This is a genomic window from Falsochrobactrum shanghaiense (assembly GCF_003149535.1).
Lineage (GTDB): Bacteria > Pseudomonadota > Alphaproteobacteria > Rhizobiales > Rhizobiaceae > Brucella > Brucella shanghaiense.
Genome location: NZ_QGDB01000008.1, coordinates 1 through 55,482 on the forward strand (window position 1 = coordinate 1; position 55,482 = coordinate 55,482).

Sequence of the window (55,482 nt, forward strand, 5' to 3'; positions counted from 1 at the left end):
TCAACAGCCACGAGATCCTCTTCGGTCAGCGTACTGGTCAATTCGACGCGACGCTCGCGCCGCATCAGGCGCAGATAATCCTCATAAGCGAGCAAAACGGTGCGTGGACGGCCGTTTTTGGTTATAATGACCGGATCGCGCACGGCGACGCCCTGATACGCGCCAAAATTCTTCGAAATGACTGCGGCTGTTACTGTGGATGTCATGGTCAACCTCCGTTTTCCGTAATATACGTAATTTACGGTCTTTCTGCAACTCTCATGGCACTGGACGCGAGCTTTTGATGGCGAAACCAAAACCCATATCTTCCGATAACCATCATCGAGCAGAACAACTGGACGCGATTGCCGCCATTCTGCCGCTGCACCGGCGCGATCTGCTCGCCGGTCTGGCTTACCTGGAGGCGTGCTGCAACCGGAAGGCCCCTCCCCTAAGCCAGAACAATTTCCTGATCGCCGCCTGCACAATTTGCCGCGCGGATGTCCTCGGATTAGTGCTGAACCAGGCCGATGACCGGGATCGACGGAACATGTCCGTCCGCTGGAAGGATCTCTTTCAACGACAGGCCGACGTCGACCAATGACGAGCGAGTGAGCCGGTTGACACGGGACAGCGCAGTCCATGACAATTCTATGGTCTCTCCATTGGCCTCGGGCCTCAGCTGTCCGCCAGCCAGGCGAACGCTGTAATATATACCGATATTGTGATGCTCGGAATCGCCGGGAACGATACGCTCGGCTGCCGGAATGACCCTCGAATCGACGCCCAGCAAGCGTTCAACCACTGCGCAACATCCGGTTTCCTCGGCAACTTCCCGGATTACGGCATCAATGGGGTCTTCCCCATGTTCTACCTTCCCTCCCGGGAGTGACCAGATGCCGGATGCCTGACGGACCAGCAATACGCTCTGCTGCTCAATACAAACCGCATAGGCTGCGAGCCGAAAACTCATCCACAATCCCGCTGAAACTGAAAGTCTGACATCATTATCACATTGTTTCGTAAGCTTCCTGAAACAACATTGCAAATTCTGAGCTAAAGAGAGTAGCGTTATCGGTGGTGATGGGGTTTGAAGCCGCAAACGCTGAAAGGCAAGGCCAAAGCCGGTATGGATAGATCGAAAACTGAATCGATTCTAGAGAACAGACAGGGTGCTACCTAACGGCGTGCCGAAGCGCCCGACACCCTCACCGCCATTCTGCCGAGGAACCGGCGCGATCTGCTCGCCGCGCTGCCCAGCGATGAGGATGTTGAAACCCTGCGCCATTTGGTCAATGCAGGCATGAGCGAGAATACTTTACGCGCGCTGGCCTCCGATCTTGCCTATCTCGAAGCCTGGGCGCTGGCGGCGACGGCAAGCCCCCTGCCCTGGCCAGCACCCGAAGCCCTGCTGCTCAAATTCATTGCCCATCATTTGTGGCGGGAAGCACAGCGCGACATTGATCCCGGTCATGGCATGCCGGCCGATTTGGAAGCTGCGCTGCGCCAGCAGGTTGCGGCTCTCAGTCCCGCACGCGCCATCCACCATGCCCCGCCGCAAGAGCCCCAACGCCATCACCGCCGATATTCTGGCCAAAATGCTTGCCACCTGTACCGGCGACGATCTACGGGCCATTGGTGACCGGACCATCCTGATGGTGGCCTTTGCCTCCGGCGGGCGTCGGCGCAGCGAAATCGCCAGCCTGCGCGTCGAGCAACTTCTCGAGCAGCCGCCGGTTGCCGTGGCTGATGGCCCTCCCCTCCCCTCCCTCGGCATCCATTTTGGCCGCACCAAGACCAGCGCTGCCGAACAGGAGGCCCTCGTTTATCTGACCGGACGGCCCGTCGAGGCGCTCAAGCACTGGCTGGAAGCTTCAAAAATTGACAAAGGCAGCGTGTTTCGCAAGATCGACCGCTGGGGCAACCTCTCCGCTCGCGCCCTTGAACCCAGTGCCATCAATGCAATCGTCAAACAGCGCGCCCGGATGATCGGGTTGGATCCGCGCGCCTTCTCAGTGCACGACCTGCGCGCCGGTCCTCAGTGGATTGATTTTCCCAGCGTAGGCTTTTCACACTTTTCAGGATGCACTCTAATAGCTGTGAAAGCATGTTCCAGTCATCTGGAAATCAACGTTAAATATATTCTTTATTGCTGTCATTCAGGTGCCAAGCCTGATTCATAGACTTTCTTCCCGGCAAAATATGTTTCCAGGACTTTTGTCTGCCTCAATAATTCAACGTCAACCTCGAGAACATCACGATCAACGACAATAAAATCCGCCTGCTTCCCGGCGGTCAGCGTGCCAATTTCGTGCGCTAGGCCAATTGCTTGAGCAGCATGACGGGTATAAGCAAGCAACATAGTCTCTACGTCTAGTCTTTCTTCCGGATTTAAACCGCCATCCGGACCGCCGCGGATCATGGCGTGGTGCATGGCCTCCCATGGATTAGCAGTGGAAATCGGCCAATCACTTGCACCAGCAATTATCGCGCCCCGCTCTTGCAATGAACGGGCCGGGTACTGTCCCATAAATTCAGCATCGCTGATATAGGGCTTAACCAAATCCAGCAGATAATTATCCACTTCCGCCCAATGCAATTGCATCACGGCAATCACATTCAGAGGCGCAAAACGTGCATGGTCTTTTTCATTTACCAATTGCAAATGCGTAATGGAATGAATGACCCCACTCTCACGCTTTTTACGCGCAGCTTCAAAAGCGTCCAGAGATTCCCGTACGGCACGGTCACCCAAGGCATGAATATGCACCAACCAACCGCGTTCATCAGCGGCATCGACCAATGCATTTAAACCCGGAGCGTTCAGCAGCATTTCACCTTGCTTGCCTGAATTCGTGTAATTTCCGAGTATAGCGGCACTTTGTGCCGGATATTCCAATACGCCGTCCGCAAATATCTTAATACCCGGCATTGTCAAATTCTTTATGCCCTGAAATTTCTGTCGAACAACATCAAGCTGATCAAGATCAGCTATATCACTTTGAGGGCTCGCCACTAACAAGGCCGCCACATGAGCCGTCAGTTGCCCTTTTTCACTTAAAAGGCGGTAGGCCGGCAATATACCCGTTCCAGTGCTGGCAAGCGCTCGAGAGAACAGCGTTTCACCCGGCCCGGCATTCGCCGCTGGGTCCATCCAAGCTGTAATACCATAGCGATTATTATTGTTTATTGCATATTGGCCCGCTTTGAGTAGAAGGTCATCATCAGGTGCGGGCATATGGATGGTAACCAGATCAACACCTGCATCAATAAGCACCCCGTTAGGCTTGTCGTCGGGACCGATCCCGATAGTATGACGGCGCTCAGGCGCAAGACGGCTGACGAAGTCGGCATCAATTCCGGCTTTTTTCTCAAGCATGGCGCGATTGGCCCAGGCGGTATGTAAGTCAGAGCCCATCAGCACCAATGGCTTCTCTTGCCAACGATTGCTATCGAACATCTGCTGTAAAGAATCCGGATCACTCCAGGTGGCCGGATTGGCGCCAAAAATGACGAGAGGATCTTCCTCGTTTTTGTTTGATTCCTCCAGCCATTTCTCAACTTTCTGAGAAAGAACTGCAATGTCCATCGCTTCATCTTCGAGATTTGGCGACAACTCAGCTAAAGCTCCTATTATAGCATGCGTATGAGCATCAATCAGGCCAGGCAGAACGCGTCTGTCCTGCAAGTCCACTAACTGTGTCTGCGACCCTTTATATTGCAAAACTTTATTCTGTTCACCAACCGCGAGGATGCGCCCATTTTCAACCGCGATTGCCTGGGCTGTAGGCATCGTTTCATCAGCAGTAAATATCCGCGCGTTGATGAAAATAGTTTCAGGCGCTGCACAGGCCACTTGGACGCCAAGCAAAAATATTACAACAGCCGCTCCCGCACGCAATACCGTTACTGAACACATATCCAGCCCCCCTTTTCTTGTAAAATTGATCAGAAGATTGCCTATCTCAGGATCAGAGTTTGTCAATTGCCAAACAAGAAAATGGCTCGATTGAAAAATTTTCGCCAGCGAGGGTAATTGTATTCTTCATGATCTCAGAATGCCGTGCCGTGAATTGCGCTGTTTTCCGCTCGAGGATTCCGGATCGGGCAGGGACAACGCGGTGTCCTGCTCATTTTCCAACCGGTTTATATAGATTCCGATTCGATTCTATGGCAATGGCCATATTTTATATGTCATCTTCAAAGATAACGGTCCAACATAACGCTTATTTTCATTATCTCTGGGGTGTGATAACGACCATTAACTTACTGATAAGGTTAATTATTCATGCTTATCAGTGTATTCTGTTAACTTTCTATTAACGAATAATTCCTTGCAGCAAAAGCACTTCTAGCTATCATCACAGAAAATGAACCGTTTTTGCTAATATCGCGTGATGAGAGACTTTTCTGTGAGCACAATGATTCAGCCTGCACGGCAGGATGTGTACAATTCCATCGGCGATCAAGCTGAAATTTTAAGCTCGTCCCTTCAAGCGATGAGCGAGGCTCTGTTTCCGCCGACGGCCTCCAAAGAACTTCGTCGCTTCACATCAACCGAGGCCGCGAAGCTTATTGGAGTTTCAGATTCCCATCTTCGTAAGATGAGCATTGCCGGTGACGGGCCGCAACCTGAAACTTCCAGCAACGGCCGTCGTCTTTATACTCTTGGTGACATCAATGCGCTTCGTCGGCTTCTTGCGAATAATATTCGTGGCCGTGACCCCATTGAGCTAGTCCCATATCGCCGTTCACACGAACACCTGCAGGTTCTCGCCGTCACCAATTTCAAGGGAGGGTCTGGGAAGACCACGACCTCTGCTCACCTTGCTCAATATCTAGCTCTCCAAGGCTATAGGGTGCTTGCTGTCGACCTAGACCCCCAGGCGTCTCTGTCTGCCCTATTAGGCGTCATGCCAGAAGTTGACGTCCATTCCAATCAGACGTTATATGCTGCCATCCGATATGACGAGGAGAAACGACCGCTATCGGATATCATCCGCAAAACCTATTTTGACGGCCTCGATCTGGTGCCCGGCAATCTGGAGCTGATGGAATTTGAGCATACGACGCCGAAGGCCCTAACATCAGGTGATCGTAGCCAGCCACTGTTCTTCATGAGAATTGCGGATGCGATTGATCAGGTTTCTGATGATTACGACATCGTGGTTATCGACTGCCCCCCTCAGCTAGGCTTTCTAACCTTGTCCGGTTTGTGTGCGGCAACTTCAATGATTGTTACCGTTCATCCGCAAATGCTGGATATCTCATCGATGTCCCAGTTCCTGCTTATGACCCGCGATCTGCTGTCTGTCGTGAAAGAAGCTGGCGGCAACCTCCAATACGATTTTATTCGCTATCTGTTGACCCGGTACGAGCCACAGGACGCACCCCAGACTAAAGTAGCTGCCCTACTCCGCAATCTCTTTGACGATAGCGTGCTTGTAAACCCAATGCTTAAATCTGCAGCGGTATCAGATGCGGGCCTTTCAAAGCAAACACTGTACGAAATAGGCCGCGAGAATCTGACACGCTCGACATATGATCGCGCAATGGAAGCACTTGATGCGGTAAATGGTGAAATCGAAAGCCTCGTTAAGCAGGCTTGGGGACGTGAACCATGAAGCTATTGGGACGTCCCAACTTAATTGAACGGCGTATACCTGTTGGGACGTCCCAACAGTTTTTAAACAAATTCAATAACGGAGGGAGCCGTGAGTAGAAAAGACACCATTAGTAATCTTTTCCTGCAAAAGCGGGAACTCCCGACACCTCCGAAATCCGTAGACCAAGATCGCGTTCGTACCGGTGCGATTGGAGCAATGGGTGCATCTCTGAAGGAGCTTGCAGAGTCCGCAAAGCAAGCCAACGACCTTCAAAAACAATTGGAAGAAGCCGACGCTATTTTAGAAATTGAGCCTAGGCTCATTGATCCTTCGCGAATTGCTGATCGCATTTCCATTGATGTGGACCCGGCATTCGATAGGCTGGTTGAAAGCATTCGGGAGAATGGTCAGCAGGTGCCGATCCTATTGAGGCCGCATCCAGATAATGCATCTCGCTTCCAGATTGCGTATGGTCGGCGTCGTCTTAGAGCCGCTCAAGCTCTTGGAATAAAAGTTCGAGCTATCGTTAGAAAGCTCACCGACAACGAACTAATTGTAGCTCAAGGTAGGGAAAACCTTGATCGTCAGGATCTCTCATTTATTGAGAAAGCATTCTTTGCCAAAAATCTTGAAGACGAAGGCACTGAGAGAGCAGTCATCATTTCGGCACTTGACATGGATAAGTCCGATGTCAGTCGACTGATTTCAATTGCCAGAAAAGCACCTGTCAGCCTCATCCGCATTATCGGTTCCGCATCAAAGGCTGGCCGTAAACGCTGGATGGAGCTGCTCGAACACCTTGAAAACGAAAAAAAGCTGGAGGCGGCACAAAGCCTTTTGAATAGTGCAGATATGAAATCTCTCGATAGTGATCAGCGTTTCACACGGCTCATATCAGCACTTCGCCAAATCAAATCTGATGCCCTCGATGCTGATTCAAACAACATGGATTATTCAGCAGCCAAAAGTTGGCAATCTAAGGATTCTTCGATAACGCTAATAATGAATCAGAAGCCTAAATTAGTCGAGATACAGCTTAAAAACAAAAATGCAAGGCCGTTCAGCGACTGGCTATCGAGTCGCTTGGATACTCTTTATGATGAATTCGAGCGGACCAAAGAAGAGAAATCAGGAGACTAATCGCAAAAGAAAAAGGCCCCCAAACGTCACCGTCGTGGAAGCCTCTCTCAATCTGTAGCAAGTCTGAGAATCGCATTTCCATGAATCACTGTCAAGAGTTATTGGCGTCGTTTTGGCGGACAGATTTCTTTTGCCTTAGAGAAAGGTGAGAGGAAATGCAGAATTTACAGTCTTTAGCGTCCGCAATATGCGGGCGAACAAGAATGCGTGCCCGGAATCCAGTTCCTGCTAAACCAGAAGGCGCAGGGCAGGGCAGGGGACCTAATCGCTGGCTGCTCTATAAACAGCTCTGTGTGGCCAAGTCAGCATTCGGTCTCAATGACCGCTGCCTTGCCGTGCTCAGTTCGCTTTTGTCATTTCTTCCGGAAGATGACATGCATGAGAAAAACGGGCTCATCGTTTTTCCGTCCAATCGCCAGCTTTCTCTGCGCGCCCACGGCATGCCGGAATCAACATTGCGCCGCCATCTGGCTTCCCTGATCGAAGCGGGCATTATTGCCCGCAAGGACAGCCCGACCCGCAAACGCTATGCACATAAGGACAGGGACGGGGGCGTTGAACTCGCCTTCGGCTTTTCCTTTGCCCCTTTGCTTTCTCGTGCTTCTGAAATCGCCACGATTGCGGATAAAATTCTGGTCGATCAGAAAGCGCTGAAACGGCTGCGCGATGAAGTCTCGGTTATTCGGCGTGATATCGCCGCAACATTTTCAGATAACAGAGATGCTTGCGGCAACCTCGATGAAGGTTTGACGGACCTGTTTGGCCAATTCCGCAAAGTCGTGGAGGCCATTCCTCGCCGTACCTCCCTCAATGAGCTGACAGCCATCAGGGCCAATCTCGAAGCCATTCGGGCTGAACTCGTTATCACATTGAATAATATAGAGATTGTTCGGGAAATGAGCGGCAGCGTCGCTCAATATGAGCGGCACCATAATGAATCCCTCACAGAATCCCATTTTGAATCTCAAAATAATGAAAAGATTGAATTGAAAGAGCATTCTTCGGAAACCATTGTTCCTGTGAATTCAGAAAAAGAAATTTCAGTTGCCCATTCATCTTCCATCTCTCTCGATCAGGTGCTTCGGACATGTCCGGATATCTGCGACTATGGAAGAGGCGGGATCAGCTCATGGCGTGATTTACATGATGTCTCGAAGGCCGTATCCAGCTTCCTCGGCATCAGCCAATCAGCCTATCGGGAAGCTGTAACCTTTATGGGGGGAGAGGCCACATCCACGGCCATTGCATGGATTCTCCAGAAACTGACAACCATCAGTTCACCCGGCGGTTATTTGCGGTCTTTGACCCGGAAGGCGAGGCGAGGGGAGTTTTCCATCGCGTCATTACTCATGAGCGGATTGAAAGCCCGGACCATTTCTTTGAAGGGATTGGCCTGATGCTGCAAAGGTCTGCTTGCCCGGCGCCGGATCACATCTACCGCCCGGATGCATCTGACGGAGTTCAGGTGCTGTTTGATAGCATTCAGCGCCGCACATTCGCCTATTTCTGGGAGGGTGCCCATCCCGTCAGTGGCCTGGCCTATGATCGCAGACTGACCTATGGCGAGCCCAAAAATGACCTCATCGCTGTTGGAGCATCAGGCTTTTCGTTTATTGCCATGGTCATTGGCATATATCGTGGCTGGATTGCGCCCCGTGAAGCCCTTGAGCGGCTTGGAAGGATGCTATCGATGCTGGAAAAAACAACACGGTATCATGGCGCATTTCCTCATTTCATAAATGGCGCTACAGGCGAAACCGTTCCTTTCTCGCGCGTTGATGATGGCGGTGATCTCGTGGAAACGGCGCTTCTTGTTCAGGGCATGATTTGTGCGCGCGAGTTTTTCTGCGGAGCGGATCCTGTAGAGGCCATCATACGTAAACGAATAGACAGCATCATCGATCAGATTGAATGGGACTGGTATACAAAGGGTGGCAAGGCGACACTTTTCTGGCACTGGAGCCCGAAGCATGGCTGGCGAAAGAATCTTACCGTCTCGGGATGGAACGAAGCGCTCATGACCTATGTTCTTGCGCTGGGTGCAAGGACGTATGCAATTGATGCCGACCTCTACCATTCGGGTTGGGCACGCTTTGGTCACTTCAGAAACGGAGCATCATATTATGGTTTGGAATTGCCTCTCGGCAAGCCCTTTGGCGGACCGCTGTTTTTGTCCCAATTGCCGTTCTGCGTGCTTGATCCCCGGTTATGGCAGGATGGCTATGCCGATTACTGGCAGCAGGCTAGTGCGCACGCGGCGGTCAATTATCGCCATTGTTTGGAAAACCCACACAACTATCGCGAATATGGCCCCAACTGCTGGGGGTTAACAGCCTGCCACGGACCAGATGGCTATCTTATTTGCTGTCCGGTCAATGACATGGGAATTGTCGCACCCTCCGCCTCGCTGTCTTCGTTTCCCTTTTTGCCCGAGCAAGCCGAGACCGCCTTGCGTTTCTTTTTAAGCTATCAGAGCGGACGTCTGCTCGGGCGCTTTGGTTTTGTCGACGCGTTTGCGCCCGAAACCGGCTGGGTTGCCAGAACTAGCCTTGCTCTCAATCAAGGCTCTACCCTTGCTATGATCGAGAACTATCGCACCGGTCTCCTGTGGAAACTCTTTGCAAAAGCATCAGAATGGCAAAAAGCCCGAAGGCTTATTGCGAATTAAGGAAAACTAGGGGACCGTAAGAGAGGGCGGCCATCAGTGTGCCATGGCCCTGACATTCAGGCACACTATTGAAGACCCAAGCCACTTCCATATCCGCGACAACCATCAACGCTGATACTGCCATAGAATAGCGGACACGGTGATGGAATGCCCGAGCCTGACCTTCAACCAACCTATTTAAGGTCCTCTAAAACAGCAGGTCACGGATGACCGCGGCTTTCACAAAATGTTCGGCCTGTCAGGAGATGTGACCAAAATTCGCGGAACTGGCGTCAATATAATTCGTTCATTTGAGCGATGGGCGCAAACCAGATGTGGATAGTGGTCATGTATAAGTTTTCGACAGTTGCAGCGTTGATCATGTCGACGCTTATCTCCACCGCTCCGGCGAATGCCCAAAGCATTGAGATCGGTCCGAATGGCGTGCAGATAAACCCGGATGGAAGCCGTCGCATGGAGCGCGAGCGCCATGATGATCGCAATGAAATAAGCGAGCGCCGCGCCGCGCGGATCGCGCAACGCGAGGGGATGGACGAAATAGAAACCATATCCCGACGCAGGAATGTATATGTCGTCCGGGGCCTGGATCGCGGCGACAATCCTATGCGGGTCGTTATTGATCGTGATACTGGCGAGGTACTCGAGGCGCGATAAAACAGAATGATCCGCTCCGGCCTCTTCATCTAGCCCGCGCTTGTCGAAATCGCATTTTGTTAGGCAATATCCGGGAACAAGAGCATCCTCTTGCTGAATTGCGGGTTCACCCTATTTCATTTTCTGGTAGGCCTCATGAACGATATATCCAGGATCGCCCTTTCCAAACCGGAATCCGCGGATCATGTCCGCACTGTCTCTTGCCTCAACGATAAGAAAAAAGTTCCAGATCAGAGCTTGTTCTGCCTGCTATTGCCGAGGCGATAGCCTGCGAGGCGATCATCGCGAATGTAATTCCATTGCCCCCGAAACCCATTGCTGTAAAAATACGCTCATACCCCGGAACGCGATCAATGATCGGCAGTCCATCTTTTGTGACTCCGAAAGGGGACGACCAGACATATTTGGGCCTGCCAATATCGATGCCTGTGAGATTTCTCAGCTTTTCTTTGATGACAGCTGCCTTATCCGCTAATTTCGCAGGATCAGCATTGCTTTCTTGCGCTTCCTCATCTTCGCCGCCGACAATAATGCGTCCGGATTCATCGGTTCTCAGGTAAAGATAAGGATCGGCTGCTTCCCAGACGAGCATCTCTCCCATCCAGATGGGAAGATCGGCTATGGGTTCTGAGGCCAAAGCCCAGGTCGATGTTATCCTGTGCGATTTTGTCTCCATCTGGGGCAGATACTCATAGCCCGTACAGAATACCGCATGATCAGCAATCAGAACCTCGCCTTGGCGGGTAGCCAGGGCGACGCCTGAGGACAACTCTGCCATATCGGTAATCTCGACCGGAGAAACGATCTGCGCCTTGCGCGTCAATGCTGCGCGTAACAGACCGGCAGCCAATTGTGCCGGATTGGCAGATGCCGATTCTTCCGACAGGATAGCGCCAGTCCGGTCCAAACCGAAGCGCTCAATCAGATCAGCGCGTTTGAGATAATTAGCCTTGATTCCAATTTTGTTACGCGCCGTAGCTTCCTTAGCGAGCGCTCGCGCTCCCAATTCATTGCCCGCCAGATAAAGCGCAGGTTTAAAACACATTTTACACTCGATATTGAGCTTGAGTGTCAAATTAACCAGGTCCCCCACGGCTTGCACCGAGCGCAGCCACGCGGCATCGGCCCGTTTCTCTCCGATTTTCTTGCGTAAGCGCGTCAGTGGCACATCTATTTCATGCTGGATCATTGCGGTTGATGCAGAGGTTGATCCGCGCACCGGTGGACGCCGGTCCAAAATCAGCACGCTCTTCCCGGCGCGGGTGAGCGCTTCTGCCATCAGGGCACCCATGATGCCGGCTCCGATAACAATAATATCGAAGCGCTCACGCGGGAGATGCTTAATTGCCTTCACTGTGGAGTTTGGCGTGTTTATCCAGAAAGGCGTGCCGGTGCGCAGATCGTCTTTACGTGTCACTGCATCACGATCGGCCATGACAATCTGCTCCTACGGATAAAGCCGCAATTTCAGTCAAAGAAAAACAAAAACTGAGAAGCCAACGGGTCTGCTCCCGTTATTTCAGCTTTCCGCTTTGAACTTTTTTGCTTCTTCCAGCAGTTTTTGCCGGTTCCTCCCGAAAGTTTCAATCAGCTTGCGCGCCTGAAGCGGCGAAATGTCGGAGTTTTCGGCCAGGAATTTAACATCTTCGTCGTCAGTCAGGGGAGTGGTTGAATTCTCATTCATAATGGAGCGTCCTTTCTGGTCTATGGAATTGCTTGGCGATGGCATTGCCTGTCCTATGAAATCACGAAATATCCAATGATTATCCCTGCAATAATGACCGACCACCAGATAAGATAGGCTGGTCCCTCCCGGATTTCGGCAGCGCAGCCGCCAAAGGGGCAGGGATATTCTCGCCGGTGTTGATCCATTTATCTGATAGCTCTGTGTTCATCCTATTATCCTCCCGCTTTTAACAGCGAGGCAGATGAATTGTTCCCCGGGTTTTTCGCTGCTTGCTTGCCATTTGGTCCTTCAACGGCCCGCCATCTGCCGGTTGAATGAAACAATCTCCGTTTTGAAAAGTTAATTCATCAGTTTCAAACCAAGGAGGCCGCCATGAAACAGAACCCTAAACCCGGAACCACAGAGCAGAAACCAAAATGGGAAGGTCCGCCAGAAAACCGGCCGCGTGGGTACGAACCGGCAGAGGACGACCCGGTGACAAAACGCGATGCCGCTGGCCACAATCTTTCCGACCCGGACCGCAAGAACCTGTCCGATGCGTTTAGCGTACCAAAGCACGCGAGAAACAAGGCAGGTAAACAATGACCCAGCCCTTCAATCCCCCACTTACAGCCATTGCATTGAATGCTACTTTGAAGCGAGGCGACGATAAGCACCCCTCCTCGACCGAGCGGATATTGCGCTATCTCGAGACGCATTTGGCTCCCTATGATGTCACAACGGAACATATACGACTGAGTGAATTTAATATCGAACCAGGCGTTACATCGCTTGAAAGCGACAGGGATGATTGGCCGCGCATCAGGGAAAAAATTATTAACGCAGATATTCTGATTTTCGGCAGTCCAATCTGGCTCGGACAGCCATCAAGTATCTGCAAGCGCGTGCTTGAGCGTATGGATGCCTTTCTTTCCGAGACTGACGATCACAATCGAATGCCTTCCTACGGGCGTATCGCTGTTGTAGCCGTGGTGGGCAATGAGGACGGAGCGCATTTGGTGTCATCGCAGCTCTATCAGGCATTGAATGATGTGGGCTTTACTATTCCCGCCAACGGCGTGACCTATTGGGTCGGAGAAGCCATGCAATCCACCAATTTCGTTGATCTGGCAGAAGTACCTGAAACCGTAGCTTCCGCCACAAAAATGCTGGCCGCTAACTGCGCGCATCTAGCCCGATTGTTGAAAAATGCCCCTTATCCCGGTTCAGGCTGATATTTAAAAGAGAAGGGCAAGCCCGCAAGATCCAAAACACAACAACAGGCTACCGGTGCCGCTTTGGCTGCAAAACGCAGAGATAAGCCAAGAAAGCGGACCCGAACGAAAATCCCGGGGCCTTTCCGATGCGCTCGTGTCGTCAGGATGGGTCCGACAGGGTCGGCAATGTCCATTTCGCTCCGTTGCAATTGGGGCAGCGCTCCGTTTCAGGCGATGGACACGCAATAACCATTCCACAACATAGACAACAATGCGGTTCATCGTCAGCGGGCGAAGGAAAGAGAGGAGCGCGAGGCACCAGATCGTGGGGAGGTACAATCGTCAAGCCGGGTTTGGGGCTGCGGTAGCGGAATATGCTGAGATTACCATTCGCTTCTATGAATGCCCATTCGACCTCGCCCAGATTTCGGATTCCATGCAGTCGGAGGCGCTCCATAACTTCCATTTCATTCATATCACGTCTGGAGCTGCCGGGCTGATCGATGATTCCTTCATGCACCAATGTGGTAGGGGAATTATCAAATACCGATTTAAGAGGCGCCCAATTATGGATCCACCGATCCAGCAATTTCGTTATGGTAATAATTACCGTTATCACCAGAAGGGCGTGGAGGATCGGAACGTCGGCATAAAATGCAACATCTCCGACCGCTGATCCCAGAGCAATAATGAGGACAAAGTCCAACAAGGACATCTGCGCTACGGCTCGTCCGCTTAAGACGCGAAGGAGAGCGAAACAATAAATATAGGAAAGAACGCTCCGGAATATAATTTCGACAAAGAATAACAGAGGTTCTTCGCCCATCCACATACGAATGCTTTCAAAAGCAACCACAGGATCTTCCAATTGGCTCCTCCATCGCCAGCAAACCGCGTTGGCCCGGTTGCTCACATCGTACCGATAAAGCTCCGGCCGTTGGCAACAGGCCGCCTAAGCTGATGCAGATATTTTCCCTGCTTTTCCAGAAAAATTATTTTTTCAGATTCCGATTGTGTAATCCCGCAACACGATCCCAATTCCGGTTTGCAATACAGACGGTTTCGGTAGGGACCGCAGCGTAGCGTGCCGGGTCGGAGATTCGAGCGATAAATGAAGCCGGAAATTCATCGCGGGCCCATTTGGCAATGACTGCTCATATCAAGATCAAAGAAAAGCTCCTATAACATGCAGGACCTTTTCTTTGACCAGACTGACTGCCCGAGAAGGCTACTTGTGATAAGCCAGTCCTCCCCAAATTCTTCCTTCGTCCCGGTGACGACCACCTCGAACAGCACCAATATAGGCTGCAACGGCAGCCACCAAGGCAGACGCTGCCAGAAGAAATGCGCTCAAAATTCCAGCAACTCTCGTCTTCTCGGCGATTTCCGCTGCCTGTGTCTTAGCTTCCTCCAGGGACTTATTGGCCTGCTCTTTGACTTCAGCGATCTGCTTTTGTGCATCTTCGAGTTTTTTCTCGGCTTCTGTTCGTATCGCCTGTACACGTTCGATTGTCTGGTTCACGCGGTTCTGGGCGTCGGACTCACTCACGCCAGCCTGAACAGTTACCTGACGCACGAGCCACGCTTTATCGTCATCCGTGATCTGTCCGCTTGAGAGCAGATTGGCAAGAACAGCACTTATCTGCCGCGAGAAATCAACAGCGTTTTGAGTATACGGGGCGGGCGTCTCTTGTTCGCTATGACGCAGGAGAGTTTCTGTGAAATAGTCGATTGGATTAGCCTTCAATCCTTCGGGAAGCATTTGTTCGATCGTAGGCGCTGCAGCTTGCCCCACTCCCTGAAGCATCCCGCCTGCAGCGCTACCGGTCCCGGATACAATACCTCCAGCCAATTGACCCATGCCTTGAGCGGCCCCTCCGATAGCGCTTCCGGCAGCTTCGGTGGCAGTTTGTGCAGCATTCCCGATTGCCTTGGCTCCGCCCGATAAAATCGAGAGAGCAAACAGTGCAGAAATCAGGGTTCCCAGTCCCCAAACCGCTAAGCCATTCAAACCGTCGCGCACCGTCAATTCATCTCGAGTTGAATTACCAGCGGGCCTGCGCATGCGACCGGCGATATAGCCGCCCAGCATGTAAGATCCCACCATCGAGATAATTGCAAACAATGCTGTGATCACCAGCCACATTGCGCTTATGTCACCACCCTCATCCAGGGAAATCGAACTGAGGCCCAATCCGCTGGCGAACGTAGTCAAAATAATCATGGAACCAGACGTTATTACTGTACCTGCAAAAATTGCAGGCCAGTCCACATAGCTACGATCAGTATTACCGTCGACAACAGGTTGCTCAACCATTAGCGTAACCCCAGAAACGATAATATGAACAAAACGATAACGACCAGGCCAACCAGATATATTATTGAGTTCATGTTGGTTCTCTCCATGTCTTCATGAATGGATGTTCCTAAACATTCGCGCTTCTTAAAAGTTCCAAATCTACTCATAAATTTCGATAATACGGGCGAGGTGACACTGATGCGTCACTCAATATGCAATATGGTCATCGGCCTGGGTGCGTAAAAAGAACAATCATCCAACCAACGGTCCACAAAGAGTGGGTAGTCAGAGAAATCTTGCTTCAGGTCCCATCTTCCTCAGAGGTCGTGTCACCAGTCTTCTTCAGATAGCGGGAATATGCAAAGCCGCATGCTAACAACACCGGTAAGCCAGCTATCACAATCCAAAATAAGAGTTCTCCCATCTTGCCGATTCCCGTGATGAAGGGTACCCGATAAAAGCAGAGCAAAAACAATCAGAGGGCTCGGCCAAGGCTGGTATCGGACACATGGTTACAATTTCATCCCCGTCATCTAACAAATAGAAATGAAGATTGTTCCTGTCCGAACGAAGCGTTTCATGCAATTCGGATCGTTATCGGCGGCCCCAGTCACCAATACAGGCCCGAGCCGTTTAAGTTTGTCTGCCAACCCCATGGGAGAGCCTCCTGCGGCTTTGCGCCATATTCCTTAATTTCGTGCATCTAACGCGTTAGAGCTGGATATGTTGCTGACGGGACGTCGGTTTTTTTACATTGGCTCTGAGCGTAAAGCCGTACTTTTAAAGCAATTGCTCATCGGGCGGATGGGGTTTTTATCTAAATTCGACTATTCTTATGGTCAGGAAGACTGGAGAAAGGAATAAAATGCCTTTTAAAACCGGGCTCATACGGGGTGAATTGGGAGACGGCTGCATACATCTTTGCATAGATATGCAGAATCTCTTCGGGCCTTCGTCCCCTTGGCATGTCCCGTGGACCGAAGCCGTGTTGCCCAGTATCGTGAAAATTTGCACCCGGCATCCCGAAGAAACGGTCTTCACTCGTTTTATTCCGCCTAAAACAGCGGAAGCCACCTATGGGACATGGAAGCACTATTACCAAAAATGGGAAATGCTAACACTTGATCGCATCGATCCGGCGCTTATCCAACTCATCGATCCATTGCAAAGGTTTACACCGCCGGCTGTATTGCTGGACAAAAGAGTTTATTCGCCTTGGACGGAGGGAGCTTTACAGCGCCATTTGCAGACCAGGAATATCCATACTGTAATAATAAGCGGAGCAGAAACCGATCTTTGCGTTCTCGCCACTCTTCTCGGAGCCGTGGATCGTGGTTATCGAACGATTATGGTTTCTGACGCGGTATGCAGTGTCTCCGATAACGCGCACGATGCAATTATTTCGCTATGCCACGAACGATTTAGCGAACAGCTTGAACTGGTCCGCACAGAAGAGTTGATCGACGCTTGGCGATGAGATTCTAAAATATGGAACTTTTGGGAGAACTGGCGGTTCATCGGCGGAGGAGGAAGCCGTCATGGAACAGATGCATTGGGATGAGGTTGTCGTTATCGAAATAGCCGATGGAATAACGAGGACAGTCAAGACAGTCGCAGACGCGGAGAACATCTTATTGTCTCAATGGAATAAATTCGAGCTCAATAGTCTGGGGAGAGCCCTGAAAGCCTGCCTTTTATGTAATCATGATCTCGCGAGTACAAAGGTTGCGAGACATGCCTTCCAAATAGCCGCTTTACAAGCGGGAATTCTTATATGATGTCTTGGGAGGATTCACTTCGGTTTATTCAGTTGCCGGTGTTAATTATTTAAAAATATTGAACCAAAAGATCCGCATGCTCTCGCAATATCGTAGCCGCTTCCTGCGGAGTTTCGGTATCCAGTAAAGCTGCAATAGCTGCCTCTAAAATCAAAAGATTTCTAGCTTTCAGATGGCGTATGCGCGCTCTTTCAGCGATCAAATCAAGTTTTTCCTGGCTCATTTGTTTTGTCCTTAATTGCCTACTCACCTGTAGGTTTGGAGCGGCTCGAAGAAGCCGCTCCATTCATCGGGCGCTTGTTAGCGACGACGACGATCCTCATAATCATTATCCCGGCGCTCTTCCCAGCCGCGGCGCGAGGCTTCGGAATGTCCTTCCGGATCGCCGAACCACCCACCGCGACCGCGATCGCTTTCCACGATGGATATCTGTGGCGCTTGTGATTTTTGTGGAACCATTATGTGTTCTATAACCTCAAATCGGCTGTCCCTCGAAAAGGCCTCTCGTTGAGGGGGATTATGTCCAGCACGTTCATCGTCAACGCGATAGTCGCGGGAGTGATGATCGCTTGATTATCCTTCGTCCCGATCGCAGTAACTGCTTACACACCGCTCATTGCCGCGATTCCGGTAAGGGTCGTTATAATAATCGTCTTGATCTTTGTTTTTGTTACCGACCCGGCATAACGCAAACTTCTCTGTTAAAATCGAATAACGAGCATCCCAACAAGACGAGCCACATCATTGTTCCTTGTTAATTGAAAATCTTTCCCAAGCGCTCACCTAGATGATGATGCTGCCTTGAGGCCAACGGGGATGAAACAAAAGGGTTTTCTGATGTGTGTGGGGTTTCTTGCCTGCGATTTGGCGTGCAAAGAAAAGAAGCGGCCCAGAGGCCGCTCATAGCTTATATATAATGATGACAAAAATCGTAGCTTTTACTACTTATTCTTGTGGCTTTGTTGACCAGCTTTCACATGTTGCTCATGACTACCGCCGCGTTGATCAGCGCTTTTCTTGTCATCAGCATTTTTATGACTCTGCTCGCCGGCTTTCACATGCTGTTCGTGTGTGCCGCCTCTTTGGCCAGAGCCGCCTTGCTTGTTCTCGGGCATTTTACTTCCTCCTGCGTGCTGCATTGCACAAGGATCGAACCGTCGCCGAGCGGCAATGTTCCTTTCTAGAAATAATTCTTTTGGCGATATAATAATCACTGGCCGAGCTACTCCGCTGTTATGAATCATTCGTCCTATTCCCGCAAAGACATGGATTATCGGGTGCTTCCTCCGCGCCAATCCCGCATGATTAACCATCTCTATGGGGCTTGCACCTCTGGCGAAAGCTGAAGGGAGGTCGATATGCCGCTATTTAATGAAGCGAGCCGCATCTATCGTCCAACGGAAGTGAATCTCATGCGGAAATGCTTTTCGCATGCAAAATCGATATTCTGATCTGGAATACTCCAGTGCAGAGTTAGCATCGTGTATTATCAGGCTTTTCGAAAGCGGATTGCGAAACTCTGACCAGCTCAGTGAGTTTGCCGCTCATCTGGCGCATCTCAAATATGAAAAGCAGCAGGCCAGCACTTCTATCCGCCAAGCCAATTCGGAATACAATATGCGTGCAGTATTATTCAATTATATGAGAGACGCCCCCATCGGCTAAGCCTGTACGGCTCGCGATCCGCATTGCGCGAGCCGTGGCTCTATTTTATTCGTTCAATTGTTCCGCCATTTCAAGATGATGCTGCAATTTCGGAAGAGTCGATGCAGCCCAGGTCTTCAAATCTGCATTGTCGCCTTCTTCGGCATATCGTTTGAATAGGTCGACTGCATCCTCGTGCACATCTTCCTGGTCACTGCGATACTGCTTTGTGAAATCCTCTCCCTGTAAACCTTCCAGCTTATCGAGCATTTCCTGATGATCTTCCGAAAGAGCAGCCGGAATCGTTACCGCGATTGCTTTCGTGGTCACCAGATTTTTCAATTCTTCGGAAGTCTTCTGATGATCGGTAATCATTTGTTGAGCGAAGCTCTTCGTTGTCGGATCAGCCTTTTCAAGAGCAAGTTTGCTTGAATCGATCTCGAACATATCGCTGCTTGCAGCGAGCATCACGAAGTCCTCAGTAGAGGGGGCCGAACCGACAAGCGAATTAATGCCTGTCTTCTCACTCGTGGACTGACTATAGACAGGTGCTGAGACGAGGAGGATAGCTGCAGAGGCAAGCAATATGCGTTTCATGTTCTGGCTCCTTTGGTTTAAAAAGACTTAACCTCCCTCACAAGCATATGTTCCAAATTTGGGTGCCGCGGTTTGCGAATAATTGTGCTCCATGTCGATGGGCATGATTTAATGTCGTCTTTGAGCGCAGGATGCGATTATCTCAACGAGGTGGCGGACTCAAGTTCTGAACCATATACGGATTGAAGCGAGGTGGATGGATGCGAGGAAGTTTTCGTTGCGCTTGACCATCATCGAAAATCCTGCCGAAGCCCACATGCAGATAACGGTGAAGGAAGGCAAGGAACTCAAGCGTTATGAAGCCAGTGGCAAAATTGGCGAGGGGAAGGGGTGCGGGCTGGCATAACCTATCGACTGGATGACGGACGGATGATTTATATTCCTGAAGGCCAGATACAAGAGCGGGATTAACGCACATGAGCGAAATCGCTGATCCAGTCTCGAAGTTGTTTTCGGGGTTCAAGCGGCCAGTTTTCTGAACCCATTTATTCAGGCCGCCCAGAATGTCTGCTCCAGTCCCATGGAACCTCCAGCGCTTTTGGAAGTTTTTCCTGCATTATAAAGGCTGATGAAGCGCGAGGCTGGATAAATATTCAGCCGCGTTATCTCAGGCAGACGGGCGATACCACAGCGAGCGAGGACGGCATCTGATGGCTCCGCGGGCAAACTGGAAAGGCCAGCTGAAAGTTGACCAGCTTTTATGTCCGGTCGCGCTTTATACGGCAGCGTCCACCTCGGAACGCGTTTCTTTTCATCTTCTCAATCGTAAAACCGGCAACAGGCTGAGCCGTGAATTCGTCGATAGCGATACGGGCAAGCCGGTGGCACGTGAGGATCAGGTGAAGGGTTATGAAGTTTCCTCGGGCAATTATATCAGCTTCGATCCGGAGGAAGTAGCATCGGCTATACCCGAGAATGACAAGACGCTGAATGTGACGCGCTTCGTGAAATGCAATGAGATCGATGATGTCTATTTCGACCGGCCTTATTATCTTGCGCCAGACGGGGACGCGGAAAGTTTCGCGCTGCTACGGCAAGGCATGGAGGCGGAAAAGGTGGTGGCAATTGCCGAAGCCGTTTTGTTTCGACGGGCGCGCAAACTGCTTATCCGCGCCCATGATGGTGGCCTGATCGCAACCACGCTCAATTTCGATTATGAAGTGCGGTCCGCCGCCGAGGTTTTTGGCGAGCTTCCGGCTTTTCAATTCGATAAGGAAATGCTGGCACTTGCCAGACATATCATCGAAACGAAGATGGGGACTTTCGATCCGGCCGGCTTTGATGACCGGTATGATGCAGCCCTTGCCGAACTCATCAAGGCGAAGATTGAAGGCAAGCCGCTGAAAAAACCGGCAGCGCATAGGACCGCAGAGGTCATCGATCTCAAGGAAGCGCTTCGTAAAAGCGCAAAGCTCGACGCTTCCCGGGGCAAATCCGCTGAAACTGGCAGGCGCAGCGCGAAAAGCCGAAAGGCGGGCTGATGATGCGACAGCCGCTTGATACCTATTACAAGAAGCGTGATTTCAGCTTGACCAAAGAGCCGCGCGGGCGCGCTTTGCGCATGAAGGGAAATCTCTTTGTCGTGCAAAAACATGATGCGCGCAGATTGCATTATGATTTTCGCCTTGAAATGGATGGTGTCCTCAAAAGCTGGGCCGTCACGCGCGGGCCGAGCCTCGTGCCCGATGAAAAGCGCCTTGCCGTGCATGTCGAGGATCATCCTCTGGAATATGCTGGTTTCGAAGGCACCATACCCAGGGGCGAATATGGCGGCGGCACGGTGATTGTCTGGGATCGGGGCCGCTGGAAGCCCGAGGGCGACCCGCGCAAGCAATATGAAAAAGGTCATCTGGTCTTCGAGCTTGAGGGCGAAAAACTCAAGGGCCGCTGGCATCTGGTGCGCATGCATGGCAAGCCGGGTGAAAAGCGCGAAAACTGGCTGCTCATCAAGGGCGATGATGAATTTGCGAGAAATCGGCAGGATGCCGATATTCTCAATGAGCAACCGCAATCGGTGAAGAGCGGACGCGTGATCGCCGAAGTTGAACATGAAGAGCCGGGCTGGTCTTCCAAAACCGGACCGATCCGCAAGAAAGCGACTGCCAAGAAAGCTCTGCCTGCTCCAGCGACCTTTCCCGAACAAGCGGCCAAATCGAAGATGCCGGATTTCATAGAGCCGGCGCTTGCCACCCTTGTCGCCGATGCGCCCGAGGGGGATCGCTGGATGCACGAAATTAAGTTCGACGGTTATCGCATTCAGGCGCATCTGGCTGACGGTAATGTGACGCTTTATTCACGCGGCGGGCTGGATTGGACCAGAAAATTCGGGCAGGCCATCATGGATGACCTGCTCGCTATGGGCGTGAAAACGGCGATTTTCGATGGCGAAATCGTGGTCGAAAATCAGTCTGGCCTGTCGGATTTTTCAGCGCTGCAAAGTGATCTGGGCGATGGGCGAACCGACCGCTTCGCTTATTACATCTTTGATCTTCTTTATTGTGACGGTTACGATCTTCGCGCGGTGCCGCTGTCGGACCGAAAAGCGCTGGCAATAAAGCTCGTTTCACAACCATCTGCGGCAGTGCGTTTCAGCGAGGGTTTTGAGGCAGCTGGTGAAGAGGTTTTGAAAAATGCCTGCGGGCTGGGGCTGGAAGGCATCGTCTCGAAACTCAAGGATGCCACCTATAGCAATGGCCGCACCATGGACTGGCGCAAATCGAAATGCATTGGCCGGCAGGAATTTGTCATTGCCGGGTTTGTGCCCTCGAGCGCGACGCGTGGTGCGATTGGCTCGCTCGTTCTTGGCGTCCATGACACGAAGGGCCTGATCCCCGTCGGGCGGGTCGGCACCGGCTTTTCGGTCAAGAGCGCAAAGGAGCTTTATAGTCGGCTCAATACCATGCGGCAGGAGGAAAGCCCTTTTATGGTGCCGCTTACAGCGGATGAAAAGCGCGGAGTGAAGTTCGTTGCGCCGGAACTTGTTGCCGAAATCGAGTTTCGCGCCTGGACGGCAGACAAAAGGCTGCGTCATGCAGCTTTTCGCGGCCTGCGCGACGATAAACCCGCTCAGGACGTCAAATGGGAGAAACAAGCTGTGCCTGCTATCACGTCCGATGCCTCCACGCCCGAGACCGATGTAAAACTAACCCATCCCGACAGGGTCTACTGGCCCAAGGAAGGCGTAACGAAACAGGGGCTTGCGGATTATTATGCCGAAATATGGCCCCTTATCGAGCCGTTCATCATCAACCGGCCGCTTGCCTTGCTGCGCTGCCCCACGGGGATCGAGGGCGAGCATTTCTTCCAGAAACATGGATGGAAAGGGCTGAATGAGCATATTGTTGAAGTGCAGGACCCATCTGACAAAGATGAGGAGCCCTTTATCAGCATAAAGGATTTCGATGGGCTGATCGGACTGGTGCAGGCGGCATCGCTCGAAATCCATCCCTGGGGTTCGACGCTCAAAAACTGGGAACAGCCCGATATGGTGACGATGGATCTTGATCCGGGGGAGGGGGTTGTCTGGGAGCGCGTCATTGAAGCGGCCTTTGAAACAAGGGAGCGGCTGGAAAAGCAGGGGCTCGCCGCCTTTGTGAAAACCTCTGGCGGGAAGGGATTGCATGTGGTGGTTCCGCTCAAACCCCGGGCCGACTGGCAAGCTGCAAAGACCTTCACCAAGGCCATTGCCGATCAGATGGCGGCCGACAGCCCGGAACGTTACGTCTCGACGATTTCCAAGGCGAAGCGCAAGGGCAAAATCCTGATTGATTATCTGCGCAATCAGCGCGGCATGACGGCGGTGGCGCCCTATTCACCGCGTGCGCGGCCGGGGGCTGCGGTATCCATGCCGCTTGCGTGGAATGAGTTGAGCCCGGCGATTGGTCCGGCGCATTTTACCGTTCTGAATGCGTCGACGCGACTGTCCGCGCTCAAAAGCGATCCCTGGCAGGATTTCCGCAAGGCGGAAGTCCCGCTGCCGAAAACGAAAGCAAAATAAATTCAGGACGGTTTTTTCTCGCCAGCGAGGCTTTTGCGCAGCGCATCCATGATATTGACGACATTGCCCGCGGAAGGAGCTATGGCTTCGGTCTTGGGTCTGGCAGCTGGCTTGCGTTTCTTTTTGCGCGCTGCAATCATGGATTTGAGATTTTTCTGCACTGGATCTTGCAGCACGTCAGGATCCCAGCCTTCGGTGCGTTCCCTGATGAGTTTACGCACCATGGTGACCAGTTTCTTTTCCGGCTCGCTGTTTTCGATCTGCGCAAAATAATCATCCGGGTTGCGCACCTCATCGCCGAAACGCAACGTCCAAAGTATAATTCCCTTACCGCGCGGTTCCAGCAAAACCGCCCTTTCACGCCGATACATGACGAGCCGGGCGAGGCCGAAGACCTTGCTCTTTTCCATTGCCTCGCGAATAACAGCAAATGCTTCCTGCCCTACCTTGTCGGACGGGGTGAGATAATGCGGTTTATCATACCAGATCCAGCCGATACTGTCAGAGGGAATGAACTTGTCGACATCGATGGTTCGGGTGCTTTCCAGTGCGACAGATTCAAGCTCTTCATCTTCGAGAACGACGTAATCTCCCTCGGCCTTCTCGAAACCTTTCACCTGATCCTCATCGCGCACCATCTTATGCGTCTGCGAATCCACATAGCGGCTGACGATACGGTTGCCCGTTGTCTTATTGAGCATATGGAAACGAATTTTGTCGCTCTCGCTCGTCGCGGGCATAAGCTCGACCGCGCAGGTGACGAGTGAAAGTTTAAGATAGCCCTTCCAGAAAGCATGCGGCACGGTTTTTCCCTCGCAAGAAAAAGCATAACCGGGCTGGCCCCGGATAGTTCCCAAAAGAGGCCAAACTATTGAGAACTGGGGATTTGGAAATATCTGCTGCTTCGCGTTCTCTTTCCTTCACGCGCTGAGGTTGAACTACGTCAAATGCGCGACAGCCTTCCCCGCAAAAGTGATCACTATTACAAAAACTCTGGGGAACCTCGATCAATATGGCGAGTTAGCGTCTCTATCGTCTATCAGCGGGTAGTCCATGCAGCCCTAGAGGAAGAGAAATGGCACAGATTCACCTACGAGGCCAGATATCAAACTCCAAGCAAATGAGAGCTCAAGGAAGCCGGGCGCCCGGGAAGGAAGGCGCGGAAGCAGATCGCGAAGATAAAATCACATCGAATAATTTATACGAGCAGCGCCTGCGGCCCAGAACGCCGAACCAATCGGCTAACCATACACTTGGCTCTGCAGCCATCTTGTTCATCGTCACATCCTTGCATCAATCTGACGTGATGTCTTGTAAAGATGCGATGGTTCAAAACGACGCTTTACAGCCGGACGATCTTGTTGCCATGATTCCTGCGCTGCGCGCTTTCGCGCGCTCGTTTTACCGTGACAAAGAGAATGCGGAAGATCTGGTTCAGGAGACTTTGCTAAAAGCCTTGGCCAACCGGCAGAGATATATACCGTTTTCTCCGCTCAAGTCGTGGCTGTTTACCATTATGCGTAATACGTTTTGCACAAATTATCGGATGCAACAGCGCGAAATTCCCGGCCGTGGTGAATATTTTATAGCGACTGTAGACGCTTCGCAGGAGGTGGTAATGGAAACGAAGGATGTAGAGATTGCCCTTCAATCACTGCCTGCCAAGTATCGCAACGTTCTTTCTCTGGTTGTGCTCGAAGGAAAAAGCTACGAACTGACAGCACAACTTTGTGGCTGTTCGATTGGAACAGTAAAAAGCCGGCTGCATCGTGCGCGCCGTAAATTGAGTATATTGATTGAAGGGGCGTGAATTTGCTTCGGCCCCGCTGAAATCAAAACATCTCCTGATGTTGTATAAAAAACAGCCCTGAATCACGCAATATCTTGTCTTTCATTGCAAACCATGGCCAAATAACAGGTATGGTTCAATCATATAATAATAGAGTTAGCTTATTCGTCGATCGGAAAATTCTGGTCTTTGAAGATCTCTTTTTACTCTCGCAAGAGGCGCAAAGTAAGCTTGTGAAAATGGGAGCGACGGTGTTGGGACCCGTCAATACCACACAGAGCGCGCTTGATTTTCTGGAACGAGAGAATATTGATGGAGTTATAATTGATATATCGCTCGAAATTAATCAAGTGTTACCGATCATAGCAAAACTCGATGATATATCGGTGCCTTTTATATTTGCATTTTCAAACAATCCTCACCTCGATGCAACGGATTTTTCCGGTTTTGTATTAAGTCATCGCGAGAGCGATCTGATAACCATTGCGGAAGCACTTTTTATTCGCTCCAATAGCGACCATTGAACTTATCCTCAATTTGGGGAGGCACGGACCTGGGCTTATAGTTCGTGATTATATGACGCCGATTTTTCGAGGTGGATGGATTTGTCCGCTGATAGCCAGGTTCCCTCATTGAGAGGTGGAAACAGGCTCAAGTACCCGCCCCGGTAACAAATTCGAAAAATCGATAAATATGCGGGAACAATATCTGGCCACCTCGGTTGGGATAGCCGTCATTCGACTATCAGAGGAGCTAAGGTTATGCCAGGCCGATACCAGCGTGAAGATCGAGGCGACTATTACAACGAGCCATACAGAAATCGGGGATTCGAGGGTTCCAGGGGAGGATACGGGGGCTCCGACGATTATGAACGCTATGCCGACGAGTACCAGTCCCGGCGGCGTTATGACGACGATGAAGACGAGCGTTATAGCTATAATTCGCCGCGCCGTGACTCTTTTTTTAAGGATGAGCGTTCTTCTGAAGGCGCGCGAAGCGGGACGCAAAGATATTCTGTCTCCGGCGGACAACATCGAGGGAAAGGCCCAAAGGGCTATACTCGTTCGGATGAGCGGATCAAGGAAGATGTCTGTGACGCCTTGATGGACGACGCCGATCTCGACGCCTCGGATATCGAGGTGAGCGTAAAAAAAGGCGAAGTCACGCTTCAGGGACAGGTAGAAAAACGCTCCGATAAGCGTCGAGCAGAAGAATGCGCTGAAGCTTGTCTCGGTGTTTCAGACGTTCAGAACAATATCAAAATCCGTTCAGCATAATAACCGCATCAAGAGACTCATGGCTTCGGGAAGGGAGCCTGAGAGGAGCTTTTTTACAAAGCTCACTAGGCGTCTTTACGCCAAATTTGTAAAAATGGAGGAATAAAATGCCACGTAATATGCCAGAAAGAGATGAGCAAGGCCGCTTTGTAAGTGAAGACCACAGGGGCCGATCAGAAGATAATCATCGCCGATATGCCCGTACTTATGACGACGATAATCGTCGGTCCGGCCGGTATGATGATGATGATCGCAGCCGCAGCGGTCATGGCGGTTGGTTCGGAGATTCTCGTGGTCACGCAGAAGCAGCTCGCAGGGGATGGGACGAACGACGCGAGGATCACGATTATGATGATCGCCGCCGTTATTCGCGGCGGGATGATGACGATGATGATCGTGGCCGTGGGTGGTATGGAGATTCCCGCGGCCATGCAGAAGCGGCGCGGCGCGGCTGGGATGAACGGCGGGACGATCGCGATTATGATGACCGGCGCAGCTATTCCAGCCGCGATGATGACCGGCGCTATTCCAATCGGGATGATGATTATCGTTCCAGCTCAGGTCATGGCCATGGCGGCTGGTATGGGGACCCCGAAGGACATTCCCGTGCAGCAAGGCGGGGATGGGATGAGCGCCGGGACGACGACTATGATTATCGTCGCCGCCGGTAACTGGTGATTAATCGATAAAAACAGAGCGGCCTTATATAGGGCCGCTCTTTCTCATATTGCATCTGATTGCTGTCTGAACGTGATTTCCAAATAAAATAACGGCTTAAAGGAGTTCCGATGTCTCCACTTAAACAGGAATCGCTGCCGGAACTTCTGTGACATAATAAAACGGAAACTCAGCCGGGCATGGACAATGAAGTCAAGTGCGCTTCCAGTTCGTCATGTCGAGCCGTAAATTTTGAATGGGCAAGCCTTGCAGCGAGTTCCGCAATGGAATTCAAATCCCGCAATCCGCTTTCATATAACCGGATAATGCATCCAGCGAGCTCTTCGGCAGAATAGGAACGGTCACTTTCTTCTAAAATGATTGCGGATTGAGAAAAGCAGCTACGCAAGAAGTTAACTTCATTTGGAGAATAAATGCGGCTAGCTTCGTTGAACAACGGCATATCGGCCTCCCTGGAATACGAAATCTTAACGATACGCTCTTTGCGCGATATAGATAGCGCTAAAACACGATCCGTTGTCTGGGTACGATAGCGTACAGAGGCAGGCGCGAAATATTCTGGAACCAACCCCTTGTTTCGCTTGTTCATGACGCAAGCGGTCAGGGAGATATAAAGAATGTCTTTTCCATCACAAGGCGCGATGGCCAACAAACTCCTGGCTTTGCTTCCGTCATCCGATTACGACGCCATTGCCCGCGAGATTACCTATGTCGAGCTTCCGCGCGGTTTGACGCTCGCGAAAACGGGCAGACCGATTGAATATGTCTATTTTCTTACGAATGGTATTGGCTCGGTTATTGTGGCAACTGCGGAAGGTCGCCGGGCCGAGGCCGGGATTTTCGGTTTCGATGGATATATTCCCACTTCAGCAATAGCTGGCGTGGAAACCAGCCCTTATGATGTCATTATCCAGGTGGCGGCACAGGGATATGAAATGCCTTATGAGAATTTCCGTCGTTGGATGGACAGCAATCGCAGTTTTTCAAACATAATGATACGTTCGATTGAAGCCTTCTCGATTCAGCTTGCCTATACGGCCGTCTCGAATGCAATTCATGAAGTTACGCAACGCTTGGCCCGGTGGCTATTGATGTGTGATGACAGGATATTGGGCAATGAAATAGCGCTTACGCATGAATTCCTCTCGATAATGCTCGCCGTCAGGCGTCCCACGGTCACGACTTCACTTCATGTTCTGGAGGGACTGGGCTTTATCCGGTCGGAACGCGGGGTCATCATTATTCGCAACCGTTCGGGACTGGAACAATATGCCCATGATGCTTATGGCCGCCCCGAAAAGGAATATCGCCGTTTGATGCAAGGTTTTTCGTAACTTACGATAGCCGGAGCCGGTCGCCAAAAAGCTGGCTATATTCATTTTCAGGTTTTCCATAGGCTTCGCCGGCGAATTCCTCAAGGCCTCTGCGATCACGTATAATGATACGTCCCCGCTCCGATCGCACCAGTCTTTTGCCTTCCAGCAAATGAAGTCCGGTGGTGATGCTCGGACGCCGGACACCAAGCATAAGCGCGATGAAATCGTGGGTCAGGATGATTTCATCGCCGTCTGTACGATCATGGGACATTAACAGCCATCGTGCCAGTCGCTCGTGTATATGCAAATTTACATTTGCCCACACAGTGTAGGAAATCTGCGAGGCAAAGCTGTGAATGTAACGCGCAAGCAGACTGGCAAACATGCTATTGCGATTAATTTCCTTTATGGCTGCGCTGATAGCTATCCGGTGACCATACCCGCTAACCTGCATGATTACGTCATGAATGCTCGTTGTCGCTCCTACGGCTCCCGAAGTTGGCGAGAATCCTTCACGTCCTACCATCCCGGCTTCTGCTACCCGTCCTCGTGTGGATGTGGCGATGACCGAAGCTATCCCGCCGCAAAGAAAGTAAAGATAGTCGATAGGTCGATTGGCTCTAACAATAATCTGGCCACGCTCAAGGGTAACAGGTTCCAGCAGTGAATAAATATTACCGAGAACGTCTGAAGGCAGGCTCTTAAGAAGTCGATTATGCAATTTGGGCTCGCTGTACATTTGTCCTACTTCGGGCAAAGCACCAACTTTGCGCCCTCACACCCCATTTCCATTGAGGTTTTGAGTCTATACCATTGTATTTTCACAAAGGATTTTCTGTACGCTAGCAGACGGAGTGGCGCCGCGCGGCAATTCAAATGCCAGGGGGAGTGCGATAGAGCTGAAAAACTCCAATAAAGATTACGTTCAGGTAGCGTATGCGAATTGAGAAATTTTGCCGAGTTCCTCAAGGAATAATGATCGTTCCCGATCGAAGCCGGTTTGCGCACGCAGGCGTAGCAAATAGGATGGATGGATCGTCACAAAGATAAAATCATCTTCGTACTCCTGTAACCGACCGCGTATCTGCCCGATTTTTACCGGCTTGCCGAAAAGGGAACGCGCGGCAACTGCACCCAGAGCGACAATAATTTTCGGCCGAACCAATTCAATTTCCTGCCGAAGCCACCATCGGCATGCTTCGATGTGGCTGGTGGAAGGTCGTTGATGCAGGCGTCTTTTACCGCGCTGGACATGACGAAAATGTTTTACGGCATTGGTGATGTAGCACCCGGCACGGTCGATATGAGCCTCATTCAGACAGCTGTCAAAAAGCTTGCCGGCGGGACCGATCAACGGGCGTCCTGCGCTGTCCTCCTTATCGCCGGGCTGTTCGGCAACGAAGAAAATCGGAGCATCAATCGGACCTTCGCCGAAAACTGTTTGTGTTGCGTGTTTATAGAGTTCGCACCGTCGACAACTCTGCGCTTCAGCGCAGAGTTGCTCAAGTTTATTTTGTCGAGGCAGAGTTGCTGATTGTGTCATTGCCGTAGCCATTGCATGACAATTGCTTGCAGGAACTTCAAATCCGTTCGGACGAACTCTTAGCGCCAGCGCAGGCGTTCACGTTCAATTTCGGCTGCTGTGTAAGGCGCGCCCGCTGCATTGAAATTTTCCCATCCCTCTTCAACATAAGCATCGCGTCGTTGGGCAATATTAACGCGACCCCAATCTTCCAGAATGGCTTCCACTTGCTCCCGGTCGGTTTCATCGCAACGAACCGTGACCAGGGTACTGCCCCGACGAATGGCTTCGCTATAGGCATGGGCTTCTGCTTCCGGTACTCCGGTTTCGACGAGAGCGCCGACGAGCCCTCCTGTCACACCGCCTGCGGCAGCGCCGCCCAGCAGCCCGACGAGTGTTGCAGTCAGCCAGCCGCCAGCGACAACGGGACCAACACCGGGGATGGATAGCAAGCCCAGTCCGGTCAGCAGTCCTGCTCCACCGCCAGCAACCGCGCCGATACCCGCTCCTGCTTTGGCGCCCGTAGCCGCACTGCCTTCCTCCTGCAATACATCCTCAGCATATCTGCCGTCTGTATTATTGGAAATCAGACTGATATTATCAGCCGACACACCTGCTTCTTCCAGAGCGCGAACAGCATCAGCCGCTTCGTCGTGATTGTCAAATAGACCTGTGATATAAGTCATTTTCATCTCCTTGTTTGCTTCCCTGCCTTGCCGTCATTTCGTGGTGACGTTTCCCTGAAAATCGAGAAGGACTTTCACAGTTTGCCCATTTTGGGCAGCATCGGCGCTCCAGATGCCGTCCTCGCCCAGCTGCAGATTTGTGATGTCCGTAAAGCCCGCATCCATTATCCGCTCCCGGGCCTGATCTTCAGTAAAGCTGTTTTCGCCCGCCACCGGTGCCTGCGGGTTGTTTTTTCCAGGGGTGCTGATTGCGGGAGTCTGTGCGTCGTCGGATGGTGCGGTTTGAGCCAAGGCAGCCGGCGCAAGCAGCATAAAAGCCGCGCTGGCGAAATATCGGATGGTCCGTTTCATCATAAGCTCCATTGTTTGCGGGCTGGAGCGGCTCGTGTTTGAACAAAATCGCCGGAACCGCTCCAGGCCTTTGTTTTATCGCCCTATCTTGGTGGAAAACTTTCATCCGGGCAAACGGACGACGATCAAGCCGCTTCAGCATGAAGATTAACAGAGGTCTCGGCGATTTTCGTGAGGTCTTTGTCAGTCTGCCCTTCTTCCTGCAAGGTTTGATCCAGCAGCTTGGCTATATCCTTGTGCCCAAGGGTCTCGGCCCAGCGTTTCAACGTGCCATACCGTGTAATTTCATAGTGTTCGACCGCCTGCGCAGAGGATATGAGCCCGGCATCAAGAGCCGGACTGTTTGAAAACTCTTCGATAATTTCCTCCCCCTCCGCGATGATGCCTTCAATGGCATCACAGGTTTTGCCCTGTGCGCGTTTACCGAGAAGCTCGAAGCATTGCTGTAGTCGTTCTATATGGCCTTCGGTCTGCTCCCGGTGTTTATCGAAGGCATTTTTGAGTTTTTCATCGGTAGCAGCACGGGACATTTTGGGAAGCGTTTTCAAAATCTTGCGTTCTGCGTAGTAAATATCCTTGAGCGTGTCATAGAACAGATCGTTGAGATTGCGTTGTTTGGTGCTGGCCATTGCAGGCTCCTCCTCATTATGTTTGCGAATATCCCTGTCGTCTGAATGAAATCCCGACGACTACTGACCTAACCCGCCAGGAAGGATTTTGTTTCATGCACGCATCGGAATAATCCAGGCGAACAGTTGCGATTATTAAGGCTGCGTTGGAGGTGGTGACCGACCGCAAATCCATTCGCTACACCTATGATTGATTGCTTGCTGTTGGTATTGTCACGACTTGGATTTGTGTTCGGGTTTGCCTTTCTGTTTGGTGGAAGCCATTTTCTCAAGCTCCTTTTCGCTCATGGACTTGGCCATTTCTTTCGATGCGCCGCGCAGTTCGCTTTTTGGCTTATCTCCGCGTTTTGCAGCCAAAGCCGCACCTGCGGCCTGTTGTTGTGCTTTGGATTTTGCGGGCATTTTCGTCTCCTTATTTTCCGGGATAGCGTAATATCTTCTCACTGGAGGAAGGATGTGGCTTCGGCGGCAATGGAATTACATTCGCGTTGATCGCCTCCCAAGCTATCACCTGGGCAATAGCAGGCAGAACAAGCTCTGATCTGGAGCTTTTTTCTTATCGTTGAGGCAAAAACCCGGGCATTACCCGGGCTTTTACTCTGATTAATCACGATGTTCCGGCATTTCCTTAAGCTGCTCCTTGGACCAGCCTGTCACCGCATGAACCTCGCCATTCTCGTCGCGCATAAAATCAAGATTGCTGATTGGCACGGCGACGGGCTTGGCCCCGATTCCGAGAAAACCGCCAACGTCGACAGTAACGGTACTTCCGCTACCCGCTCCATGCATATGGTCCACAGTCCCGACCTTCTCATCGTCGACACCATATATAGTTGCACCTTCAATATTAGCGGGCGTGAGTTCCTCGTTCGTCAGACGGACGTGAGCAGAGTGGTCCATTTTCTTTCCTCCATTTTGGCTTTGAACCACAAACCTTTCAGGAGGGCTATTTGTTCCCAAAATGCGGGATCAGGAAGAACAAAGGGCAATCTTCAAAAGGGTGGCGAGGTTCCGGGCCGGGTCCGGTTTCAAGGGGGCAGAGCAACAAGCTTGCAGAGCCTTTCTTCCAGCAAGAGCGTCGAAGCTTGGTAGCGCTGCATGTTCTTGGGCCGCTGGAGCAAACAAGCGAAAGGGAACATCCGCTATCCTTGGCGGTTATCGATATTCGCAAGAGGGGAGTTTTGATATGGCCCACGCAAAGAAATGGTCAGCCGAAGTGACCGATCATAGCGATGCTTTAGATCTCGAACCGCATGTGTTCGAGCAGGATGATCCGAAGGAAATTGCAGCCTCCCTGAAACGCTCGGCTGACAAGAGCCATAAGCGCAAGACGGAGCCATTTCGCTCGGCCATGTCTATGCTGACCTTCTATATCAACCGAGCTGGCAAGAATTTGCCGGAAAAGCGCAAGCAAGTGCTGGAAGCTGCCAAAAAGGAACTGCGCAAGGCTTATGGCAAGGCTGACCAGCCTTAAGCCCGCCTTGAACAAGGGAGAGACCGATGAAAATCTGGATCGACGAATGGATCATTCGATCTGTGGGTTCCGGGACACCGTCCGACCCGCCGGAAATACCGGAAAATGAGCCGGAAGGCATTCCGGTCGAGCCGCCGGAAACCATTCCTGAACCGGACAAGGCGCCGTTCAGCCCCGACGAGCCTGAACAGATACCGCCCCTACCTATGCCCGAACAACCTTCGCCCGGTCCCGCCAACCCGGGTCAGCCAGCAATGCACGGTGCCACTCTCCTGTCAATCTGAACCGGGATAAGGAGCGCTCTGCAACATGCCTGCCAGACATGCGCAGTTAGCGGTCAGCCGGGGGTAGCTGCGCGTATTTTTCTAGATTGAGGCCTCGCCCCGATAGGTGACGCATTAGCGGTATCAGCATTACGCCAATCAACTGTGATTTAGCATGTTTCCATGAGAAAGGCGGAATCCCGGCTACGAGCATGGCCGTCCGAAAGAGACCTTTCGGCGTTCTGCCCTATAGCTAACGCATGACCAGCAACTGTGGTGTGGATGCTATCGGAGCGCAAACGAGAACAAAGCCTGGACCATTTGTCAGGCAGCAACCGCGCGGAGCGATTTCTCTATTTCTCCGCCGCAATAGGCTTTGCCATAATCTTTGAAGCTTTTGGTATCCAGCGCAGCGAGTGAGGGGAGCGCCTGAACACGTCTTGAAAGGTTCATGATTGTGGGAGAAGTTTCCTGAATAATGGTCTCAATGACAGCGAAGCGATCGGCCATCGTAGTCCAGAGGATGGATGTCACGATACCCGTTACGTTGATGACGCCTTTCGGGGGCGAGCGCTGCAACCCGTCGAACCGAAGGCGCGAGCTCGGATGAACCAGATCGTCAGCATAGCTGACGCATATATCTATCCGCACCTCGTTTGGGGATTGTATATCGAGCTTGTTTCAAAGGCGGCCAAAGGCGAACCGGCTGACGAAAGTCGTGTAGCGCTGGCACGGGCGAAATCGCCGGTGTGCATTGACGTCCTCGCCGAGTTCCTGGGCGACAGCCTTTGGCTTGCCGGCAATCACATTACCCTGGCCGATCTCTATGTCGCCCCGATGCTCGACTACTTCTTATTGGTGCCCGAGGGGCAGGAAATGTTCTCCGCGAAAACAAATCTGCGGAAGTGGTGGGATCGCATGAATGTTCGTGAAAGCATTCAGCTTACCCGCCGAGCGAGATGACCGCCTGCGGGCGACCCTTTGCTTGGGGTCGAGAATGGAACTTGTAGGGATATTACGTGTTCCTCAATCGCCTGATAGGCGCCCCGTCCTGCCAGAAGGAGCGAGAAATAGCGATATGCAATTTACAGAGGCATCGCTACAGACAACGGTCGGCGAATTCGCCATGATCGATTATGGTGGAAGCGGTCCAGACTGCCTTTTGATCCATGGCACAGGCCAGAATGCTTTGGCGTGGCGGCAAGTGGCCGAACTGCTCAGCCATCGATTTCGCGTGATGGCGTTCGATATGCGCGGTCATGGCCAGACTTTACTTGATTCCAGCGATGCCGAACAATATTGGCGCGACATCGGGCCAGTTCTGGCGGCAGCGCGGATGGAGCAGCCTCTCCTGATAGGGCACTCCACCGGTGCCTATGCGGCCATGGCATATGCAGCGTCGGGCGGGGAGGCATCGGCGATCGTCTGCGTCGACGGCTTCACGCTTGATACCGGCGATGCAAATTCGCCTCTTACGGAGGAAGACTGGCAGGCTACGCAGCGTCAATTCTTCGATCTGTTCCGATATGGCTGGCGTACTTCACGAACTGATCGCGACAAATATATCGAAAAAGTCGTGAACTCAGCTGATGGCGATCCGTTTAATACGGGCATAGAACCGGCCCAGCTTCGCGATATGCTGGAACGGTGCTTCGTGGAGAAGAACGGCGGCTGGCTTCGCCGCCCGACTTTCGACGAGATCAGGACAGTCAGCTTGCCGGATGCAAATAGCCGGATCAGGCCGGACAGGACGATCTATGATCAGGTCGATGTGCCGATGCTGCTGATCTGGGCGCAGCATGGTCTGTCAGCTGACCGCCTGCAAGACCTGAAATCGCGCGTGGCCGGAAGCCGTAATCGAATGCTCGCGACTATCGATGCATCGCACAACGTGCCGATGCAAAAGCCAGCGGAGCTTGTCCGGCTGATTTCCGATTATTGGTGGCGAGATCTGCGCCGATGATTGCAAAGGTTCCGAATTACCAATCGGTTATTCTTCGCCTTCATGCGCGGCTCGGGCTACCATGGACCGGCGCCGCAGTGATGCTAATCGCGCCCGACGCTCGATGTCGCCGCGCAAGGGCTGATTGCCACATCATTCTATACCGGGCACAGCGTCAATGGGGAATGAAGCGGGTGTTTGGCTGCCGGCCTAGGGTACCCGGATCGACGTCGGCTGAATGATCCTGTTGGCGGCTGGCTTTATGGGCACTACTCACCGTTGGCCGGTAATTGATGATGCGGATATCTGATTGTTGCTTCTGTCGAGGTTGAAGGTGCAGGCGGTCATCCTGTTTACATGGGGCCTATGAAACACCTGGTGGATAGCTGAGACTACGCGGATTCGCGACGCGGTTCAGCGAATAGCTGCCTGATTGACCCTTGCGAGCATTTTGGTGAGTTGGTTGTTCTCATGACGCAGCTTTTCGATCAACTGATGCTTTAGCGCGGTATTCTCGGCTTGCAGCGCTTCGATTTCATCGCCGGTTGGCACTGCTACGGACAACGGAATGGCGGGCAGGTCAATGGGCTGTTCAACCCGAGGCTTTTTGGCTCGACGTGTACGGACCGCACGTTGTTTTGGTTCAGATGCGTAGCGTGCGGCCGGATTGGAAGATGGCATTGCTGGCAACGTATCAACCGTGGCTGGTTTCGCCGTATCTTCTGCTATCGTGATTGGGGGAGCCTCGACAGAAGCAGGTACAGGCTCTGCCGGTGGCAGCTCGGCTGTCAATGTGACTGGGGCGGTTTCAGAGACTGTAATTTCTGACACAACTTTCTCACCCGGGGTGGTGGGATCTTCCTCCACCTCACGGGCAATTGCCTTGAGGTCGATATTGCCCCAGAGGGCATTGGGTTTGTTTCCCGACCGGGCGCGCCGACCGCCCTTATATTCAACGATCACGCCTTGCAGCGGATTTTTCATCTGCGGATAAATTCCCTGAATGATGTATTGGCTTTGACAGGCCATTGGAATTGCCAACTGGCCCTGTCATCTGCATCTTCCTATACATAGAATGGTATTTTTGCAATTCTATCTGTGTGTGGGCTTCATGTTCTCCCACGACTGAATGTGCCTTCAACCCATCTGGACCCGCTATAGTCGCTGTCAATGAATTATACATTCATTTTGTCGATGATTGTTGATTGATGTTAAACTCACACTATCAAAGCCTCTGGAGAAGAAAAAATGGTCGATGACAATATCATTGCAACGCAAGAACAGCCAAGCAAAGCGGAAGCGGTGGTCTCTGAGAAGCCAAAGCCACAATCGCGCAGCCGCAAGAAAGCTGCCAGTGCTGAGCCGGTAAAGGCACCCGCCAACAAACGCAAGATGTACTCTGCGCAAGAGCGTCGGAACATCCTTGCTTCGGTGGCCAAAAGCACGGCGGATGGCAAGACCACGGTGAAAGAAGCACTCAAGGCTGTGGGGGTCAGCGATCAGGCATATTACAACTGGAAAAAGGCTGCAGATAAAAGCGCACCCGCTGCATCTTCAGCGGTTCATGGCGACGAGCTGAAAGATCTTGTTGCACTGGAAGCGGAGAACAAGCGTCTTCGTCGGGAACTGGCTGATAAATTACGGGCGGAGAATGCCGAACTGCGCAGGCGTCTGGCGCAGATCTAGCATTGTTTGCCTGTCTGCTGCATGGATTATCGAAGAGCCGCATCCTTCAGCTGAGGCGATGACAGCATTTTGGCTTTTGCAAACCGTCGGCGTTGCACATAGCTTGGTTCCGATTGTGTCCTGATATTTGGCCATGCAGACGGGAGGGGCACATTATTACGGCTATTATGCTGTCTGCCTGAAACGGATGGTATAAGGGCAAGCCGTCTCAGCACGGAAAGAGAGGTGGAATGGCGATGAAATCTCTGGGTCAGCGTCTTGTTGCGGGGCTGAAAAACTGGCGATCGCGCAAGAAAGACATCTCGCCGGAGGAAATGCCGGATAGCGGGAGCATAGCCAGCGAAGGCCCGAAACAGTCTGATCATGAGATGGCAAAACAGCAGCCGATCAAGGCCACGGCGACAGACGCTGATGAAGCAGATACCATGGGACCCCAGCCGACTGAACCGGTAGACTTGTCCGAGGCTTTAACGCCATCTGACCAGCCACAAGCGTCTGTGAAAGCAATCAGCCGCGCCGAACCACTTCCAGGTGCGGAAACAAAGGACATCGCCCCGGCGGCATCTGTTGCGCCCAAACCGGTCCAAAAGCGATCACGCGCGAAGAAAGCAGTAACGAAGGCAACTGATGGCTCAGGAGCAGATGCGGGATCTGCAGTCCTTGATGGTAAAAACGCGCAGGTAGATAAAAAGCCTGACAATGACGGTATAGCCAGCGACGGGGGAGCGCAGCTTAACAACATCTCTGCTCTGGTTACAGCGCCAGACCAGGATCAGGAAGGTGGCAATATAGCCGGGACGACAGAGCCGGAAAGCCCATCAGAGGCATTTGCGCAAGCCGATAAGCTACAGGAGGAGCCTACTGGTCAAGCGGAGCCTGTCAAGGAAGAAGGGACAGACCAAACTGCTGCCACCCATGCCGCCTTGGCATCGCCACGCAAGCGATCTCCTGCAGGAAAATCCAAATCCTCGGATGAACTCGTAACCAATAGGGAACTGGCGTCCCTTGAAGCAGAAAATGCCCGCCTCAAACAGTTGCTCAGCGAGAAGCTGTTGGTGAAGCGGGTCGATCCGGAAAACTGAATTGATTTGCCACTATGATAACTCGAGCTATAAGTGGAACTGAAGCAGAGGAAGTCTGATGGCTGCCACATTGTTGCCTGGGACCTCCAGCTCGATCCGTCCGCTGTCCGTTGTCACTGTCTTGCGACTATAGCCATACCGGCTGTTGTTGCCCTGTTGTTGCTTTGCTCCTCCTGGCCAAGATGGGGATCCATCAGCATGTATCTAGATCAGGAGCCGTAGCTGGTCTGGCTCCGTTGTTTCATGGCCCGCGAAAGAGGAGATGGTGACGCCAATCAAGCGAATGCCTTTTTCAGTCGGAAATACGAGAGCCAGCAGTGCAAATGCCAGATTCATGATATCAACAGCGGTGAGCAGCGGCAAGCCTACGCTCCGGCTGCGTGTGATCTGTTGGAAATCAGTATATTTGACTTTCACAGTGACCGTTCGGCCAAATAGCTGCTTGTTTTCGCAAACGCGCCAGACTTTTTCGATGAGCGGGATCAATTCGGATCGGGCTGTTTCAAGATCATGAACATCGACAGCGAATGTATCCTCGGCGCCGATAGACTTTCGTTCCCGGTTCGGCTGCACGGGCCTGTTGTCGATGCCTCGTGAAATCCGATAATACCAGCCACCCGATTTCCCGAAATGCTCGGTGAGGAATGCCAGCGACTTTGCCTTCAGCTCTGCCCCTGTCAGAATTCCGAGACGCTCCATTTTCGCGGCTGTCGCCGGTCCCAGACCATGAAATTTCTTGACTGCGAGGGCTTCGACGAAGGCAGGTCCCATGCGCGGCGTAATGACGGCCTGTCCGTTCGGCTTATTGAGATCGCTGGCCATCTTGGCGAGGAATTTACAATAGGAGATGCCGGCTGATGCGTTGAGACCGGTCACTTCCTTGACACGGGCGCGGATTTTCAGGGCGATTTCGGTCGCGATTGGCATATTCTGCTTGTTGTCTGTCACATCGAGATAAGCTTCATCGAGGGACAGGGGCTCGATCAGGTCGGTATGCTCAGCAAAGATCTCTCTGATTTGCGCGGAAACGGCCCGATAGACATCAAAGCGCGGTGGAACGAATATCAGATCGGGACAACGGCGTTTGGCGGTGACGGAGGGAAGGGCGGACCTGACACCGTAGGCCCGCGCCTCATAGCTTGCAGCAGCCACGACGCCACGGGCGGCTGAACCGCCGACGGCAACGGGCTTTCCTCTCAGCTCCGGATTATCGCGTTGTTCGACGGAGGCATAGAAAGCATCCATGTCCACGTGAATGATTTTGCGGACAGAAGCGGGTTCTTCGCTCTGTCTGTCGTGATTATCCATATTCGCGTCGGTATTGTCCGTCAGCATTCGAGGTATGTCTTCTTTGCTTTCCTAAATCAGGAAATCAACGGCGGATTTGGCTGGCGGTTCGACGAGGATCAGCATATTGCCGGGCAGGGGACGCTGAAGATGTTTTACGTCATCCCATTCGCCGGTGAGCCAGACGTCGACTTCCTGAGGTGTCGTCGGGGTCGCCGGCATGGCTTTCTGGTGGATTGGGCTGACAACCTCGCTGGGTGAGCTGGTCAGGAAGCCATAAAGTTCGAACTCCCGTTCTCCGTCGCGCACTTTCTTCACACCCTTCCACGGTGTCCAGAAGCCGGCGAAAAACATCAATGGCCGGTCATCATTCTGCGCAAACCATTGATTAGGGATACGACCACCGGCAAGCTCGCTTGCCGGATCAGGCTCGGCAAAGAATGTGAAGGGAACGACACATCGGCTGGTTGGCCCGAGCCAGCGTCGCCAATGCGGCGAGTTGACATTCCTGATATTGGTCACGCCCGGATCGTACTTGCCTTTAATATAGGCAGGCGGTGTCGGCATGCCCCAGGTGGCGCTTGCGATTTCACGCTTACCGTCGGAACCGACGCGAACGATTGGCGCCAGAGTTCCGGGATAGACGTCGAGCGACGGTTCGTTCCAGCCGGCCTTGTCTGAAAACGCTCTGGTAAATTCCATCACCGCATCGCGTGTGGTCGTAAGGTTATAGAGATTACACATGACCTGTTGTTCCTTACTATCGCCACATGCCGCGCATTCGTGCGCCGACATCAAGGCGAACCTGCCGTGGACCCGAATTAGCGGTTGAACCGGGCGGGACAACAGGCCATGCGCGGCATTCGAACAGCTTGATCAGATTAGCCGGAATAAAGCGCGTGCGCGAGGCATAGACATGGCGATCACCCGTTGAAGATTGGCCGTGTGTGAAGAAACGCTGCGGAATGACGAGGTTCAGACTATCCTTCGCACGGGTCATGGCAACATAGAGGAGACGACGCTCTTCCTCGATCTCATCGGAGGTGCCTGCTCCAAGATCTGAGGGAATGCAGCCGTCCACTGTGTTCAGGACAAAGACGGACCGCCATTCCTGCCCCTTTGCAGAATGGATGGTCGACAGGATCAGATAATCCTCATCGAGAAGCGGCACGCCTGCCTGCCCCGATGTCGCGTCCGGCGGATCGAGGGTCAGTTCGGTGAGGAACCGTTCGCGATTGGGATAGCCTGTCGCGAGATCCTCAAGTTGAAGCAGGTCGGCGCGGCGCATTTCAAAGTCTTCGTGAATGCGCTCCAGATGCGGTTCATACCAGTTACGGACCTGTCCGATTTCAGCGGGCCAACCGGATGCGCGGTCGCGTAAGCCTGACAGCAATTCGACGAAACCCGGCCAGTCCGCTTGCGCACGAGCCGGGCAGGGAAGGCCAGCCAGCGTTTCGACCGGGTCGGAACTGTCAACAATGGCATCAAGGGCGGTCTGTGCAGTTGCCGGTCCAACGCCGGGGAGGAGTTGCATCAATCGGAAGCCCGCAACGCGATCACGCATGTTTTGCGCAAAGCGTAATGCTGCAAGCATGTCTTTCACATGGGCGCTGTCGAGGAATTTCAGGCCACCGAACTTGACGAAGGGGATATTGCGTCGTGTGAGTTCGACTTCCAGCGGGCCGCTGTGATGGCTGGCTCGAAACAGCACCGCCTGATCTTTCAGCCGCATACCGCCTTCACGGTTTTCCAGAACCTCATCGGTAACAAACTTTGCCTGATCAGCCTCATCGCGCACTGTCACGAGACGCGGGCGCTCAAGTGACGGGCGCTCGGTCCAGAGGTTTTTGGTAAAACGTTCTTTGGCAAGACCGATCACGCCGTTTGCAGCGGCAAGGATTGGCTGTGTCGAGCGATAATTGCGATCAAGTGTGATGATTTCAGCCGCCGGAGAAAACATGTTGGGAAAATCGAGAATGTTACGAACGGTGGCTGCCCGGAAGGAATAGATCGCTTGCGCGTCGTCACCGACGACGGTCAGACCGCGACCGGCTGGTTTCAATCCGGTCAGGATTGTTGCTTGTAAGCGATTGGTATCCTGATATTCATCAACAAGGACATGATCCCATTTGCCGCCGATCTCATCTGCCAGCGTGGCAACCCCCATGGTCTGCGCCCAGTAGAGAAGCAAATCGTCGTAATCGAGCACATTCTGAATCTGCTTGGCCTCGACATATCCCGCGAACAGCTCGCGCAGTTCTTTTTCCCATGCCGCGCACCATGGATAGTTGGCGCGGAGGATTTCGTCGAGTGAGGCTTCTGCGTTAACCGTGCGGGAATAGATAGAAAGACATGTTCCCTTCGTCGGAAAGCGGTTTTCGGTTTTGGAAAACCCAAGATCATGGCGAACGAGATTCATCAAATCCGCAGAGTCTTCGCGATCATGGACCGAGAATTGCGCATCAAGGCCAAGCTCAAAGGCATATTCGCGCAGTATCCGTGCACCGATGCCATGGAATGTGCCTGACCATGCAAGCGCATCGGTCAGAATGCCGCCTTTGTCGCCGAGCACCTTTGCGCAGATGCGCTCTACCCGTTTGCCCATCTCGCTTGCGGCTCGTCGGGAAAAGGTCATCAGCAGGATGCGCCGTGGATCAGCGCCATCAATAATGAGCTGGGCAACCCGGTGGGCAAGGGTGTTGGTCTTGCCAGAACCTGCCCCGGCGATAATCAACAGGGGACCGCCGATCTGACCGTCAGGAAGCCCGGTCCCGTGAATGACTGCAGCACGTTGGCCTTCGTTTAATTTTTCCAGATGTGCGGCATTCATGCAGTCCTGCTCCTATCACTTTCAGATTCAACATCAATTCGGAAACAACACGCTGTTGAAAAACGCTCTGTTCTCTCTTCGTTGAAATGATCGGCAAAAGACTCCGATTGACTCGCGTCCCCAAAAAGAACAGAAAAAGAACATATCAGCGAAAACGCTCGTTGCAAAGCATTTCAGGAGTACCGAGTTTATGGCCCAACGTGCCGCCAATCCAGTCATCGCCAGCCTTCAGGAGCGCATTGCGCATCTTGAAGGCGGTGCTGGGCGCGTGCGTGAGGTTTTGCCCTTCGGTGTCAGCGATATAGACCGCAGGCTACCGGGAGGAGGGCTGACATTGGGGGCGCTGCATGAGGTGGCAGGCGGCGGCAATGGAGCCGTGGATGGTGCAGCAGCGGCATTGTTCGTTGCAGGCATTGCAGCCCGGACACGCGGAAAAGTCCTCTGGATTGTCACCCGCACCGATCTTTTTGCGCCTGCAATTGCTCAGGCAGGTCTGGCACCTGATCGCATGATCCATGTCGAGGCGGGAGATGAAAAGGCAGTGCTTGCCTGTTTCGAGGAAGGTTTGCGCCATGGTGGTCTGAGCGCTGTGGTTGCTGAAACGGCTCATCTCTCCATGACAGCATCGCGGCGTTTACAGCTTGCAGCCGAATCCTCACGGACAATCGGCCTCGCAATCCGTCGCTGGCGCCGACAGACGGAGGCCGGTGACTTTGGGCAGCCCACAGCCAGTATCACACGCTGGCGTGTATCCGTCCTTCCGTCTGACCCCTTGCCTGTTGCGGGGCTTGGTCGTGCCCGTTGGCTGGTTGAACTCATTCGGGCGAAAGCCGGAGAAAGTGCAGATTTTGAAGTGGAGGCCTGTGATGCACAGGGTCGTATCGCTCTTCCTTCCCAGGTGGCCGACAGATCGCCTCAGAAGGAAGTCGGGCGACGGATCGCCTCCGCCTGACGCGCCGCTCGTCCTCGCCGGCCGCAATGGTCGCCGTCGGTTGATCACCGCGATTGACGCGAATGCACAGGCTCGCGGCATTGCCGTCGGCATGGCAGTAGCCAAGGCACAGGCGCTTGTCCCCGGCCTTTTTGTGATCGATGCTGATCCAGCCGCTGATGCGGACGGTCTGGAAAAGCTGGCACTGTGGACCCTTCAAAGGATCTCGCCAATCGTTGCGGTCGATCAACCGGATGGGCTGGTGATCGACACAACAGGAGCCGACCATCTGCATGGTGGCGAGGAAGCCATGCTTGGCAAGCTGGTTCAGCGTTTTGCGGCTTCAGGCGTCGAAGCCAGAGCTGCGATTGCCGATACATGGGGGGCGGCCCATGCCGCGGCGCGGTTCCTTCAACCCGAAATTCTCGTCATTCCACCTGGCCAGCATGAAACGATGCTGCGTTCACTTCCGCTCGCCGCCCTGCGTCTTGATCCGGAAACCGTTGCCGGTCTGCATAAGCTCGGGTTCGAGTGGATTGGCGACCTCATGGAGCAGCCACGCGCACCTTTGACCCAGCGTTTTGGTCCTGAGCCTGGTCGTCGTCTCGATCAGGCACTTGGCACTCTGGCCGAGCCTGTTGACCCTGTTCGCTCACCGGAGCTTGTCGAAGTCCGCCGTGTTTTCGGGGAGCCAATCGGTGCCGCAGAAACGATTGCCCGCTATATCGGCAAACTGGTGGATAGCCTTTGTATCGAATTGGAGAAACGTGGCCTTGGTGCCCGACGGCTCGATCTCCTGTTTCACCGTGTCGATAATACGCTGCAATATATCCGGGTTGGTATGGCGCAGCCTGTGCGCGATCCAAAACGCCTGACACGGCTACTTTGCGACAGGATTGAAACCGTCAATCCGGGCTTTGGCATTGAAATCATGGTTCTGCTGGCAATCGAAGCTGAACCTCTCGGGCATAAACAGTCGATCTCTTCACTGATTGAGGCTTCGCAGCCCGACGTCTCTGACCTGATCGATGTGCTTGCCAATCGGATCGGTGAAAACAGGCTTTGCCGTTTCGTACCCGTGCAAAGTGATGTGCCTGAACGCTCGGTCGCACGCGTACCACCTCTCGCACCGGAAACGGGGGCCACATGGGAAGGAGACTGGCCACGACCACCCCGGCTCTTGCCCAGACCAGAACCCATCGAAACCATGGCGCTTTTGCCAGACAATCCACCCGTCTGGTTTACATGGCGGGGTATCCGACGGCGTGTGCAGCGGGCCGATGGCCCCGAACGTATCCGTGGCGAATGGTGGTTGCGCGATGCGGAGATGACGACTGTGAGGGACTATTTCCGGGTCGAAGCTGAAACCGGCGAGCGCTACTGGCTATTCCGGTCCGGTGACGGTGAACACGAAAACAGCGGCTCGCATCGCTGGTTCTTGCATGGAATCTTCGGATGACCGGGCCGCGCTATGCCGAATTGCAGGTAACGAGCCATTTCTCATTTCTGCGTGGTGCAAGCAGTTGTGAGGAATTGTTCCAGTGCGCGAAAGAGCTTGGTATCGAGGCTTTGGGTATTGTCGATCGCAACAGTCTGGCAGGCATTGTCCGCGCGCTGGAAGCATCACGCCAGACCGGCATCCGGCTTGTGGTCGGATGCCGCCTCGATCTTGCTGACGGAATGTCGGTGCTGGTCTATCCGACAGATCGGCCTGCCTATGCGCGATTGTGCCGATTGCTCTCGCTTGGTAAAAAACGCGGGGGAAAAGGAAAATGTCACCTCGAATGGCAGGATCTCGTTGCCTACGGAGCAGGATTTATCGCCATCCTCGTGCCGGAAAAGGCGGATGATACCTGTGCCTTGCATCTTCGCCGTTTGCGTGAGGCTTTCAATGATCGCGCCTATCTGGCGCTGACCCTACGCCGACGACCGAATGATCAGCTTCGGCTCTGGGAATTGTCGAATATGGCCGCAGCGGCTCGTGTGTCGACCGTCGTAACCAACGATGTCCTGTTTCATGAGCCGTCGCGACAGATGATGCAGGATGTTGTGACCGCCATCCGGCACAATGTCACCATTGATGAGCTTGGCCACCGGCGTGAGCGTTTTGCAGATCGCTATCTGAAACCACCCGAAGAAATGCACCGACTGTTTGGCCGTTATCCCGAAGCGCTTGCCCGGACAGTCGAAATCATGGAGCGCTGCAAGTTCTCACTCGATGAACTGGCCTATCAATATCCGGAAGAAAAGCTCTTTCCCGAACTCTCGCCACAACAGGCGCTCGAAAAGCTGACATGGGAGGGAGCCAGGGAACGCTATCCCGAGGGGTGGCCGGACAAGGTGCACAATAATCTCAGGCACGAATTGCGGCTGATCGAGAAGCTCGACTATGCGCCGTATTTTCTAACTGTAAACGCGATTGTCCGCTTCGCTCGCTCACAGGGCATTCTTTGTCAGGGCAGGGGATCGGCGGCCAATTCCGCTGTCTGCTTTGTCCTTGGCATCACGTCAGTTGATCCGGATCGCAACGATCTTCTATTCGAGCGCTTTGTTTCGGAAGAACGGCGCGAACCGCCCGACATCGATGTCGATTTCGAGCATGAGCGGCGCGAGGAAGTCATCCAGTGGGTCTATGAAACCTATGGTCGGCAGCGGGCAGCATTGTGCTCGACCGTCATTCGCTATCGGGCCAAAGGGGCGCTTCGCGATGTTGGCAAAGCGCTTGGCCTTCCCGAAGACCTGACCAAAACCCTGTCATCACAGGTCTGGGGCTGGTCGGAAGGTGTCGAACAGAAACACGCCGAAAGTCTCAATCTCAATATGGGCGACCGTCGTTTGCGTCTGGCGCTTGATCTCGCACACCAGCTTGTCGGTACGCCACGGCATCTTTCACAGCATCCGGGTGGTTTTGTTCTGACCCGCGACAGGCTTGACGAACTGGTGCCGATCGAACCGGCCGCTATGGAAGATCGGCAGGTGATCGAATGGGACAAGGACGATATCGATGTCCTGAAATTCATGAAGGTCGATGTGCTGGCTCTTGGGATGCTTTCCTGTATGCGCCGCGCTTTTGATCTGTTGGCGGAACACAAAGGCATAAATTACGATCTGGCGACGATCCCGCCTGAAGATCCACGCACCTACGCGATGATCCGTAAGGCTGACACGCTCGGCACATTCCAGATCGAGAGCCGGGCACAGATGGCGATGCTTCCGCGCATCAAGCCGCGAACCTTCTATGATCTGGTGATTCAGGTAGCTATTGTCCGCCCCGGACCCATTCAGGGCGATATGGTTCATCCATATCTTCGTCGCCGTGAGGGTAAGGAGGAGGTCGATTACCCCAAGCCCGAATTGGAAGCAGTTCTCGGCAAAACGCTTGGCGTGCCGCTGTTTCAGGAACAGGCAATGCGTGTGGCGATTGAATGTGCCGGGTTTTCTGCCGGTGAAGCCGATCAGCTCCGCCGCGCCATGGCAACCTTTAAGCATACCGGTGGCGTCTCGAAATTTGGTGAGAAACTCATTCAGGGCATGGTCGATAATGGTTACACCCGTGATTTTGCCGAGCGCACGTTTCGACAGCTTGAAGGCTTTGGCTCTTATGGTTTTCCTGAAAGCCACGCTGCGAGCTTTGCTCTGGTTGCCTACGCCTCAAGCTGGATGAAATGCTGGCATCCCGATGTTTTTTGCTGCGCATTACTGAACGCGCAGCCCATGGGATTTTACGCACCTGCCCAGATCGTTCGGGACGCGCGTAACCATGGTGTTGAAATCCGGCCTGTTTGCATCAATGCATCCCATTGGGATTGCACGCTGGAGCCGACAGACGGAGACGCGTACTTTGCCGTCCGGCTCGGAATGCGCATGGTCAAGGGGCTTGGCAATTCCGATGCGGCTCGTCTCATCGCATGCAGGGGAGAAGAGCCCTATCTCTCGGTTGATGATCTGTGGCGGCGGGCAGGCATTCCAATCTCTGCATTGGTCAAACTTGCTGAAGCAGATGCTTTTCGTTCAGCATTCACACTTGCCCGGCGTGAAGCGCTCTGGGCGCTTAAAGGATTGCGTGATGAACCACTGCCGCTTTTTGCAGCTGCGACTAGCCGGGAAGAGGGTATGCTGCAAGAGCAGGAGGAGCCAAATGTCGCTCTACGGCCTATGCCGACTGGCAGGGAGGTCGTTGAGGATTACGGTCATTTTGGCCTGACACTGCGCGCTCATCCCCTTTCATTCCTGCGGGAAGATCTGGCGCGGCGGCGCATCATCACCTGTGCCGAAGCCCTCACCGCCGCCAATCGCCGTTGGGTCAATATTGCTGGTCTTGTCCTTGTTCGTCAGCGCCCCGGTTCAGCAAAAGGCGTCATGTTCATCACGCTGGAGGATGAAACCGCAGTCGCCAATCTCGTCGTCTGGGCAAAAACCTTCGAGAAGTATCGCCATATCGTGTTGGGTTCCAGCATGATTGGTGTAAAGGGCAGGGTCCAGCGCGAAGGTGAAGTCGTTCACATCGTGGCGCACGAACTGACTGATCTGTCGTCCGATCTGGCCAGCATTGCAAGGCGAGGCGCTGATATCGCCGAAGTTTCCGCCAAGCCAAATCTGTACGGCCAAGCAAAGGATGGCGTTACCAATGGTTCCGCCCACGGCTCTGACGAGATCAGGATGAAAACACGGGATTTCCGGTGAATTCGTCGCGGAAAATGACCTGTTCAATACGGCAGCTTCCGACCCCGTTGTGGTCGTTCCTTACGACTTCACCAATGCCTGAAAGCGGCAGCTCCTGCTCAGCCTATCTGCCGACACTCTTCTCCGTTTGGCGGAAATCGCGCGAACTCAACCCAATGGCGCAACGAAACATGTAGGTGAAGGCGCTCGGCGACTGGTACCCTAAATCGAGCGCCACCGAGCTGATTTTCTTGTCGGCGGCAAGCTGGGAGACGGCGTGTAGAATGCGAACCTGCCTTAGCCAACGGGAAGGTGTCATCCCCGTCTCCTTCATGAAAAGCCGCTCGATTGTCTTACGGCTGGCCGAAGCGCCAATGAGCCATTCGTCGATAGAAGCAATCGAGCCTGGATCAACTATCCCGACTTGCGCGAGCCCGGAAATACGCTCGTCCCGCGGCATCGCAATTGAAAGCGGGATGTCTTTGGCAGCCACAATTTCATGGAAGAGCAGCTCGTATAAAGCGGCCTCATGCGGCTTTGTGAGACCGGAGAACTCGCTGTCCGGGACAGCGTCCATCAAAGCCTGAAGAACCGGGTTCATCTGAACGATACGAGCCCCTGTTCCGAGCCTGTCCGCCTCTGCGCGGCTCACGTCGACATAGATGATCTCATTGCTCGATATATAGCGCGTGCGGACCGTGCGAGAAACTGTTTGGGATAACATTTGTAGATGCATTACCCCAATTCTATTGATCGGCGAATCAGTTAAACTCCATTCAAGAGAATAGAGCCCGGTTCGTAGCGTCCATGATATCTATACACAATCTCAAGAGGTTCAACACCCCCTCTATCGCTCGCCAGCTTTATCCTGTAAAGAACCATTTGTTAAATGTTCTCGTTTTGTATCAAAAGCGGGAATACCGATGATTCGGAGAGTGTCAATATGCGCAACGGCACAGTTGTCGATTTGTTCTGTGGAGCTGGCGGCCTTTCGGAAGGATTCCATCAGGCCGGATTCCGTGTTCTGGCTGGATCCGATTTCGATGATACTGCTGGCCGCACCTTCGCTGCCACCCACCCTGAAGCCACCTTCATCGGTGGAAGGATTCAGGATCTCAAGGTCTCCACGCTGCTCGAAATTGCGGGACTCGCTCCTAGTGAACTCGATGTCCTCGTGGGCGGCCCGCCCTGTCAGGGGTATTCCGTCTATAACCATAGCCGTGGCGTGCATGACCCGCGTGCAGGCCTGTTCCGGGAGTATCTCCGCATCGTTGCCGGCCTCAAACCGCGCTGGCTCGTCATGGAAAACGTCGCTGGCCTGACCTCGATAGCCAACGGCGGAGTCATCCGTGAAATCGAAAAGGGCATGAATGCGCTCGGCTATCAGGTGAAGTGGAAAATCCTAAAGGCCGAAGAGTATGGTGTTCCGCAGGAGCGGCGGCGCATCTTCTTCATCGCCAACAGGATTGGCGCGCCCATCGTATTCCCGGAACCGACGTATGGCGAAGGACTCAAGCCTTTCGTGACCGTATGGGATGCAATCTCCGATCTTCCCGCTTTGAAGAACGGCGACACCAAGGGCGTGACTGAATATGCCACTCCGCCCGCTAACGCATATCAGAAGCAGCTTCGCAAGGGTAGCAAGGCTCTAGCAAACCACAGTGCATCACGCCTGTCGCCGGTCAACGAAGCTCGCATGAAGCATATTCCCGCAGGCGGTTCTTGGCGTGACATACCGTTCGACCTGCTGCCAGAAGGCATGAAGCGCGCAAAGCGTTCGGACCACACGAAGCGCTATGGCCGACCGCGCAAGTCCGACTTATCGTCGACCGTTCTGACGAAATGCGATATCCATTGGGGTGCCTACATTCACCCGGAACAGGATCGCTCGATCTCCGTGCGTGAGGCTGCGCGTTTCCAATCCTTTCCGGATACGTTCGAGTTCTATGGAAGCCGGACGGAGCAGTATGTCCAGGTCGGTAATGCCGTGCCGCCGCTACTTGGCAAGGCCGTCGCTCAGGCTCTCCTCAAAGCCGATGAAACGATCAACGCGAATGAGACTGATCTGGCGGTGGCTTGATGGCCAAGGCCGCTAAACCGAAGAAAAAAAAGCAGTTCTTTGGTATCGCTGAATGGTACGGGAAAAGATTCATCGATCTGTCAACGGCAGAGCGGAAGATGCTGGCCGATACCAAGAACACGACGATGAATTGTCCTTTCTTCGAGCAGGTTCCGGCTCTCGGTCCGAAATCGGGGAAGCTCCATTGCAACAAGAAGGGTGGAGTCTGCTCTCTCCGGAACTTCCATGAGCCGCTGCCCCCCGCCGACGACATCACATTTGGACCTATCACCGCAACCTGTCCCAACAGATTCCTGGAAAATGGAACCATCGTCAAGCATATCGGTCAGTATGTTCTCGGAACCGAGGAGCCGCTGTTCGCCAAGGAAATTGCATTTCTGATGCGCCCGCGGGCTGGTGAGGTTGGCGCTGCTGAGGCCGATGCCGCCGCCGAGGAAGACGAAACAGAAGAGGCTGAGGAAGCAGCCGGGACGGAAGCAGCGGCTGCGGAGTCTGGCCGCGAGGACGTCGGACGCATTGATCTGGTGTTCGTCCACCCTAATAATCGTGAGAAATGGTGTGCGGTCGAGATGCAGGCCGTCTATTTCTCCGGCGGTGAGATGGGCAAGGATATGGCTGTTATCCGGGCGCAACCGACGACGGACAATAGCCTACCGATGCCTGGTGCTGCACGCCGCCCAGATTTCCGTTCGAGCGGACCCAAGCGTTTGATGCCGCAGCTTCAGATCAAGGTACCGACCCTGCGCCGTTGGGGAAAGAAGATGGTTGTCGTCATCGACAAGCCGTTCCTCGGATCCATGTCGAAGATGGAGCATCAGTCACACATCTCGAATTGTGACATCGTTTGGGTCGTAGTGCGGTTTGATGAAGAACCTGGATCCGGCGAGGCGAAGCTGGTCATCGACCAGACGATCAACACGACTCTCGACGATGCGGTGAAGGCGTTGACATCCGGAACACCGACGACGCTGCCCGCTTTCGAAGACAAGCTTGCTGGAAAGCTTGGCAAGGTATTCGATATCTGAAACGAAAAATCGGGTGGCAACCGGTCAAGGCCATCAACCGGTTGCGAGACAAATTCGTTAACTGCAAGACGGTTGCGGACATCCGGTCGTCATTTCGACTGCATGCGGGCAACGCATTGGGCTGGGAGTGTCATAAACTTTGTGTATCTGCTCCGGCCCATGCGGTTTGATACTCAAGCGACGAAGCGCTCATCGAACATTATGGCGAACTGGTTTCTGGCTGCAAACCATTCTCTTACGTTTCTCCCATCTTTTTCAAAGCCCCGGATCGCCTGTCATTCGGCGTGGAATAAGGGCTCTGACGCACTTTCGATGATGCTGTCAATGCCAAATGCCAAGCAAGATACTGATATTATTTAATTTTTTCGAATATAGCATCAGACTATAACAATGCCAGCTTGCCGAAGTTTATGCTCTCCATGAATATTATTTTGAATCAATATCTTATCCTACCTCTGGCGTGTGGGCATATCATCGAAAGTGCGTCAGAGCCCCGTTTAGGTGCTGATTGACAGAGAAGCTGTTATTGTCCCGACCTTGATGCGCCCATGACAAGTTGGCGACCAGGCCCAACCGGGCGTCGGCAGCTTGCCCGCGCGTACTACGCTTTGCCGAGGAGGGATCATGGTTTCGGTTCCACAGATAGCAGTGTGTTTCGCTGCGCTGCCCAAATGAGCAAGGCGAGAACTATAAAGACGGCTTGAACCCCTGTGAGTAGCGGCCAACCGCCAGCCTTCCAGAGAACGCCCGCGAGCGCCGAACCGGCAGCGCCCCCAACGAAATTGCAGAACACGAAGGCAGTGTTCATACGGCTACGCAGATTGGAACGGATGGATAGAAGTCGGGTCTGGTTCAGGATGTTTACGAGCTGGCTTGCGAGATTGAACAGGATGATTGCCGCGACCACGGCGACTGCTGAAGCACTGCCGATCGCGACAATGACAAAGGAGGCCAGCGTCAAAGCAATCCCTGCCCCCGTGGCACGGGTAGACCATCCGCGATCATGTAGCCGCCCGGTGCGCTATGCGGCAAAGGCGCCAATGAGGCCGAACAGATTAACGAGGCCGATCTGCGCCGGGGTGTATGAGAACGGAGGAGCGCTGAGAAGGAAGGTCAGCCCGGATCAGAACATCATGAAGACCACGAAGAGGCAGGCTCCGATGGCAGGGTGACTTGCGCCGGTCGGGAGCCCGCGACGGCTCCGGCGATCGTCCGGAGAAGCTGACCGTAAGGAACTGACTGGCGCTGCCTGTCGTCGGGAAGCTTCTTCGCCAGCATCACAGCGAAGACGATATTGATGAGGGTGGCGGCGATGTAGATGGCAACACAATATTTAAAGTTAATGTTATTGTCATTTATGCGATTGTAAACAATATTTGATTTATTCATAAAATAATATAAAATATAAGTATTGACTTATTTATAATGTGGTATATATTTATGCTATACATAAATTGATAATTGAGGAATTATAGCTATGTACCATTTTAATAAGCAAAGGAAAACCTATCCTCGCACCTGCAAGATCATGAAAATCGGTCGCGAATGGATCGATATTGTAATCTATTTCGAAACCAAAACTGCAAAAGCAAAGCTTCAGCTCGATGATAAAACTCAGGAATTGAGTGTTGGTACTAAACTGACGGCACAAATGATTTATCTGACTGAATATGGAACACCTCCGGTAAAGTATGCCGTCAGCGGCGAGATTGAAATCCTCGAAATGGATCAGGGGGCAGTTGAACGAGTTGTAGCAGAAGCAGTAGCGTCAAAAATAATGCGTAAGCTGAAAATGACAAAGAAAACAGCTAAATTGACATTGCCGAGGTTAGATGTTGCAGACGCCGCCAGACGCCTGACGAACGACCCACACCATCCAGCTAAGGAATCGGAAGTTCTTGAAATTGACGGCCGACAAGTAACCGTTTTTGACATTCCGTCTCTAAGCACGCGTGTTGCGATCTACCCGTATCAAGGCAAAACAGCTCATATCAGAGCGTCGTATAGAGTTCAGGACGTTCCACAGCCCCGACCAATTTCAGCTAAAGCTGCTCGTTTCGCTGCTGAAGCCGCAGGACAAATATGGGATCAATGTCCGCATTGCGACCGAGAGCCTATCTATTTGCCAAAATTGGTTTGTGAGAAGTGCTGGTGAAGCGACGTACAGCAAGGGATAATAGTGATATCAGACTCGTGCGCGCGAGCAGGCCGTCAGGATTAAACTCATGGCTTGCCAGACCTGATCATCCAGGAGCCTTTGGTGAACCTTGTTTATGCTACGCTCATTTTAGCGGTAGAAGTAATGCACGGATCAGCGTGAACAATCCCAGACTGAGGTATTGGCGGGCCTCATTGAACGGTGATTTGTCATACTGAAGAAACGGCTTTGCTGTCCTTCGCGTCAAGGCACGCGGAAAACGCGATCTGGCCACCGTTGATCATGCGGCGGCGATTTCTGTTGGCGAGTTCATTCAGGCCAGCGGTTCATGGAGTAATGACCGCCAGCACGGCCTTCAGTTCAAAGCACGGTTTTTGAAAGCCACTCCACCGACAACGGTTGAGGGAATAGAGAAATACCTCGGATCCGGGATGATCCGGTACGCCTGCGGGAAATTCCCGGTATTGGAGAAAAGCGTGTCAAAAGGCCATTGCTATGGCTGTAAAGAACATTTCAGGTCGCTACCGATGGTCAAAACTACGCGAGTGGCTTACGGATGCTGATCGTTGCATCGCTTTGTGATTAGTTTTCTTTTGAAAAACTGACATATCCGATGTTTCCTAGGAATGTTGCTTGCCCCTACCCGAAAACGCCGAGCGCATTCGCCGAATGAGTTTTGGATTGTCTTCGCAAAACAACTCAACCGACGCCGTCCCGAGGCCCCTCATAGTGTAACCGACATATCCGTTACAAAAATAAAGCATATCCATGGCGACTGATTCTCATTGACGATGAGGGACCTCTATCTCGATAAACAACCAATACAATACCGTAAATGGCGAGCAATTTGAGGGATTCCGCTCGCCTGCCTGATATCATTGACTAGATTAATTCCTTTCACATGTGGGTCTATCTTTGTCCGTTTATGTGGGTATTTATATCCCATTATAATGGGTTGAATAAAGCCGTTGAATAGTTTATTGATACCCTAAAAAGGGGCATTTCATGCGCTTAACGCTACAAACCCATTTTGATGGTGGCTGGCATCACGCTGCGACACTTGACCTTGTAAATGACGATGCTGGTTTTCAGGGCGCTTCCATCGTTGATTACGATTTCGATTATTTTGCCAAAGTTGCATCGCCGGAATTCGCAGCCGGAAAGGCCATACTGGACTATCGTGCGCTGTCGGTTCGTTATCCAGTCGATCTTGAAACCCGATATAGTCAAAGCTGGCCTCCCTTCCTTCTGGATCTTATGCCTCAGGGACATGCAAGGCGGAAACTTGCCGAGCATCTCGGGCTTGCTGAAGGCTCGCGCGTTTCTGATCTCCCGTTGCTCCTACGATCAGCGACCGGTGGCGTCGGCAATATCCGGATAAAAGAGGCAGCAGAGGCCGAAACGGAAAGGCTTCGTGGAATTGAGCGTCGGGGGGTCACGCAAGCAGAAATTCTTGGGCGTTCAGACCGCTTCATGGAAGTCGCTGATCGCTTTGCAATGCTTGCCTCCGGCTCCAGCGGGCTACAAGGGGAATGGCCAAAAGTCTCGATGACGCAAGCGAATGACGGACTCTATTACCCTGACAGCTTCGTGAGTGATGATGAATCCGTACATCATGTTATTGTAAAACTCGTGCGTAGCAACGAACCGGTAGACCGATTAATCCTCGAAGGAGAAGCCCTTTATTCCCGGATCGCGCAGGAAATCGGTCTGAATGTCAGAGAACCCTCGACCTATGCTGATGGTGTCCTGATTATTCCCCGTTTTGATCGGAAGAAAGAAGACGGCGGGGGCACGGTTCGGCTGGGACAGGAAAGTCTTGTCTCGATGATTGGCATTGCCGATTTCGGCCATGTTGGCACACATGAGGCCTATCTTGACGTTTTGCGCCAGTATTCGACCGATCCATTTACGGATATTGTTGAATATCTGAAGCGCGATATCGCAAACCTGGCGCTTGGCAATCCGGACAATCACGGTCGAAACTCCGCACTCAGCAAATATAAGGACGGTGCGATCCGTTTGTCTCCACTCTTTGATTTTGCACCAATGCGACTGGCCAAAGAGGGGATTGTTCGCTCCACCCGATGGGCGGCGATGCGAGACATAGGGCGCGATCATCTTCCTGACTGGAGACGGATTAGTAGCGAACTGTTTCCTGATTTTGAAGAACAAAAAACCCTCGGACCAATACTTAGCCATTTCGCCGAAGGTCTACTCCGCGCACCCGCCCTGGCGAAAGATATGCGTGCATCTTCGGAAATTCTGGACCGTGCAATGGGACGCTGTGTCGAAATCGCAGACAGCGTTTTGGTAGCCTTCCCATGACAGGAGAAGATAATTAGATGGCTCGCTGGAAAAAGCCAACAAAAGAAGAAATCCTCGTAAACCGACGGACCCTGGCGGAACGGGCTCGAACCGGTGAACTGAAGCTACCTGGCGCTGTTGCCGAGATACGAAAAGGGTTCGGCATGACCCAGGAAGAATTTGCCAGGACACTATCATTAACAAGGCGTCAGATAGCTGAACTAGAGGCTGGCACCGCAAATCCAACGCTGGAAACGCTGGA

General features: G+C 52.8%; 59 protein-coding genes and 3 pseudogenes (1 of these 62 only partly in view). 35 read left to right on the plus strand and 27 right to left on the minus strand.

The genetic code is table 11. The features are described from left to right. A partial coding sequence (locus DKP76_RS16280) for a type II toxin-antitoxin system prevent-host-death family antitoxin (RefSeq protein ID WP_109707755.1) occupies positions 1-206 on the minus strand: 206 nt, incomplete at its 3' end. A gap of 284 nt (positions 207-490) precedes the next feature. Then, a complete protein-coding gene (locus DKP76_RS16285; RefSeq protein ID WP_109707756.1) occupies positions 491-952 on the minus strand; it encodes an NUDIX hydrolase in 462 nt (153 codons plus the stop codon). 243 nt (positions 953-1,195) lie between these two features. Here DKP76_RS16285 and DKP76_RS16290 point away from each other — a divergent pair. After that, positions 1,196-2,015: pseudogene (locus DKP76_RS16290) on the plus strand (site-specific integrase); the annotation flags it as partial. Positions 2,016-2,134: 119 nt separating this feature from the next. On the opposite strand, the gene DKP76_RS16295 reads toward DKP76_RS16290, so the two are convergent. Beyond that, entirely contained in the window at positions 2,135-3,964 is a 1,830-nt protein-coding gene (locus DKP76_RS16295; RefSeq protein ID WP_342587843.1) for an amidohydrolase, read from the minus strand. A 436-nt stretch (positions 3,965-4,400) separates the two neighbouring features. Between DKP76_RS16295 and repA the strand changes: the two genes are divergently transcribed. The 5 genes from repA to DKP76_RS16320 all read left to right on the plus strand — a co-directional run bounded on the left by repA (position 4,401) and on the right by DKP76_RS16320 (position 10,047). After that, positions 4,401-5,603 (plus strand): plasmid partitioning protein RepA, encoded by a 1,203-nt coding sequence (repA, locus tag DKP76_RS16300; RefSeq protein ID WP_109707757.1) that lies wholly within the window; start codon positions 4,401-4,403, stop codon positions 5,601-5,603. A 90-nt stretch (positions 5,604-5,693) separates the two neighbouring features. After that, positions 5,694-6,725, plus strand: coding sequence for a plasmid partitioning protein RepB (repB, locus tag DKP76_RS16305; RefSeq protein WP_109707758.1), 1,032 nt, complete (start codon positions 5,694-5,696; stop codon positions 6,723-6,725). Positions 6,726-6,928: 203 nt separating this feature from the next. After that, the gene (gene repC / locus DKP76_RS16310) at positions 6,929-8,122 is read left to right on the plus strand and encodes a plasmid replication protein RepC (protein ID WP_245410255.1); all 1,194 of its coding nucleotides are present in this window, start codon (positions 6,929-6,931) and stop codon (positions 8,120-8,122) included. After that, positions 8,122-9,393, plus strand: coding sequence for a glucoamylase family protein (locus tag DKP76_RS19660; protein WP_109707760.1), 1,272 nt, complete (start codon positions 8,122-8,124; stop codon positions 9,391-9,393). The genes repC and DKP76_RS19660 overlap by 1 nt, the downstream gene beginning before the upstream one ends. 327 nt (positions 9,394-9,720) lie before the next feature. Continuing rightward, positions 9,721-10,047: a hypothetical protein gene (locus tag DKP76_RS16320; RefSeq protein WP_109707761.1), complete on the plus strand. Its 327-nt coding sequence runs from the start codon at positions 9,721-9,723 to the stop codon at positions 10,045-10,047. Between the two features lie 205 nt (positions 10,048-10,252). Here DKP76_RS16320 and DKP76_RS16325 read toward each other — a convergent pair whose 3' ends face one another. Next, positions 10,253-11,482, minus strand: coding sequence for an NAD(P)/FAD-dependent oxidoreductase (locus tag DKP76_RS16325; RefSeq protein WP_109707762.1), 1,230 nt, complete (start codon positions 11,480-11,482; stop codon positions 10,253-10,255). Between the two features lie 84 nt (positions 11,483-11,566). After that, on the minus strand, positions 11,567-11,731 hold the full coding sequence (locus DKP76_RS19455; protein ID WP_199224829.1) for a hypothetical protein: 165 nt from the start codon (positions 11,729-11,731) through the stop codon (positions 11,567-11,569). 375 nt (positions 11,732-12,106) lie between these two features. Here DKP76_RS19455 and DKP76_RS16335 point away from each other — a divergent pair, with 375 nt between their 5' ends. The 3 genes and pseudogenes from DKP76_RS16335 to DKP76_RS19860 all read left to right on the plus strand — a co-directional run. Continuing rightward, a complete protein-coding gene (locus tag DKP76_RS16335) occupies positions 12,107-12,319 on the plus strand; it encodes a hypothetical protein (protein WP_109707764.1) in 213 nt (70 codons plus the stop codon). Continuing rightward, complete coding sequence (locus DKP76_RS16340; RefSeq protein ID WP_109707765.1) at positions 12,316-12,948, plus strand: flavodoxin family protein; 633 nt, start codon at positions 12,316-12,318, stop codon at positions 12,946-12,948. The genes DKP76_RS16335 and DKP76_RS16340 overlap by 4 nt, the downstream gene beginning before the upstream one ends. Before the next feature lie 30 nt (positions 12,949-12,978). Beyond that, positions 12,979-13,179 (plus strand): annotated as a pseudogene (locus DKP76_RS19860) (DUF3008 family protein); the annotation flags it as partial. On the opposite strand, the gene DKP76_RS16350 reads toward DKP76_RS19860, so the two are convergent. Next, on the minus strand, positions 13,091-13,798 hold the full coding sequence (locus DKP76_RS16350) for a DUF421 domain-containing protein (protein WP_146198938.1): 708 nt from the start codon (positions 13,796-13,798) through the stop codon (positions 13,091-13,093). The pseudogene DKP76_RS19860 and the gene DKP76_RS16350 sit on opposite strands and share 89 nt — an antisense overlap. 360 nt (positions 13,799-14,158) lie before the next feature. Then, positions 14,159-15,247, minus strand: a complete 1,089-nt coding sequence (locus DKP76_RS16355; protein WP_109707767.1) for a hypothetical protein — start codon at positions 15,245-15,247, stop codon at positions 14,159-14,161. Positions 15,248-16,094: 847 nt separating this feature from the next. Here DKP76_RS16355 and DKP76_RS16360 point away from each other — a divergent pair. Together DKP76_RS16360 and DKP76_RS16365 are read left to right on the plus strand one after the other, a co-directional pair. Continuing rightward, entirely contained in the window at positions 16,095-16,706 is a 612-nt protein-coding gene (locus DKP76_RS16360) for a cysteine hydrolase family protein (RefSeq protein ID WP_109707768.1), read from the plus strand. A gap of 70 nt (positions 16,707-16,776) precedes the next feature. Continuing rightward, on the plus strand, positions 16,777-17,007 hold the full coding sequence (locus DKP76_RS16365) for a DUF982 domain-containing protein (RefSeq protein ID WP_245410261.1): 231 nt from the start codon (positions 16,777-16,779) through the stop codon (positions 17,005-17,007). A gap of 49 nt (positions 17,008-17,056) precedes the next feature. On the opposite strand, the gene DKP76_RS19255 is transcribed toward DKP76_RS16365, so the two are convergent. The 3 genes from DKP76_RS19255 to DKP76_RS19460 form a co-directional block, all read right to left on the minus strand. Continuing rightward, entirely contained in the window at positions 17,057-17,230 is a 174-nt protein-coding gene (locus DKP76_RS19255) for a hypothetical protein (protein ID WP_158279451.1), read from the minus strand. 77 nt (positions 17,231-17,307) lie between these two features. Continuing rightward, complete coding sequence (locus DKP76_RS19260; protein ID WP_158279452.1) at positions 17,308-17,466, minus strand: hypothetical protein; 159 nt, start codon at positions 17,464-17,466, stop codon at positions 17,308-17,310. Positions 17,467-17,948: 482 nt separating this feature from the next. Then, positions 17,949-18,122 (minus strand): hypothetical protein, encoded by a 174-nt coding sequence (locus tag DKP76_RS19460; RefSeq protein ID WP_199224830.1) that lies wholly within the window; start codon positions 18,120-18,122, stop codon positions 17,949-17,951. 316 nt (positions 18,123-18,438) lie between these two features. Between DKP76_RS19460 and DKP76_RS16375 the strand changes: the two genes are divergently transcribed. Then, positions 18,439-18,672, plus strand: a complete 234-nt coding sequence (locus DKP76_RS16375; protein ID WP_199224831.1) for a hypothetical protein — start codon at positions 18,439-18,441, stop codon at positions 18,670-18,672. 45 nt (positions 18,673-18,717) lie between these two features. On the opposite strand, the gene DKP76_RS16380 is transcribed toward DKP76_RS16375, so the two are convergent. Further along, positions 18,718-19,248, minus strand: coding sequence for a DUF4142 domain-containing protein (locus tag DKP76_RS16380; protein ID WP_109707771.1), 531 nt, complete (start codon positions 19,246-19,248; stop codon positions 18,718-18,720). A gap of 256 nt (positions 19,249-19,504) precedes the next feature. Between DKP76_RS16380 and DKP76_RS19865 the strand changes: the two are divergent. From DKP76_RS19865 to ligD, 3 genes and pseudogenes are all read left to right on the plus strand, one after another. Next, positions 19,505-19,659, plus strand: a pseudogene (locus DKP76_RS19865) (DUF2149 domain-containing protein). 239 nt (positions 19,660-19,898) lie between these two features. Further along, positions 19,899-20,729 carry a non-homologous end joining protein Ku gene (gene ku, locus DKP76_RS16390; protein WP_109707772.1) on the plus strand — a complete coding sequence of 277 codons (831 nt, stop codon included), beginning with the start codon at positions 19,899-19,901 and terminating at the stop codon, positions 20,727-20,729. Positions 20,730-20,731: 2 nt separating this feature from the next. Then, entirely contained in the window at positions 20,732-23,245 is a 2,514-nt protein-coding gene (gene ligD / locus DKP76_RS16395) for a DNA ligase D (protein ID WP_109707838.1), read from the plus strand. A 2-nt stretch (positions 23,246-23,247) separates the two neighbouring features. On the opposite strand, the gene ku (DKP76_RS16400) is transcribed toward ligD, so the two are convergent. After that, complete coding sequence (gene ku, locus DKP76_RS16400) at positions 23,248-24,048, minus strand: non-homologous end joining protein Ku (protein ID WP_109707773.1); 801 nt, start codon at positions 24,046-24,048, stop codon at positions 23,248-23,250. Between the two features lie 272 nt (positions 24,049-24,320). On the opposite strand from ku (DKP76_RS16400), the gene DKP76_RS16405 reads away from it, so the two are divergent. The 4 genes from DKP76_RS16405 (at position 24,321) to DKP76_RS16420 (ending at position 26,989) form a co-directional block, all read left to right on the plus strand. Then, positions 24,321-25,055 (plus strand): sigma-70 family RNA polymerase sigma factor, encoded by a 735-nt coding sequence (locus tag DKP76_RS16405; protein WP_342587844.1) that lies wholly within the window; start codon positions 24,321-24,323, stop codon positions 25,053-25,055. Positions 25,056-25,129: 74 nt separating this feature from the next. Then, complete coding sequence (locus tag DKP76_RS16410) at positions 25,130-25,558, plus strand: response regulator (RefSeq protein ID WP_245410256.1); 429 nt, start codon at positions 25,130-25,132, stop codon at positions 25,556-25,558. A 237-nt stretch (positions 25,559-25,795) separates the two neighbouring features. Next, entirely contained in the window at positions 25,796-26,311 is a 516-nt protein-coding gene (locus DKP76_RS19870) for a BON domain-containing protein (RefSeq protein WP_109707775.1), read from the plus strand. Positions 26,312-26,464: 153 nt separating this feature from the next. After that, a complete protein-coding gene (locus DKP76_RS16420; protein ID WP_109707776.1) occupies positions 26,465-26,989 on the plus strand; it encodes a hypothetical protein in 525 nt (174 codons plus the stop codon). Between the two features lie 169 nt (positions 26,990-27,158). Here DKP76_RS16420 and DKP76_RS19670 read toward each other — a convergent pair whose 3' ends face one another. Next, a complete protein-coding gene (locus DKP76_RS19670) occupies positions 27,159-27,638 on the minus strand; it encodes a hypothetical protein (protein WP_245410257.1) in 480 nt (159 codons plus the stop codon). Between DKP76_RS19670 and DKP76_RS16430 the strand changes: the two genes are divergently transcribed. Then, on the plus strand, positions 27,607-28,323 hold the full coding sequence (locus DKP76_RS16430; RefSeq protein WP_109707777.1) for a Crp/Fnr family transcriptional regulator: 717 nt from the start codon (positions 27,607-27,609) through the stop codon (positions 28,321-28,323). The genes DKP76_RS19670 and DKP76_RS16430 overlap by 32 nt on opposite strands. Position 28,324: 1 nt before the next feature. Here DKP76_RS16430 and DKP76_RS16435 read toward each other — a convergent pair whose 3' ends face one another. From DKP76_RS16435 to DKP76_RS16465, 7 genes are all read right to left on the minus strand, one after another. Continuing rightward, positions 28,325-29,044, minus strand: a complete 720-nt coding sequence (locus DKP76_RS16435; protein ID WP_109707841.1) for a Crp/Fnr family transcriptional regulator — start codon at positions 29,042-29,044, stop codon at positions 28,325-28,327. A gap of 186 nt (positions 29,045-29,230) precedes the next feature. Continuing rightward, positions 29,231-29,848, minus strand: a complete 618-nt coding sequence (locus DKP76_RS16440; RefSeq protein WP_109707778.1) for a UdgX family uracil-DNA binding protein — start codon at positions 29,846-29,848, stop codon at positions 29,231-29,233. A 59-nt stretch (positions 29,849-29,907) separates the two neighbouring features. After that, positions 29,908-30,513 carry a hypothetical protein gene (locus DKP76_RS16445; protein ID WP_109707779.1) on the minus strand — a complete coding sequence of 202 codons (606 nt, stop codon included), beginning with the start codon at positions 30,511-30,513 and terminating at the stop codon, positions 29,908-29,910. 33 nt (positions 30,514-30,546) lie between these two features. Continuing rightward, entirely contained in the window at positions 30,547-30,864 is a 318-nt protein-coding gene (locus DKP76_RS16450) for a hypothetical protein (protein WP_109707780.1), read from the minus strand. A gap of 125 nt (positions 30,865-30,989) precedes the next feature. Then, positions 30,990-31,493, minus strand: coding sequence for a YciE/YciF ferroxidase family protein (locus tag DKP76_RS16455; RefSeq protein WP_109707781.1), 504 nt, complete (start codon positions 31,491-31,493; stop codon positions 30,990-30,992). 213 nt (positions 31,494-31,706) lie between these two features. Next, positions 31,707-31,895, minus strand: coding sequence for a DUF3008 family protein (locus tag DKP76_RS16460; protein WP_109707782.1), 189 nt, complete (start codon positions 31,893-31,895; stop codon positions 31,707-31,709). Positions 31,896-32,096: 201 nt separating this feature from the next. After that, positions 32,097-32,393 carry a PRC-barrel domain-containing protein gene (locus DKP76_RS16465; protein ID WP_109707783.1) on the minus strand — a complete coding sequence of 99 codons (297 nt, stop codon included), beginning with the start codon at positions 32,391-32,393 and terminating at the stop codon, positions 32,097-32,099. A 286-nt stretch (positions 32,394-32,679) separates the two neighbouring features. On the opposite strand from DKP76_RS16465, the gene DKP76_RS16470 reads away from it, so the two are divergent. Next, positions 32,680-32,967, plus strand: coding sequence for a DUF3175 domain-containing protein (locus DKP76_RS16470; RefSeq protein ID WP_109707784.1), 288 nt, complete (start codon positions 32,680-32,682; stop codon positions 32,965-32,967). Positions 32,968-32,993: 26 nt separating this feature from the next. Then, a complete protein-coding gene (locus tag DKP76_RS16475) occupies positions 32,994-33,251 on the plus strand; it encodes a chitin-binding protein (protein ID WP_199224833.1) in 258 nt (85 codons plus the stop codon). A gap of 303 nt (positions 33,252-33,554) precedes the next feature. Here the strand turns inward: DKP76_RS16475 and DKP76_RS19070 are convergent, their stop codons facing one another. Next, positions 33,555-33,740 carry a hypothetical protein gene (locus DKP76_RS19070; RefSeq protein WP_146198939.1) on the minus strand — a complete coding sequence of 62 codons (186 nt, stop codon included), beginning with the start codon at positions 33,738-33,740 and terminating at the stop codon, positions 33,555-33,557. A gap of 96 nt (positions 33,741-33,836) precedes the next feature. Here DKP76_RS19070 and DKP76_RS16485 point away from each other — a divergent pair, with 96 nt between their 5' ends. Together DKP76_RS16485 and DKP76_RS16490 are read left to right on the plus strand one after the other, a co-directional pair. Then, positions 33,837-34,193 carry a glutathione S-transferase family protein gene (locus DKP76_RS16485; RefSeq protein ID WP_109707842.1) on the plus strand — a complete coding sequence of 119 codons (357 nt, stop codon included), beginning with the start codon at positions 33,837-33,839 and terminating at the stop codon, positions 34,191-34,193. 115 nt (positions 34,194-34,308) lie between these two features. Next, entirely contained in the window at positions 34,309-35,193 is an 885-nt protein-coding gene (locus DKP76_RS16490; RefSeq protein ID WP_158279453.1) for an alpha/beta fold hydrolase, read from the plus strand. Between the two features lie 393 nt (positions 35,194-35,586). On the opposite strand, the gene DKP76_RS16495 is transcribed toward DKP76_RS16490, so the two are convergent. After that, complete coding sequence (locus DKP76_RS16495) at positions 35,587-36,201, minus strand: hypothetical protein (protein WP_109707787.1); 615 nt, start codon at positions 36,199-36,201, stop codon at positions 35,587-35,589. Positions 36,202-36,420: 219 nt separating this feature from the next. Here DKP76_RS16495 and DKP76_RS16500 point away from each other — a divergent pair, with 219 nt between their 5' ends. Beyond that, on the plus strand, positions 36,421-36,858 hold the full coding sequence (locus tag DKP76_RS16500; protein WP_109707788.1) for a transposase: 438 nt from the start codon (positions 36,421-36,423) through the stop codon (positions 36,856-36,858). A gap of 230 nt (positions 36,859-37,088) precedes the next feature. Then, complete coding sequence (locus tag DKP76_RS16505; protein ID WP_109707789.1) at positions 37,089-37,940, plus strand: hypothetical protein; 852 nt, start codon at positions 37,089-37,091, stop codon at positions 37,938-37,940. Positions 37,941-38,144: 204 nt separating this feature from the next. On the opposite strand, the gene dinB is transcribed toward DKP76_RS16505, so the two are convergent. From dinB to DKP76_RS16520, 3 genes are read right to left on the minus strand one after another with little or no spacing between them, the layout of a single operon-like run. Further along, a complete protein-coding gene (gene dinB, locus DKP76_RS16510; protein WP_109707843.1) occupies positions 38,145-39,248 on the minus strand; it encodes a DNA polymerase IV in 1,104 nt (367 codons plus the stop codon). 51 nt (positions 39,249-39,299) lie between these two features. Next, entirely contained in the window at positions 39,300-39,971 is a 672-nt protein-coding gene (locus DKP76_RS16515; RefSeq protein ID WP_109707790.1) for an SOS response-associated peptidase, read from the minus strand. A gap of 16 nt (positions 39,972-39,987) precedes the next feature. Further along, positions 39,988-42,057 (minus strand): ATP-dependent helicase, encoded by a 2,070-nt coding sequence (locus tag DKP76_RS16520; protein ID WP_109707791.1) that lies wholly within the window; start codon positions 42,055-42,057, stop codon positions 39,988-39,990. Positions 42,058-42,247: 190 nt separating this feature from the next. Here DKP76_RS16520 and DKP76_RS16525 point away from each other — a divergent pair, with 190 nt between their 5' ends. The 3 genes from DKP76_RS16525 to DKP76_RS16535 are packed head-to-tail and all read left to right on the plus strand — an operon-like array spanning position 42,248 to position 47,671. Then, the gene (locus DKP76_RS16525) at positions 42,248-43,009 is read left to right on the plus strand and encodes an ImuA family protein (protein WP_109707792.1); all 762 of its coding nucleotides are present in this window, start codon (positions 42,248-42,250) and stop codon (positions 43,007-43,009) included. After that, positions 42,924-44,447: a DUF6504 family protein gene (locus tag DKP76_RS16530; protein WP_109707793.1), complete on the plus strand. Its 1,524-nt coding sequence runs from the start codon at positions 42,924-42,926 to the stop codon at positions 44,445-44,447. Before DKP76_RS16525 ends, DKP76_RS16530 begins: the two co-directional genes overlap by 86 nt. Beyond that, on the plus strand, positions 44,444-47,671 hold the full coding sequence (locus tag DKP76_RS16535) for an error-prone DNA polymerase (RefSeq protein WP_109707794.1): 3,228 nt from the start codon (positions 44,444-44,446) through the stop codon (positions 47,669-47,671). Before DKP76_RS16530 ends, DKP76_RS16535 begins: the two co-directional genes overlap by 4 nt. A 103-nt stretch (positions 47,672-47,774) precedes the next feature. Here DKP76_RS16535 and DKP76_RS16540 read toward each other — a convergent pair whose 3' ends face one another. Further along, positions 47,775-48,386 carry a helix-turn-helix domain-containing protein gene (locus DKP76_RS16540; protein WP_109707795.1) on the minus strand — a complete coding sequence of 204 codons (612 nt, stop codon included), beginning with the start codon at positions 48,384-48,386 and terminating at the stop codon, positions 47,775-47,777. A 207-nt stretch (positions 48,387-48,593) separates the two neighbouring features. On the opposite strand from DKP76_RS16540, the gene DKP76_RS16545 reads away from it, so the two are divergent. Then, positions 48,594-49,730 carry a DNA cytosine methyltransferase gene (locus DKP76_RS16545; RefSeq protein WP_109707796.1) on the plus strand — a complete coding sequence of 379 codons (1,137 nt, stop codon included), beginning with the start codon at positions 48,594-48,596 and terminating at the stop codon, positions 49,728-49,730. Further along, complete coding sequence (locus DKP76_RS16550) at positions 49,730-50,755, plus strand: NotI family restriction endonuclease (RefSeq protein ID WP_109707797.1); 1,026 nt, start codon at positions 49,730-49,732, stop codon at positions 50,753-50,755. Before DKP76_RS16545 ends, DKP76_RS16550 begins: the two co-directional genes overlap by 1 nt. Positions 50,756-51,377: 622 nt before the next feature. Here DKP76_RS16550 and DKP76_RS16555 read toward each other — a convergent pair. Beyond that, positions 51,378-51,716 (minus strand): hypothetical protein, encoded by a 339-nt coding sequence (locus DKP76_RS16555; RefSeq protein WP_109707798.1) that lies wholly within the window; start codon positions 51,714-51,716, stop codon positions 51,378-51,380. A gap of 516 nt (positions 51,717-52,232) precedes the next feature. On the opposite strand from DKP76_RS16555, the gene DKP76_RS16560 reads away from it, so the two are divergent. From DKP76_RS16560 to DKP76_RS16575, 4 genes are all read left to right on the plus strand, one after another. Then, positions 52,233-52,910 carry a hypothetical protein gene (locus tag DKP76_RS16560; RefSeq protein ID WP_109707799.1) on the plus strand — a complete coding sequence of 226 codons (678 nt, stop codon included), beginning with the start codon at positions 52,233-52,235 and terminating at the stop codon, positions 52,908-52,910. 269 nt (positions 52,911-53,179) lie between these two features. Continuing rightward, positions 53,180-53,476 carry a YrrC family ATP-dependent DNA helicase gene (locus tag DKP76_RS19875; protein ID WP_425349417.1) on the plus strand — a complete coding sequence of 99 codons (297 nt, stop codon included), beginning with the start codon at positions 53,180-53,182 and terminating at the stop codon, positions 53,474-53,476. Positions 53,477-53,918: 442 nt separating this feature from the next. Beyond that, positions 53,919-55,241 (plus strand): type II toxin-antitoxin system HipA family toxin, encoded by a 1,323-nt coding sequence (locus DKP76_RS16570; protein WP_109707800.1) that lies wholly within the window; start codon positions 53,919-53,921, stop codon positions 55,239-55,241. A 17-nt stretch (positions 55,242-55,258) separates the two neighbouring features. Beyond that, positions 55,259-55,482: the 5' portion of a helix-turn-helix transcriptional regulator gene (locus DKP76_RS16575; protein WP_109707801.1), read on the plus strand. Its footprint extends 55 nt past the window's final position; only the first 224 of its 279 coding nucleotides appear in the window; it begins with the start codon at positions 55,259-55,261; its stop codon lies off the right edge, out of view.

What these genes read in the sequence shown, in the direction of transcription:
- DKP76_RS16495 (WP_109707787.1), bottom strand. Translation starts at nt 36,201, where the DNA reads ATGGCCTGTCAAAGCCAATACATCATTCAGGGAATTTATCCGCAGATG.
- DKP76_RS16470 (WP_109707784.1), top strand. Translation starts at nt 32,680, where the DNA reads ATGGCCCACGCAAAGAAATGGTCAGCCGAAGTGACCGATCATAGCGAT.
- DKP76_RS16515 (WP_109707790.1), bottom strand. Translation starts at nt 39,971, where the DNA reads ATGTGTAATCTCTATAACCTTACGACCACACGCGATGCGGTGATGGAA.
- DKP76_RS16530 (WP_109707793.1), top strand. Translation starts at nt 42,924, where the DNA reads ATGCACAGGGTCGTATCGCTCTTCCTTCCCAGGTGGCCGACAGATCGC.
- DKP76_RS19260 (WP_158279452.1), bottom strand. Translation starts at nt 17,466, where the DNA reads ATGGTTCCACAAAAATCACAAGCGCCACAGATATCCATCGTGGAAAGC.
- DKP76_RS16335 (WP_109707764.1), top strand. Translation starts at nt 12,107, where the DNA reads ATGAAACAGAACCCTAAACCCGGAACCACAGAGCAGAAACCAAAATGG.
- DKP76_RS16570 (WP_109707800.1), top strand. Translation starts at nt 53,919, where the DNA reads ATGCGCTTAACGCTACAAACCCATTTTGATGGTGGCTGGCATCACGCT.
- DKP76_RS16505 (WP_109707789.1), top strand. Translation starts at nt 37,089, where the DNA reads ATGGCGATGAAATCTCTGGGTCAGCGTCTTGTTGCGGGGCTGAAAAAC.
- repA (WP_109707757.1), top strand. Translation starts at nt 4,401, where the DNA reads ATGATTCAGCCTGCACGGCAGGATGTGTACAATTCCATCGGCGATCAA.
- DKP76_RS16340 (WP_109707765.1), top strand. Translation starts at nt 12,316, where the DNA reads ATGACCCAGCCCTTCAATCCCCCACTTACAGCCATTGCATTGAATGCT.
- DKP76_RS16450 (WP_109707780.1), bottom strand. Translation starts at nt 30,864, where the DNA reads ATGAAACGGACCATCCGATATTTCGCCAGCGCGGCTTTTATGCTGCTT.
- dinB (WP_109707843.1), bottom strand. Translation starts at nt 39,248, where the DNA reads ATGGATAATCACGACAGACAGAGCGAAGAACCCGCTTCTGTCCGCAAA.
- DKP76_RS16430 (WP_109707777.1), top strand. Translation starts at nt 27,607, where the DNA reads ATGTCTTTTCCATCACAAGGCGCGATGGCCAACAAACTCCTGGCTTTG.
- DKP76_RS16540 (WP_109707795.1), bottom strand. Translation starts at nt 48,386, where the DNA reads ATGCATCTACAAATGTTATCCCAAACAGTTTCTCGCACGGTCCGCACG.
- DKP76_RS16460 (WP_109707782.1), bottom strand. Translation starts at nt 31,895, where the DNA reads ATGCCCGCAAAATCCAAAGCACAACAACAGGCCGCAGGTGCGGCTTTG.
- DKP76_RS16500 (WP_109707788.1), top strand. Translation starts at nt 36,421, where the DNA reads ATGGTCGATGACAATATCATTGCAACGCAAGAACAGCCAAGCAAAGCG.
- DKP76_RS16490 (WP_158279453.1), top strand. Translation starts at nt 34,309, where the DNA reads ATGCAATTTACAGAGGCATCGCTACAGACAACGGTCGGCGAATTCGCC.
- DKP76_RS16380 (WP_109707771.1), bottom strand. Translation starts at nt 19,248, where the DNA reads ATGAAACGCATATTGCTTGCCTCTGCAGCTATCCTCCTCGTCTCAGCA.
- DKP76_RS16355 (WP_109707767.1), bottom strand. Translation starts at nt 15,247, where the DNA reads ATGGTTGAGCAACCTGTTGTCGACGGTAATACTGATCGTAGCTATGTG.
- ligD (WP_109707838.1), top strand. Translation starts at nt 20,732, where the DNA reads ATGCGACAGCCGCTTGATACCTATTACAAGAAGCGTGATTTCAGCTTG.
- DKP76_RS16445 (WP_109707779.1), bottom strand. Translation starts at nt 30,513, where the DNA reads ATGACTTATATCACAGGTCTATTTGACAATCACGACGAAGCGGCTGAT.
- DKP76_RS16440 (WP_109707778.1), bottom strand. Translation starts at nt 29,848, where the DNA reads ATGACACAATCAGCAACTCTGCCTCGACAAAATAAACTTGAGCAACTC.
- DKP76_RS16405 (WP_342587844.1), top strand. Translation starts at nt 24,321, where the DNA reads ATGGCACAGATTCACCTACGAGGCCAGATATCAAACTCCAAGCAAATG.
- DKP76_RS16360 (WP_109707768.1), top strand. Translation starts at nt 16,095, where the DNA reads ATGCCTTTTAAAACCGGGCTCATACGGGGTGAATTGGGAGACGGCTGC.
- DKP76_RS19660 (WP_109707760.1), top strand. Translation starts at nt 8,122, where the DNA reads ATGCTGCAAAGGTCTGCTTGCCCGGCGCCGGATCACATCTACCGCCCG.
- DKP76_RS16560 (WP_109707799.1), top strand. Translation starts at nt 52,233, where the DNA reads ATGTACCATTTTAATAAGCAAAGGAAAACCTATCCTCGCACCTGCAAG.
- ku (WP_109707772.1), top strand. Translation starts at nt 19,899, where the DNA reads ATGGCTCCGCGGGCAAACTGGAAAGGCCAGCTGAAAGTTGACCAGCTT.
- DKP76_RS16455 (WP_109707781.1), bottom strand. Translation starts at nt 31,493, where the DNA reads ATGGCCAGCACCAAACAACGCAATCTCAACGATCTGTTCTATGACACG.
- DKP76_RS16375 (WP_199224831.1), top strand. Translation starts at nt 18,439, where the DNA reads ATGCAAAATCGATATTCTGATCTGGAATACTCCAGTGCAGAGTTAGCA.
- DKP76_RS16545 (WP_109707796.1), top strand. Translation starts at nt 48,594, where the DNA reads ATGCGCAACGGCACAGTTGTCGATTTGTTCTGTGGAGCTGGCGGCCTT.
- DKP76_RS19455 (WP_199224829.1), bottom strand. Translation starts at nt 11,731, where the DNA reads ATGAATGAGAATTCAACCACTCCCCTGACTGACGACGAAGATGTTAAA.
- DKP76_RS19870 (WP_109707775.1), top strand. Translation starts at nt 25,796, where the DNA reads ATGCCAGGCCGATACCAGCGTGAAGATCGAGGCGACTATTACAACGAG.
- DKP76_RS16485 (WP_109707842.1), top strand. Translation starts at nt 33,837, where the DNA reads ATGAACCAGATCGTCAGCATAGCTGACGCATATATCTATCCGCACCTC.
- DKP76_RS16550 (WP_109707797.1), top strand. Translation starts at nt 49,730, where the DNA reads ATGGCCAAGGCCGCTAAACCGAAGAAAAAAAAGCAGTTCTTTGGTATC.
- DKP76_RS16320 (WP_109707761.1), top strand. Translation starts at nt 9,721, where the DNA reads ATGTATAAGTTTTCGACAGTTGCAGCGTTGATCATGTCGACGCTTATC.
- DKP76_RS16325 (WP_109707762.1), bottom strand. Translation starts at nt 11,482, where the DNA reads ATGGCCGATCGTGATGCAGTGACACGTAAAGACGATCTGCGCACCGGC.
- DKP76_RS16285 (WP_109707756.1), bottom strand. Translation starts at nt 952, where the DNA reads ATGAGTTTTCGGCTCGCAGCCTATGCGGTTTGTATTGAGCAGCAGAGC.
- DKP76_RS19255 (WP_158279451.1), bottom strand. Translation starts at nt 17,230, where the DNA reads ATGAGCCAGGAAAAACTTGATTTGATCGCTGAAAGAGCGCGCATACGC.
- DKP76_RS16525 (WP_109707792.1), top strand. Translation starts at nt 42,248, where the DNA reads ATGGCCCAACGTGCCGCCAATCCAGTCATCGCCAGCCTTCAGGAGCGC.
- DKP76_RS19070 (WP_146198939.1), bottom strand. Translation starts at nt 33,740, where the DNA reads ATGGCCGATCGCTTCGCTGTCATTGAGACCATTATTCAGGAAACTTCT.
- repC (WP_245410255.1), top strand. Translation starts at nt 6,929, where the DNA reads ATGCGTGCCCGGAATCCAGTTCCTGCTAAACCAGAAGGCGCAGGGCAG.
- DKP76_RS16465 (WP_109707783.1), bottom strand. Translation starts at nt 32,393, where the DNA reads ATGGACCACTCTGCTCACGTCCGTCTGACGAACGAGGAACTCACGCCC.
- DKP76_RS16520 (WP_109707791.1), bottom strand. Translation starts at nt 42,057, where the DNA reads ATGAATGCCGCACATCTGGAAAAATTAAACGAAGGCCAACGTGCTGCA.
- DKP76_RS16365 (WP_245410261.1), top strand. Translation starts at nt 16,777, where the DNA reads ATGCATTGGGATGAGGTTGTCGTTATCGAAATAGCCGATGGAATAACG.
- DKP76_RS16535 (WP_109707794.1), top strand. Translation starts at nt 44,444, where the DNA reads ATGACCGGGCCGCGCTATGCCGAATTGCAGGTAACGAGCCATTTCTCA.
- DKP76_RS16475 (WP_199224833.1), top strand. Translation starts at nt 32,994, where the DNA reads ATGAAAATCTGGATCGACGAATGGATCATTCGATCTGTGGGTTCCGGG.
- DKP76_RS16435 (WP_109707841.1), bottom strand. Translation starts at nt 29,044, where the DNA reads ATGTACAGCGAGCCCAAATTGCATAATCGACTTCTTAAGAGCCTGCCT.
- DKP76_RS19460 (WP_199224830.1), bottom strand. Translation starts at nt 18,122, where the DNA reads ATGCCCGAGAACAAGCAAGGCGGCTCTGGCCAAAGAGGCGGCACACAC.